The organism is Phyllobacterium sp., from assembly GCF_037994425.1.
GTDB lineage: Bacteria > Pseudomonadota > Alphaproteobacteria > Rhizobiales > Rhizobiaceae > Phyllobacterium.
Genome location: NZ_JBBNAM010000325.1, coordinates 1 through 55932, shown reverse-complemented (window position 1 = coordinate 55932; position 55932 = coordinate 1). Strand labels below are relative to the sequence as shown.

General features: G+C 57.6%; 56 protein-coding genes, 2 tRNA genes and 1 pseudogene (1 of these 59 only partly in view). 29 read left to right on the top strand and 30 right to left on the bottom strand.

Going from position 1 to position 55932, the window contains the following annotated elements:
- From AAAB35_RS21710 to AAAB35_RS21695, 4 genes are all read right to left on the bottom strand, one after another.
- On the bottom strand, nucleotides 1-99 hold the 5' portion of the coding sequence (locus AAAB35_RS21710) for a cellulose biosynthesis cyclic di-GMP-binding regulatory protein BcsB (RefSeq protein WP_340670347.1). 2262 nt of this gene lie to the left of the window's left edge; only the first 99 of its 2361 coding nucleotides appear in the window; it begins with the start codon at nucleotides 97-99; its stop codon lies off the left edge, out of view.
- Nucleotides 96-2276, bottom strand: a complete 2181-nt coding sequence (gene bcsA, locus AAAB35_RS21705; protein WP_340670346.1) for a UDP-forming cellulose synthase catalytic subunit — start codon at nucleotides 2274-2276, stop codon at nucleotides 96-98. The genes AAAB35_RS21710 and bcsA overlap by 4 nt, the downstream gene beginning before the upstream one ends.
- A gap of 117 nt (nucleotides 2277-2393) precedes the next feature.
- A complete protein-coding gene (gene bcsN, locus AAAB35_RS21700; RefSeq protein ID WP_340670345.1) occupies nucleotides 2394-3317 on the bottom strand; it encodes a cellulose biosynthesis protein BcsN in 924 nt (307 codons plus the stop codon).
- A 166-nt stretch (nucleotides 3318-3483) separates the two neighbouring features.
- Nucleotides 3484-3765 carry a hypothetical protein gene (locus AAAB35_RS21695; protein WP_340670344.1) on the bottom strand — a complete coding sequence of 94 codons (282 nt, stop codon included), beginning with the start codon at nucleotides 3763-3765 and terminating at the stop codon, nucleotides 3484-3486.
- 350 nt (nucleotides 3766-4115) lie between these two features.
- Here AAAB35_RS21695 and AAAB35_RS21690 point away from each other — a divergent pair, with 350 nt between their 5' ends.
- Nucleotides 4116-6272, top strand: a complete 2157-nt coding sequence (locus tag AAAB35_RS21690) for a mechanosensitive ion channel family protein (RefSeq protein ID WP_340670343.1) — start codon at nucleotides 4116-4118, stop codon at nucleotides 6270-6272.
- A 15-nt stretch (nucleotides 6273-6287) separates the two neighbouring features.
- Here AAAB35_RS21690 and AAAB35_RS21685 read toward each other — a convergent pair whose 3' ends face one another.
- The 5 genes from AAAB35_RS21685 to AAAB35_RS21665 form a co-directional block, all read right to left on the bottom strand.
- Nucleotides 6288-6539, bottom strand: a complete 252-nt coding sequence (locus tag AAAB35_RS21685; RefSeq protein WP_340670342.1) for a hypothetical protein — start codon at nucleotides 6537-6539, stop codon at nucleotides 6288-6290.
- A gap of 77 nt (nucleotides 6540-6616) precedes the next feature.
- Nucleotides 6617-7885, bottom strand: coding sequence for an O-antigen ligase family protein (locus AAAB35_RS21680; protein ID WP_340670341.1), 1269 nt, complete (start codon nucleotides 7883-7885; stop codon nucleotides 6617-6619).
- Entirely contained in the window at nucleotides 7882-9423 is a 1542-nt protein-coding gene (locus AAAB35_RS21675) for an undecaprenyl-phosphate glucose phosphotransferase (protein WP_340670340.1), read from the bottom strand. Before AAAB35_RS21675 ends, AAAB35_RS21680 begins: the two co-directional genes overlap by 4 nt.
- A 63-nt stretch (nucleotides 9424-9486) precedes the next feature.
- Nucleotides 9487-10629 (bottom strand): glycosyltransferase family 4 protein, encoded by a 1143-nt coding sequence (locus tag AAAB35_RS21670; RefSeq protein ID WP_340670339.1) that lies wholly within the window; start codon nucleotides 10627-10629, stop codon nucleotides 9487-9489.
- 8 nt (nucleotides 10630-10637) lie between these two features.
- The gene (locus AAAB35_RS21665) at nucleotides 10638-11183 is read right to left on the bottom strand and encodes a polysaccharide biosynthesis/export family protein (RefSeq protein ID WP_340670359.1); all 546 of its coding nucleotides are present in this window, start codon (nucleotides 11181-11183) and stop codon (nucleotides 10638-10640) included.
- A 239-nt stretch (nucleotides 11184-11422) separates the two neighbouring features.
- On the opposite strand from AAAB35_RS21665, the gene AAAB35_RS21660 reads away from it, so the two are divergent.
- Both AAAB35_RS21660 and AAAB35_RS21655 read left to right on the top strand, forming a co-directional pair.
- Complete coding sequence (locus tag AAAB35_RS21660; protein WP_340670338.1) at nucleotides 11423-13576, top strand: Wzz/FepE/Etk N-terminal domain-containing protein; 2154 nt, start codon at nucleotides 11423-11425, stop codon at nucleotides 13574-13576.
- A gap of 174 nt (nucleotides 13577-13750) precedes the next feature.
- On the top strand, nucleotides 13751-14257 hold the full coding sequence (locus AAAB35_RS21655) for an alkylhydroperoxidase (protein ID WP_340670337.1): 507 nt from the start codon (nucleotides 13751-13753) through the stop codon (nucleotides 14255-14257).
- A 3-nt stretch (nucleotides 14258-14260) separates the two neighbouring features.
- Here the strand turns inward: AAAB35_RS21655 and AAAB35_RS21650 are convergent, their stop codons facing one another.
- Complete coding sequence (locus AAAB35_RS21650) at nucleotides 14261-15397, bottom strand: GNAT family N-acetyltransferase (RefSeq protein ID WP_340670336.1); 1137 nt, start codon at nucleotides 15395-15397, stop codon at nucleotides 14261-14263.
- A 169-nt stretch (nucleotides 15398-15566) separates the two neighbouring features.
- On the opposite strand from AAAB35_RS21650, the gene AAAB35_RS21645 reads away from it, so the two are divergent.
- On the top strand, nucleotides 15567-16580 hold the full coding sequence (locus AAAB35_RS21645; protein WP_340670335.1) for a polysaccharide deacetylase family protein: 1014 nt from the start codon (nucleotides 15567-15569) through the stop codon (nucleotides 16578-16580).
- 22 nt (nucleotides 16581-16602) lie between these two features.
- Here AAAB35_RS21645 and AAAB35_RS21640 read toward each other — a convergent pair whose 3' ends face one another.
- Entirely contained in the window at nucleotides 16603-16818 is a 216-nt protein-coding gene (locus AAAB35_RS21640) for a DUF2842 domain-containing protein (RefSeq protein ID WP_340670334.1), read from the bottom strand.
- A gap of 159 nt (nucleotides 16819-16977) precedes the next feature.
- Between AAAB35_RS21640 and AAAB35_RS21635 the strand changes: the two genes are divergently transcribed.
- The 4 genes from AAAB35_RS21635 (at nucleotide 16978) to AAAB35_RS21620 (ending at nucleotide 19362) form a co-directional block, all read left to right on the top strand.
- The gene (locus tag AAAB35_RS21635; RefSeq protein WP_340670332.1) at nucleotides 16978-18075 is read left to right on the top strand and encodes a COX15/CtaA family protein; all 1098 of its coding nucleotides are present in this window, start codon (nucleotides 16978-16980) and stop codon (nucleotides 18073-18075) included.
- Between the two features lie 73 nt (nucleotides 18076-18148).
- On the top strand, nucleotides 18149-18469 hold the full coding sequence (locus AAAB35_RS21630; RefSeq protein WP_340670331.1) for a hypothetical protein: 321 nt from the start codon (nucleotides 18149-18151) through the stop codon (nucleotides 18467-18469).
- The gene (locus AAAB35_RS21625; protein WP_340670330.1) at nucleotides 18466-18630 is read left to right on the top strand and encodes a hypothetical protein; all 165 of its coding nucleotides are present in this window, start codon (nucleotides 18466-18468) and stop codon (nucleotides 18628-18630) included. The genes AAAB35_RS21630 and AAAB35_RS21625 overlap by 4 nt, the downstream gene beginning before the upstream one ends.
- Nucleotides 18631-18744: 114 nt before the next feature.
- Complete coding sequence (locus tag AAAB35_RS21620; protein ID WP_340670329.1) at nucleotides 18745-19362, top strand: hypothetical protein; 618 nt, start codon at nucleotides 18745-18747, stop codon at nucleotides 19360-19362.
- Here the strand turns inward: AAAB35_RS21620 and AAAB35_RS21615 are convergent.
- From AAAB35_RS21615 to AAAB35_RS21590, 6 genes are all read right to left on the bottom strand, one after another.
- Nucleotides 19351-20193, bottom strand: coding sequence for an aminoglycoside phosphotransferase family protein (locus AAAB35_RS21615; RefSeq protein ID WP_340670327.1), 843 nt, complete (start codon nucleotides 20191-20193; stop codon nucleotides 19351-19353). The genes AAAB35_RS21620 and AAAB35_RS21615 overlap by 12 nt on opposite strands.
- A gap of 4 nt (nucleotides 20194-20197) precedes the next feature.
- A complete protein-coding gene (gene argC / locus AAAB35_RS21610) occupies nucleotides 20198-21136 on the bottom strand; it encodes an N-acetyl-gamma-glutamyl-phosphate reductase (RefSeq protein WP_340670326.1) in 939 nt (312 codons plus the stop codon).
- A gap of 73 nt (nucleotides 21137-21209) precedes the next feature.
- On the bottom strand, nucleotides 21210-22163 hold the full coding sequence (gene speB / locus AAAB35_RS21605) for an agmatinase (protein WP_340670325.1): 954 nt from the start codon (nucleotides 22161-22163) through the stop codon (nucleotides 21210-21212).
- 116 nt (nucleotides 22164-22279) lie between these two features.
- Nucleotides 22280-22756 carry a 30S ribosomal protein S9 gene (gene rpsI, locus AAAB35_RS21600; RefSeq protein ID WP_027232424.1) on the bottom strand — a complete coding sequence of 159 codons (477 nt, stop codon included), beginning with the start codon at nucleotides 22754-22756 and terminating at the stop codon, nucleotides 22280-22282.
- A 2-nt stretch (nucleotides 22757-22758) separates the two neighbouring features.
- Nucleotides 22759-23223 (bottom strand): 50S ribosomal protein L13, encoded by a 465-nt coding sequence (gene rplM / locus AAAB35_RS21595; protein ID WP_340670324.1) that lies wholly within the window; start codon nucleotides 23221-23223, stop codon nucleotides 22759-22761.
- 276 nt (nucleotides 23224-23499) lie between these two features.
- A complete protein-coding gene (locus tag AAAB35_RS21590) occupies nucleotides 23500-23814 on the bottom strand; it encodes a hypothetical protein (RefSeq protein ID WP_340670323.1) in 315 nt (104 codons plus the stop codon).
- A gap of 456 nt (nucleotides 23815-24270) precedes the next feature.
- Between AAAB35_RS21590 and AAAB35_RS21585 the strand changes: the two genes are divergently transcribed.
- Both AAAB35_RS21585 and AAAB35_RS21580 read left to right on the top strand, forming a co-directional pair.
- Nucleotides 24271-24600, top strand: coding sequence for a hypothetical protein (locus AAAB35_RS21585; protein WP_340670322.1), 330 nt, complete (start codon nucleotides 24271-24273; stop codon nucleotides 24598-24600).
- Nucleotides 24597-25439: a hypothetical protein gene (locus AAAB35_RS21580; protein ID WP_340670320.1), complete on the top strand. Its 843-nt coding sequence runs from the start codon at nucleotides 24597-24599 to the stop codon at nucleotides 25437-25439. The genes AAAB35_RS21585 and AAAB35_RS21580 overlap by 4 nt, the downstream gene beginning before the upstream one ends.
- 30 nt (nucleotides 25440-25469) lie before the next feature.
- Here the strand turns inward: AAAB35_RS21580 and AAAB35_RS21575 are convergent, their stop codons facing one another.
- The 3 genes from AAAB35_RS21575 to AAAB35_RS21565 form a co-directional block, all read right to left on the bottom strand.
- Nucleotides 25470-27431, bottom strand: coding sequence for an elongation factor G (locus AAAB35_RS21575; protein ID WP_340670319.1), 1962 nt, complete (start codon nucleotides 27429-27431; stop codon nucleotides 25470-25472).
- Between the two features lie 109 nt (nucleotides 27432-27540).
- Nucleotides 27541-28461 carry a polyphosphate kinase 2 gene (ppk2, locus tag AAAB35_RS21570; protein ID WP_340670318.1) on the bottom strand — a complete coding sequence of 307 codons (921 nt, stop codon included), beginning with the start codon at nucleotides 28459-28461 and terminating at the stop codon, nucleotides 27541-27543.
- Nucleotides 28462-28588: 127 nt separating this feature from the next.
- Nucleotides 28589-29836, bottom strand: a complete 1248-nt coding sequence (locus tag AAAB35_RS21565) for an adenylate/guanylate cyclase domain-containing protein (RefSeq protein ID WP_340670358.1) — start codon at nucleotides 29834-29836, stop codon at nucleotides 28589-28591.
- 208 nt (nucleotides 29837-30044) lie between these two features.
- On the opposite strand from AAAB35_RS21565, the gene AAAB35_RS21560 reads away from it, so the two are divergent.
- Nucleotides 30045-32261 (top strand): adenylate/guanylate cyclase domain-containing protein, encoded by a 2217-nt coding sequence (locus AAAB35_RS21560; protein WP_340670317.1) that lies wholly within the window; start codon nucleotides 30045-30047, stop codon nucleotides 32259-32261.
- Between the two features lies 1 nt (nucleotide 32262).
- On the opposite strand, the gene AAAB35_RS21555 is transcribed toward AAAB35_RS21560, so the two are convergent.
- Together AAAB35_RS21555 and AAAB35_RS21550 are read right to left on the bottom strand one after the other, a co-directional pair.
- Nucleotides 32263-32775, bottom strand: coding sequence for a YHS domain-containing (seleno)protein (locus tag AAAB35_RS21555; RefSeq protein WP_340670316.1), 513 nt, complete (start codon nucleotides 32773-32775; stop codon nucleotides 32263-32265).
- A gap of 50 nt (nucleotides 32776-32825) precedes the next feature.
- On the bottom strand, nucleotides 32826-33416 hold the full coding sequence (locus AAAB35_RS21550) for an ankyrin repeat domain-containing protein (protein WP_340670315.1): 591 nt from the start codon (nucleotides 33414-33416) through the stop codon (nucleotides 32826-32828).
- 194 nt (nucleotides 33417-33610) lie between these two features.
- On the opposite strand from AAAB35_RS21550, the gene AAAB35_RS21545 reads away from it, so the two are divergent.
- Nucleotides 33611-34642, top strand: coding sequence for an HAD family hydrolase (locus AAAB35_RS21545; RefSeq protein WP_340670314.1), 1032 nt, complete (start codon nucleotides 33611-33613; stop codon nucleotides 34640-34642).
- Here AAAB35_RS21545 and AAAB35_RS21540 read toward each other — a convergent pair.
- Entirely contained in the window at nucleotides 34634-35059 is a 426-nt protein-coding gene (locus AAAB35_RS21540; RefSeq protein ID WP_340670313.1) for a hypothetical protein, read from the bottom strand. The genes AAAB35_RS21545 and AAAB35_RS21540 overlap by 9 nt on opposite strands.
- Nucleotides 35060-35274: 215 nt before the next feature.
- Between AAAB35_RS21540 and AAAB35_RS21535 the strand changes: the two genes are divergently transcribed.
- On the top strand, nucleotides 35275-35685 hold the full coding sequence (locus tag AAAB35_RS21535; RefSeq protein ID WP_340670312.1) for a cupin domain-containing protein: 411 nt from the start codon (nucleotides 35275-35277) through the stop codon (nucleotides 35683-35685).
- A 176-nt stretch (nucleotides 35686-35861) separates the two neighbouring features.
- Nucleotides 35862-36557, top strand: coding sequence for a pentapeptide repeat-containing protein (locus tag AAAB35_RS21530; protein WP_340670357.1), 696 nt, complete (start codon nucleotides 35862-35864; stop codon nucleotides 36555-36557).
- A 9-nt stretch (nucleotides 36558-36566) separates the two neighbouring features.
- On the opposite strand, the gene AAAB35_RS21525 is transcribed toward AAAB35_RS21530, so the two are convergent.
- Nucleotides 36567-37139, bottom strand: a complete 573-nt coding sequence (locus AAAB35_RS21525) for an HdeD family acid-resistance protein (protein WP_340670311.1) — start codon at nucleotides 37137-37139, stop codon at nucleotides 36567-36569.
- Between the two features lie 97 nt (nucleotides 37140-37236).
- Nucleotides 37237-38157 carry a DUF930 domain-containing protein gene (locus AAAB35_RS21520; RefSeq protein ID WP_340670310.1) on the bottom strand — a complete coding sequence of 307 codons (921 nt, stop codon included), beginning with the start codon at nucleotides 38155-38157 and terminating at the stop codon, nucleotides 37237-37239.
- A 283-nt stretch (nucleotides 38158-38440) separates the two neighbouring features.
- On the opposite strand from AAAB35_RS21520, the gene AAAB35_RS21515 reads away from it, so the two are divergent.
- The 4 genes from AAAB35_RS21515 to AAAB35_RS21500 all read left to right on the top strand — a co-directional run bounded on the left by AAAB35_RS21515 (nucleotide 38441) and on the right by AAAB35_RS21500 (nucleotide 42276).
- A complete protein-coding gene (locus tag AAAB35_RS21515; protein ID WP_340670309.1) occupies nucleotides 38441-38899 on the top strand; it encodes a (2Fe-2S)-binding protein in 459 nt (152 codons plus the stop codon).
- Between the two features lie 3 nt (nucleotides 38900-38902).
- Nucleotides 38903-41059 (top strand): xanthine dehydrogenase family protein molybdopterin-binding subunit, encoded by a 2157-nt coding sequence (locus tag AAAB35_RS21510; RefSeq protein ID WP_340670308.1) that lies wholly within the window; start codon nucleotides 38903-38905, stop codon nucleotides 41057-41059.
- A gap of 12 nt (nucleotides 41060-41071) precedes the next feature.
- Nucleotides 41072-41713, top strand: coding sequence for an Isoquinoline 1-oxidoreductase subunit (locus AAAB35_RS21505; protein ID WP_340670307.1), 642 nt, complete (start codon nucleotides 41072-41074; stop codon nucleotides 41711-41713).
- A 146-nt stretch (nucleotides 41714-41859) separates the two neighbouring features.
- Complete coding sequence (locus AAAB35_RS21500) at nucleotides 41860-42276, top strand: nuclear transport factor 2 family protein (RefSeq protein WP_340670306.1); 417 nt, start codon at nucleotides 41860-41862, stop codon at nucleotides 42274-42276.
- 33 nt (nucleotides 42277-42309) lie between these two features.
- On the opposite strand, the gene AAAB35_RS21495 is transcribed toward AAAB35_RS21500, so the two are convergent.
- On the bottom strand, nucleotides 42310-42729 hold the full coding sequence (locus AAAB35_RS21495) for a PaaI family thioesterase (RefSeq protein WP_340670356.1): 420 nt from the start codon (nucleotides 42727-42729) through the stop codon (nucleotides 42310-42312).
- Nucleotides 42730-42819: 90 nt separating this feature from the next.
- Between AAAB35_RS21495 and AAAB35_RS21490 the strand changes: the two genes are divergently transcribed.
- The 5 genes from AAAB35_RS21490 (at nucleotide 42820) to AAAB35_RS21470 (ending at nucleotide 46435) form a co-directional block, all read left to right on the top strand.
- Nucleotides 42820-43368 (top strand): hypothetical protein, encoded by a 549-nt coding sequence (locus AAAB35_RS21490; protein WP_340670305.1) that lies wholly within the window; start codon nucleotides 42820-42822, stop codon nucleotides 43366-43368.
- A gap of 16 nt (nucleotides 43369-43384) precedes the next feature.
- Nucleotides 43385-44200: an enoyl-CoA hydratase gene (locus AAAB35_RS21485; protein WP_340670304.1), complete on the top strand. Its 816-nt coding sequence runs from the start codon at nucleotides 43385-43387 to the stop codon at nucleotides 44198-44200.
- 6 nt (nucleotides 44201-44206) lie between these two features.
- Nucleotides 44207-44644, top strand: coding sequence for a CoA-binding protein (locus AAAB35_RS21480; protein WP_340670302.1), 438 nt, complete (start codon nucleotides 44207-44209; stop codon nucleotides 44642-44644).
- Between the two features lie 157 nt (nucleotides 44645-44801).
- Nucleotides 44802-46088 carry an O-acetylhomoserine aminocarboxypropyltransferase gene (locus AAAB35_RS21475; RefSeq protein WP_340670301.1) on the top strand — a complete coding sequence of 429 codons (1287 nt, stop codon included), beginning with the start codon at nucleotides 44802-44804 and terminating at the stop codon, nucleotides 46086-46088.
- Nucleotides 46089-46090: 2 nt separating this feature from the next.
- The gene (locus tag AAAB35_RS21470) at nucleotides 46091-46435 is read left to right on the top strand and encodes a cupin domain-containing protein (protein WP_340670300.1); all 345 of its coding nucleotides are present in this window, start codon (nucleotides 46091-46093) and stop codon (nucleotides 46433-46435) included.
- Here AAAB35_RS21470 and AAAB35_RS21465 read toward each other — a convergent pair whose 3' ends face one another.
- Nucleotides 46436-47686, bottom strand: coding sequence for a cytochrome P450 (locus AAAB35_RS21465; RefSeq protein WP_340670355.1), 1251 nt, complete (start codon nucleotides 47684-47686; stop codon nucleotides 46436-46438).
- Nucleotides 47687-47850: 164 nt separating this feature from the next.
- Here AAAB35_RS21465 and AAAB35_RS21460 point away from each other — a divergent pair, with 164 nt between their 5' ends.
- The 3 genes from AAAB35_RS21460 (at nucleotide 47851) to lon (ending at nucleotide 52818) form a co-directional block, all read left to right on the top strand.
- Nucleotides 47851-48480, top strand: a complete 630-nt coding sequence (locus AAAB35_RS21460) for an ATP-dependent Clp protease proteolytic subunit (protein ID WP_340670299.1) — start codon at nucleotides 47851-47853, stop codon at nucleotides 48478-48480.
- Nucleotides 48481-48684: 204 nt separating this feature from the next.
- Nucleotides 48685-49959 (top strand): ATP-dependent Clp protease ATP-binding subunit ClpX, encoded by a 1275-nt coding sequence (gene clpX / locus AAAB35_RS21455; RefSeq protein WP_027232449.1) that lies wholly within the window; start codon nucleotides 48685-48687, stop codon nucleotides 49957-49959.
- A 438-nt stretch (nucleotides 49960-50397) separates the two neighbouring features.
- Nucleotides 50398-52818 carry an endopeptidase La gene (gene lon / locus AAAB35_RS21450; protein ID WP_340670298.1) on the top strand — a complete coding sequence of 807 codons (2421 nt, stop codon included), beginning with the start codon at nucleotides 50398-50400 and terminating at the stop codon, nucleotides 52816-52818.
- Between the two features lie 74 nt (nucleotides 52819-52892).
- Here the strand turns inward: lon and AAAB35_RS21445 are convergent.
- A pseudogene (locus AAAB35_RS21445) lies at nucleotides 52893-53494 on the bottom strand (HupE/UreJ family protein).
- A 431-nt stretch (nucleotides 53495-53925) separates the two neighbouring features.
- Here AAAB35_RS21445 and AAAB35_RS21440 point away from each other — a divergent pair.
- On the top strand, nucleotides 53926-54984 hold the full coding sequence (locus AAAB35_RS21440; RefSeq protein WP_340670297.1) for a rhomboid family intramembrane serine protease: 1059 nt from the start codon (nucleotides 53926-53928) through the stop codon (nucleotides 54982-54984).
- Nucleotides 54985-55019: 35 nt separating this feature from the next.
- Here the strand turns inward: AAAB35_RS21440 and AAAB35_RS21435 are convergent.
- A tRNA-Val gene (locus tag AAAB35_RS21435) sits at nucleotides 55020-55095 on the bottom strand.
- Nucleotides 55096-55283: 188 nt separating this feature from the next.
- On the opposite strand from AAAB35_RS21435, the gene AAAB35_RS21430 reads away from it, so the two are divergent.
- Both AAAB35_RS21430 and AAAB35_RS21425 read left to right on the top strand, forming a co-directional pair.
- A tRNA-Asp gene (locus tag AAAB35_RS21430) sits at nucleotides 55284-55360 on the top strand.
- A gap of 149 nt (nucleotides 55361-55509) precedes the next feature.
- The gene (locus AAAB35_RS21425; RefSeq protein ID WP_340670296.1) at nucleotides 55510-55713 is read left to right on the top strand and encodes a hypothetical protein; all 204 of its coding nucleotides are present in this window, start codon (nucleotides 55510-55512) and stop codon (nucleotides 55711-55713) included.
- Here the strand turns inward: AAAB35_RS21425 and AAAB35_RS21420 are convergent.
- On the bottom strand, nucleotides 55714-55932 hold a 219-nt coding region (locus AAAB35_RS21420; RefSeq protein WP_340670295.1), incomplete at its 5' end, for a hypothetical protein.

The following is a 55932-nucleotide window of genomic DNA, read 5'->3' as shown; positions in this document are numbered from 1 at the left end:
GGCCGGACGCTCGGGCGACATATCGAACGGCGCAACCTGGGCGTGGGAAACCAGAGTGGAAACGCCAATCAAAAAGCAGGCAATGAGAAATCTTCTCATAGCGTGCCCTCCCATTCCCTCTTACCTTTTCCCGTCAAGTGGCGGAAAAGATAGGAGAACCCGCGATAGGTCTGGAATATGGCGACACCGAAAAACCAGATCGTTCCCTTGAAGAGGCCAGGATTGCCGCGTCGCTCGAGCTGGAATTTTGTCCACTGAGCCGAATTCGCAAAGATCAGATCGGCAATCAGTGAATGATCGGTAGGCTGGTCTGGCATAAACATGCAGCCGACCGATGTCTCCCCAGCCTGTTTTCTGACATTGCGAACCTGCAATGGAAGATCACCGAGATCGCCCGTCGCAAATGTCTTGAAGCGGACGTCGGTAAGCATACCGACCGATACCGTGTCGACCACATCGCCAAGAACCTGAACACGGATGCCGTTGACCGATACGTCGTCGATCGTTCCTTGAAGCCAGCGTTCTCCCGCTCGGAATTCACAGCGGCGGCTCACCTTCACCCGCCGTGATGGCCGTTTATCTCCGCGCTCGGAGACGACCCCAAGTGCACAGCCGGCGAAAACCAGGTTTAGAAGGTTCCACGCGCCTACAACGAGCGTGACGTCGGCTTTGTAAGGCTCTGTATATATCCGGTAGACGGTCACGCCGACGCCGACAAGCAGGACGAAGAAGATGACAAAGAAGGGCGCGCTCAATTCCGAAAGCCGGCTTCGGTCGATACGCTCGTCCTTCGCCGTGACTTTGAACGTAGGCTTGTGCGGGTTAAGCGCAACGGAAACCACAGCCGGCAAAAGATGCACGGTCTGTACATACTCGTAGAGCTCGGAAATCCAGGGCCAGCGGAAAGCGCCATAAAGGTAGTTCTGCATCATCAGGTTCACGACCATGTAAATGAGCGTGTATGCGAGGAATTCCCCGCCCGATGCCGTGAAGATCTCAAGCCCGAAGAAAAGGTAGAACAGCGGCGCCACCAGGAAAATGGCGCGTGGGAAGGGGAAGAGCCAGAACAGAGTCGACGAAAGATAGCAAAGGCGCTGCGGGATCGTCAGGCCGCCATTGAAGAGCGGAAAGCGGAACCGCAGGATTTGCATCATGCCCTGCGCCCACCGGCTGCGCTGGCCGATGAAACTGGCAAACGTAGCCGGCTGCAGACCGGCGATGAGTGGCTTGTCGAGATAGACGCTGTTCCAGCCCCGCGAGTGAAGGGCAATGGCGGTCTCGCAGTCCTCGGTAATGCTGATGCCGCTGAATCCGCCGGTCACATTGAGGGCTTCGCGGCGCAGCACAGCGGCGGACCCGCAAAAGAACGCGGCGTTCCATTTGTCGAGGCCGCGCTGGATGATTCCGTAGAACATTTCGTTCTCGGAGGGCATTTCCTCGAACGTGCGTAGATTACGCTCGAGCGGATCCGGGTTGAGAAAGAAATGCGGCGTCTGGACGAGGAACAGCTTCTCGTCCTCATCGAAATAGCCGACTGTCTCCAGCAGGAAGTCACGCGTTGGCGCGTGGTCCGCATCGAACACGGCGATGAGTTCACCCTTCGAATGTTCGAGGCCGTTGTTGAGATTGCCCGCCTTGGCGTGGAGGTTCTTCTCGCGCGTGAGGTAGCGAACGCCCAGTGCCTCGCAAAGGGCCGAAAGGTCGTTGAAGCGCTTTTCTGCAATGTGTGATTCGACGATCTTGTCGGCGTTGCGCTTCTGCAGTGTTCCGCCGTCGTCGAGTATCCAGACAGTGAGCTTGTCGGCCGGATAGTCCATCGCCTTGGCTGCGGCCATCGTGTTCGCAAGAAGTTCAATGTCCTCGTTGTAGGTCGGAATGAACACATCGACGCTCGGCAGTTCGCCTCGCGTTGCTGGCCTCGCGGCGCGATGGGGCAGTGGCATCGACACCACGAAAAGGCTGAGCGCCAGCATCATCACGCTGTAAATCTCGGCGAGGTAGAGCAGGAACCCTGGAATGAAGTTCTCAAGCTGGTTCACCGGCGGTAGCGTGCTCGTCGTTCGCCAGTACACGTAACGCATGACAATGGCCGTACCGAAGGCGAGTGCGATCAGCCGCCAGATGCCGCCGGCATTCAGCGTCTTCAACACCATCATGAGGAACAGGACCGAAGCACCAGCGATGAGCTGCGTCTGCAGATTCACCGGCAAAGTGACCAGCAGCAGAACGCAGATCGACATGACAAGCCACATCAGGATGATAAGGAACTTACGCATGAACGTCCGTGCTTTTCGGTAGGCGGGCGGGCGAAGAATTCATCTCATTTCCTGGCGCTTTGGTTTAAATGGGGAGGGTCATTCCCTAACGAACGTAACTGCGTAAAGGCTCCGGGTTTACTGTGCGTTTTCGGTGGGTGGTGGTGGAACAATGGCGGGATTCATCTGGATCGGTGCAGGTGTAAGCGGGGTCGTTCCGGAAACAGGCGGCGGCGGAACCAAAGGTCCGATCGGTGCGGGCCTTACCGGCCTCGTCTGGACTGCAGGCGTTGCCGGTGCTCTGACACGCCTTTGCGGCTGCACAGCGGCGGGCTGCGGCGCGGGCGGAGGCATCAATGACGTAGACGGCGGCATGCCGGGTCCGGCCGGATATATATTGGCGCCCGGGCGGCCAAGATTTTCAGGTGCGCCGGCCGGCTCGCCATAGGGGTTCCAGCTATAATCGTTGAAAGCCGCATTGATGGTGAAACCATACATGAAGGCCAGCAACTGCTCTTCGGTGAGCCGCGAATCGCAAAGACGCAATCGGACCTGGATGGAACCACGCCCGGTAAACCAGCGCGATTGTGATTCAGGTGGCCTGATGCGTTGCCAGGCGTAGATGCAGGTATCGCCGGATCGCGAGCGCCCGCTGGCAAAGCCGAACGGTCCGTAACGATTCTGCACATAGTTTGGAGAACGGCGCATGGGAACGCCCGGCAGTGTGCCGCGCAACTCACGATCGATGTTGGTTGTGCCAAGCTGCCGATCCCGCAACGTATCGCCGCCTGAAAGGTTTGCCCTGACTGGCCCGAAAAACTGCACGCGCAGGACATTCTGGCCGGGCGTGTGGGCGGACGTCGCCAACAGAATCTCCTGTTGCACCGCATTATTGTAGGAGCGCTCGATGACACTGACGATGGAAGGTCCGCCAGGCGGCGGCAGCGCATAAGCTTGCTGCGCATCGACGGTTCGCGTGGACGCCAAAATCTGCGGCGGTCCTCCGGAGGCACAACCGCCAACCAGGAGAAGCACCGTCAGACAGGAGGCTTGCTTCAACATTGGGAAAAACTAGGCGATGGAATTGATTCGTACAAAGGAAATGCTTTACGCCATTGGGAAAGTTGGAACTTTACGCGCTGACAGTTGCCTGATGGATACACCCAGAAATTGCAGGACAGTATCTGGTCAAGTCACCGGCGTACATGCGTTCAAGGAATGCGAGGCATTATTTCCAGATTTCGATCTTGGCGATCTTGTTGTCCTTAGTCATCGTCAGTTTATATTGCTCAAATCTCGTTTTGTCGTCGCAGGTTACGCGCACTACGGTAGGGCCGGTCGAGGACAATACCTTGTCCACATAGGCGTTCGAAACCTGATCGCACCAGAAACCTGCATTGCGGATCGCTCGCGCGGTCCGGCGCTCCAGCATATTTCTCTCCATGGACTGCGCTGCGGCGGCGCTAGCGCCGAAGGAGAATATGACGAGAGCCGGCAAGATGAATTTCATGCTCTAACCCCAAGCAAATGTTGATTTAAATTACACTGCCAGCCGCACCGGAAGGGCCAGCGTCATTCGCTGAAGAGGATGCTGCGCAGCAGCTCGAATTGCAACGATGTTACTGTAACAACTTTGACGCGGCAATTTATTTGAACGAAAATCCGACGGGCAACCAGGGTGCCTCCCTCCGATTGCCCCATCCGAGCGGGCCCGGCAATTGATGGCTGATCTCCCTTGCCAGCATGACCGCTTCGGCGGCCGATTCCGGGTTCGCTCGGGTGCATCAATACAGCAATTTATTCGTAAGGCAGTTCGGCATATTGTGGGAATAGTGAAAGAAATTTATCAGGGGCTAGCTAATGGGTAATGTTGAGTTCCGGGTCTGGGCAGCGAGGGCGGCCGCGCTCTTCGCACTTGGCCTCATGGCCTTCGTCGGCTGCGCCGCAATCGCTCGCACGCAGACAGCGCCTTCAACGCCTCCTGAAAAAGTCGAGCAAATGCTGAAACTTTTGGATGATCCGGAGGTGAAGGCCTGGATTGCGAAGAAAAGCTCGGCACCGGCACCGGAAGCGTCTATGGGTGCCTCAGCCAATGACTTCATGAAATGGTCGAATGCCATTCGTGCGCATTTGCGCGGGGTCGGCGAGGCTATTCCCGAAGTGCCGGGCGAATTCGAGGAAGCCAGCGACACGATCATGACCGAAGTACATGGTCGCGGCCCGGGCTCAATCTTGGTGCTGTTCGCTGCCTTTGCCGCACTCGGATTCGGTGCCGAATTTGTCTTCCGACGTCTGGTTGGCCGAATGCATGTACGGGGCCTTGCCAGCGTGACGGAGGCCGGAACCACCGCGCGCCATCACATGATCGGCAAGGCGATATTCGTTGCCATCGCGCCGCTCGTCGTCTTCGCTGTCGCCAGCGTTGGTGCATTCCTCGCCTTCACCTGGCCGCCGCTTCTCTGGCAGCTAGTCCTGCCTTTGCTGATCGCACTCATCGCCTGGCGGGCAATCATGCAGATAACGGCGATTCTCCTCGGCACGCACAGTGCCTATGCGAGCGACGGCGTGTACCCGCAATTGCGCCTGATCCCCATGGACGACGTCAGGGCGAAGTTCTGGTATCCCCGCGTTGGCGCGTTCGCCGGCATTTTCTTCGCCGGCTGGGCCTTTGAGGGCCTTATGGACATTCTCAACTTCACGCCGAATGTTCGAAGTCTTCTTGTCTACATTCTCGGCCTCGGCCTGCTTTTGATCGCGGTCGAAGCGGTTTGGCGCCGCCCCGAAGCGCCCGCGGAGTCGAAGGTCTATCGGCTAAAGGAATGGCTGCTCACATTCTACTTGTGCGCGCTTTGGCTGCTTTGGGTCGCGGGCTTGAACCTTTTTCTTTGGGTCGGAATCTATGCTCTCGTGCTGCCACCGATCTTGAGGTCGACGAGCGCGGTCGTACGCTCCTTCTTCGCCGGTAGCGACGATGCGGTCAGATCCCGCAATACGATTTTCGAAGTGCTCACGGAGCGTGGAGCGCGTGCCCTCGTCATCGTAATTGCGGTGGCTTGGCTTGCCTCGGTCGCCCGATTTCGCGCAAGCGGCCTAATGGGGGACGAAAACGCCACCCGACTTATCCGGGGGGTATTGAGCGGTGTCGTCATCCTATTGGCCGCCGACCTTATCTGGCAGTTGACCAAAGGCCTCATAAATCGCCGTATCGAGCGTGCCCGCATCGAGGGCGGTGACGAAGCCGAACTTGCCCGCAGCGGACGTCTCTTGACGCTCTTGCCTATCCTGCGAAATTTCCTCGCCGCGCTCATCGCGACCATCGCGGTCATGATGGTGCTCTCCGGACTGGGCGTCGAGATAGGTCCCCTGATTGCCGGCGCCGGTATTTTTGGCGTTGCCATCGGCTTTGGCTCGCAATCACTGGTGAAGGACGTCATCAGCGGCGTGTTCTATATGACCGACGACGCGTTTCGAGTTGGCGAATATATCCAGAGCGGCAGCTATAAGGGTACGGTCGAGTCGTTCAGTATCCGCTCGGTGAAGCTGCGGCATCATCGCGGCCCGATTTTCACGGTTCCCTTTGGCTCGCTTGGGGCGGTGCAGAACATGAGCCGTGACTGGGTCATCGACAAGTTCCTGATATCGGTGAACTACGACACGGATATCGCGAAGGTCAAAAAGGTGGTGAAGGGTGTCGGCGCAGCTTTGCGTGAAGATCCTGAATTTGGCCCCCAGATCATCGAAACGGTGAAGATGAAGGGGGTCGAGGCGTTTGGCGATTACGGGATCAACTTGAGCTTTGCCATGATGACCAAACCAGGGCACCAATCTACGATTCGTCGCCGCGCCTACGCCATGATCCGCGAAGCTTTTGCAGCCAACGGCATCGAATTTGCCTCACCCAGGGTACAGGTCGCCGCTAATGAAGATCAATCGGCGAGCGCGGCCGCAGCCGCCCGCGACACGTTGAACCGCAAAAAGGCGGCAGAGGCGGCAAAGACGGCCGAAGGAGAAAGCTGAGAAATAAGTTTGTGTTCAGGGTGCAGTATTCTCGGCGCCGTTGCGTTTACGCCGCATAATAACGGAATCGATCGCAAATTCCGCCATGGCTGCGGCATCGCGATTCCCGATGATGAATGCCGCGCGGATAAAGCGTGCAAGCGTATTGAGTTCCGGATCATTTTTGTCGGAAAGGCCGAGTCGCTCGGCCGCATTGTCCAAGGCGCACTGCATCAGTTCGCCGTCCAATTTCGAATAGTTTGGATTGTCGTCGTCCAAAAAGGTCAAACGCTGGTCCACCCTCAAAGCTCGGCGTCCCATTTTTTCCCCAGGGAGCGCTTGGGAAGATTTATAAATCAAAATGTTTAAATTACCACAGGGCTGGCCGGAAAACTGGAACCGCGGTTCTGATAGCGCGCTTCGAGTGCGACGCAGCCCCAGACAATGCCGACAAGCAGCCAGAAATGCCGCCAATGGTCGGTGTCGATGATATTGCCGATTGCCACATGGGCCACATAGGCGAGATAGGCGCATAGTAGGTAAGGCTGCCACGGCCGCTCGCGAAATAGAATCCTCAGGCCGAATCCAAGCGTCAGCATTGTCAGCGTCAGGTAGCTGATGAAGCCGATCCATCCATAGTCGAGCGATGCCTTCAGCCAGATATTGTGCGTGTCCTCGCCGAAGATCGGTCCGAACTCGAGTGGCCCGATGCCGAGTGGGTGGTCTATCGACATCAACAAACCATACCAGTGGCGTGCAAACCGCCCGAACTGGGCTTCGTCATAGTCCTGCACCAGCTGCGCGCGCGCCGTGAAAAGTTCGGCGACGCTTGGTATCTGCAAGGCGATCAGGACGGCAAGCAGAACCAAAACGACGGCGAGAGCAGCGAGGATGATGATCCGCAGGCGAAATTTCGGACTGGGGTTTCTGACGAAGAGTACGAAGGCGACGCCGGCAATGATGAAAGCCGCCATGCCCCAGGCTGCGCGCGAGAACGAGAGAAATACGCCCAGTGTGATAATGAGGATTGGGACAAGTCGAACCGGCAACGCGCGCAGATCGCCCACGAGCACACCATGAACCAGCCAGGCAAGGGGTAGCATGAGGAACGGCCCGAAAACGTTCGGGTCCTGGAATGCGCCCATCGCACGGCCGTAGCGTGTGAAAATGTCGGCGCCCGGAAAGGCGTCGAAGTAGCCGAGTATGCCGAGGAGCGACGTGCAGACTGCCGAAAGGATGTAGGCCCTGAACATGACCGCTAGGACGCGGTCATTGGTGCTGATGATGGCGGTGTAGAAAACGGCCGTGAAGCAAAGAAACAGGGAGACGGTGATATACATCGGCGCAGTCTTCAGTTCCGCCATCTGGCCCATGGAGATGACGCCGCCGATGTTGAAGACAACGAGGATTGTGAGCAGCACGGCAGCGGTGCGCGACAGGCGAAGGCCAAAAAGCGCCCAGATCCCAATGAGACCCGCCATATAGAGTTCGTAGGGTGCGGGTTCGTCGATGACGAAGCCGCTGAGAAAAACGCCAAGACCGACCGCGAAAGTGGAAATGAGCCCGACCAGGGCGCGGTTTTTTGCGGCGTGCTCGGCCTTCGTGGCGTCACTCGGGGTGGTGATTGCGCTCAATAGGCGTTGTCCGTGTTGAGGAGGCGGATTGGCGTGAGAAACAGAATTTTGAGGTCGAACCACAACGACCAGTTCTCGATGTAATAGAGGTCGAACTCGGTTCGCATCTTGATCTTCTCGTCGGAGTCGACCTCACCGCGCCAGCCATTGATCTGGGCCCAGCCAGTTACGCCGGGTTTCACCCGGTGGCGGGCAAAATAACCATCGACGACTTCATGATAAAGAAGATTGCGCGTATGCGCATAAACGGCATGCGGCCGTGGACCGACGAGAGAGAGCGTCCCTATCAGCGAATTGAAGAACTGCGGCAGCTCATCGATCGAACTCTTGCGGATGAAGCGGCCAACACGCGTTACGCGCGGATCATCTTTCACCACTGCATTGCGGGCGGTCGGATCGCACATGTCCGTGTACATGGAACGGAACTTCCAAACCTCGATCAACTCGTTATTGAAGCCGTGCCGCTGCTGCTTGAAGATGATCGGCCCCTTGCTCTCGAGCTTGATGGCGATGGCGGTACCGATGATGACCGGACTGAAGATGAGGATCCCAAACAGGCTGAAAAAGATGTCGAAGGCGCGCTTGGCGACCGAATCCCAGTCGTTGATCGGCTTGTCGAACAGATCGATCATCGCTACCGAGCCGATATAGGAATAGGCGCGGGGACGGAACTGCAGGTGATTATTGTGCGCCGACAACCGGATATCGACTGGCAGCACCCACAATTGCTTCAACAAGGAAAGGACGCGCGCTTCCGCAGTGATCGGCAGCGAGACGATGAGCATGTCGATATGGGCAATACGCGCGAATTCGATGAGTTCTACGATATTACCGAGTTTGGGATAGCCAGCCACGACCGCGGGGGATCGCTTGGCGTCCCGATCATCGAACACGCCGCAAATTCGAATATCATTATAGGGTTGCTGTTCGATTGACCGGATCAGATCTTCGGCCGGCTTGCCACCCCCGACGATTACCGCACGGCGCTCCATTTTGCCATTGCGCGCCCAGCGCCGGATCAGCCTTGACATGACGATGCGGAATCCGGCGAATGCGACGAGCGCGACAATATACCAAGCCCCGAACCAGAGACGCGAGAAATCCTCGGAGATCTTGAGGAAGAAGCCCGCGAGCGACGTCAGCGCAAAAGCACCGGAAATGCTGAGGATAAGTCGCCCGATCGTATGAAACGGGTCGCGCATGACGGCGAGTTGGTAGCTATCGGCAAATTCGAGGAGAAGGACGCTCAGCGTTGCCGTTGCGAGAATCGCAGCTGTGTAGTGCAGAAGGGAGTTTGCCGGTGTGCCAACATAGAAGACGAAAATCCCAAAGCCCGCGAGTGTGATGATTGCGAACTCGACCATCCGCATAATGCCGCTGACCATGACGGGAGAATTCGTATTGCGCGCATACTGGGAGGCAATGGCATGAGCGATGGGGCTCAGTTTGGCCTTCTCCTGCGCCGGCGCAGCGGGCCGCGACGCGACGCTGCGCACAGCATCACGCGAAAACCCGTGTTCGGCTTTTCTGTCTTTCATGATTGACCCTGAAGTTGTAGCGGCCCTCATTAGCATGGTTCGCCCGGAAATACAGAAGAGAAACTAATCCTTAGTGCGGATCGCAGCGAAATACTCGGCTTCAAGCCGCGAGGCCATGTTACCGATACCGAACTTCTCGCGAAGGCTATGTATATCGGGAAGAATCTGGCGGAAAGCCGTCAGATCGCCGATTGCCAGCGTCATGGTTTTCGCAAGAGCATCTGCATTCGGCTCAACAAGCGCAGGGGTTGCTTCGCCAAGGATCTCAGGAATTCCGCCGACGCGGCTCGCGATCACGGGCCGTCCGGCTGCAAGCGCTTCGAGCACGATGTAGGGCAGGGCCTCGGCGCGGGATGGGATCACCACCACCTTTGCCAGCCTGAATGCGTCGCGCGCCTTCATCGGCATGAGAAAGCGAATATTCGGGCCCATGCCTGCGGATTGCGCCTGCTCGACCACCGAGGCCCGATCCTTGCCGTCCCCGATCATCACCGCCTTGAGGTCGCGTCCGGAAGTGGCGCTCGCCTTTGAAATGGCGCCTACAAAAATGTCTGGACCTTTTAGGGCACGAATTTCGCCGATGTAGAGGAAATCCGCAGCGTCATCTTCCACCGCTACCGGTTCGAATTCGCTGTCGCTCAAACCATTGTAGATCAGTGCGTGGCCGCAGCGGGGGGCACCGATCTTCTTCGTATAGATGCCCTGCTCATAGGCGGAGACGAATATGATCCGGTCCGTCATCCGTTCCAGCAGGCGTTCGACGCGAAAGATGACGCCGCCCTGCATGCTTGCCGCATCGAAGTGGAGGCTGCCACCGTGAGGCGAGTAGATGCGCGCGACCTTGGAGCCGGAAAGTCGCAGCATCGATCCGAACAGGCGCGCATAGGTGCCGCCCTTTGCGCCATGTCCATGCAGGATGTCGGGCGCCATCTTGCCAATCATCCTGTAGGTGCGGAACGCCGCAACGACGTCTCCGGGACCGATCTGGCGTTGCATAGGAATCCGCTGGAGCCCGAGGTCGAGCTTGCCGCGCATTTCGCTTAGCAGCGCTTCTTCAAATGCGCCTCCAGTGGAAGCATCGCAGATTGCGCCCACCCTGTGCCCGGCAGCCACCTGTGCATGGATGAGGTCACGCACATGTCGAAATATCCCGCCGACAGGTGCGCGAAAACAATGGACGATACGCAGCGAGTGTTGCCTTTCCATGGGGAAAATCAGAAGAACCGCTCGCGCACATAGATCGTGTCGCCCGGCAGTACCTGTTCGGAAATGATAACGCGTCCTGTCAGGCTCTCGCCGTTGATCTGGCGCGTAATATCGATATCCGTCTGGTTGGCGCGTGGCGTAAACCCGCCGGCAGCAGCTATTGCCTTTTGGGCCGTCATTCCGGGAACGTAGGAATATTGCCCTGCTGCACCAACTTCACCCATGATGAAGACAGGCCGATAGCGGTCTATCTCCACTGCTACATCCGGGTCACGCAGGAAGCCCTTGCGAAGTTTGGCCGCCACGGCGGCCTCGATCTGTTGTATCGTCTTGCCACGAGCAGCGATGCTGCCGACCAGAGGAACTGAAATATAGCCCGCCTGATCGACGCTATAGGTATTGGTGATACCTTCCTGATCGAACACGGTCAGGCGAATGCGATCCCCCGCATCAAGTAGATAGGGTTTGTTGATAGCCGCATTGAAGGCAGGGGGAGCCGGCCGGTAACTGGCGCATCCACCGAGCGTCATGCATAGAACGCCAATGGCGACCATTAAGATCTGCTTGCTGAACACGGCTCGAACCCTAACGACAGTTGCAACGAGAATTCTCGATTCTGGCTGGGATTATCAATTCATTAGGGTTAATGGCTGGTAAAATATCGGAGAATGACAAGCACTTGAAGATAGGAATTGGGATGCCTCAATTTGATCATGCGTTGGCAGAAGATATTCTTAACGCGCTGGTTACCATGCGCATTTACCATGTCGCCGATCGAAGCGGAGTTGCATGAATGGCCGGGGCGAGCACTGTCGGTAACGATGTAGACATTGACATAGGTGCCTTGTTCGCCAGCCTGTGGCGAAACAAGTGGCGCGTCCTTTTCGGTTCGCTCCTGCTAACGGGTTTGGCATTTGCCGCCCTGTCATCAGTTTCACCAAAATACCGCGCCGAAACGCGGATATTGATAGAGACGCGGGAGTCGATCTTCACGCGACCGACCACGCAACAAGCGGATGATCGGGCGGTCATCGATCAGGAAGGCATCAAGAGCCAGGTCGAGCTCATCAATTCTTCCGATCTTCTAAAGCGCGTTATCGCCAAGCTTGACCTCGGCAAGAATGCCGAACTCTCGGCCGGGGCGGAGCCATCGGCGATTGGGCGGCTCTTCGGCGAGGTCGGCATAGGCAAGAACCCCGACGCGGAGACTCGCGACGATTATATTCTTCAGGCTGTCCGTGACCGATTGGTCGTCTACGCCGTCCAGAACTCGCGTGTCATCGTCGTGCAATTCTCCTCGAAGGATCCGGCGCTCGCCGCTGCGGTCGCCAACGCGATTGCCAACGAATATATCGCGACACAGCAGGCATCGAAGTCGCAATCCAACGAAGTTGCTACGGGGTGGCTGCAGCCGGAAATCGCCGATCTCAGCAAACGCGTGCAAGAAGCCGAGGCAAAAGTCGCAGCTTTCCGCAGTTCCTCCGACCTTCTCATCGGGCAGAACAATGCGGTTCTTGCGACGCAGCAATTGTCCGAGCTTTCATCGGAACTGTCGCGTGTCCGGGCCAACCGGGCTGCCACTGAAGCCAAGGCCGAAAGCGTCCGCTCGGCGCTCGCCAACGGCGTCGCCGTCGAAACGCTCCCCGATGTCATGGCATCGCCGTTAATTCAGCGGCTGCGCGAGCGGCAGGTACAGCTCAACAACGATATTGCCGATCAGTCGTCCACTTTGCTGAGTGGCCATCCCCGGATGAAGGCTTTGCGCTCGCAGCTTGCGGATCTCAACCAGCAAATCCGGCTCGAAGCCCGCAAGGTCCAGGGCTCGCTCGAAAGCGAGGCACAGACGGCGCGCCTGCGCGAAGCCCAATTGATCCGCTCGCTGAACGAATTGAAGGCGCAATCAGCTAAAGCGGGCGAAGAAGAGGTCGAGTTGCGCGCCCTCGAGCGCGAGGCAACGGCCCAGCGGCAATTGCTTGAATCATATCTCACCCGCTATCGCGAAGCCTCGTCGCGGATCGACCGCAGTTCAATGCCGGCGGATGCGCGCATTTTCTCGCGCGCCGACCGGCCGATCGAGCCATATTTCCCAAAGATCGTTCCGATGACGATCGCCGCTTTCGTCGCGTCGCTGCTCTTGTTAAGCATCGTTACGCTGCTGCGGGCGCTGTTCACGGGTGCGGCTTTGCGTCCTGCCTACACCAAGCAGATGATAGCGTCCGAACCCGCGACTGCCGCGATCCCTAGCAAATCTGTCGCCTTGGGGATTCCAGCCCCCGAAGAGAACGCACGCGCCGTGATCGCAGCTCCTGTAGAAGAGCCGGCTGCCGGCGTACTCGTCGTTCAATCCGACCACTCCGATGTCGCCAACTTGGCAGACCGCCTGATGGCGAGCGGCGCGGCGCGTGCCGTCGTGGTTTCGCCGGAAGGTGATGAGGCTTCCGCCCTGACGATATTACTGGTGCGAGAACTTGCCGACCGTGGCGTGCGTGTCATTCTCGTCGACATGACAGGTTCCGGTGAAATCGGCCACTCCATGCTTGATGACAAGAACATTCCCGGCATCACCAATCTCTTGGTGTCCGACAAGCATTTCAGCGATGTGATCCATCCGGATCACTATTCCCAGGCCGAGCTTATCCCGCTTGGCAATCACGATCCGGCAAAGGCAATGCAGTCAGTTGGCCGCCTGCCGATGATCCTCAATGCCCTGCAATCCGCATACGATCTTGTCGTCATCGACAGTGGCGCGTCAACCGTCAAGGAACTGAAGCATCTGCTCGCCGATGGTACGGAATTGATCCTTGCTGTCGTCAATCCGGACGACCCGGATGTTGTCGCGACAGCTAAGGCGGTGTTTGAAGCAAAGCTGCTGCAGCCGGAACTTCTTACGCCGTTTGGCAGGGCACAATTGCGGCTTGACGGCGGTAGGATCGTCCACTCGGCTTGACGATCGGCTCGTCGCTCCACCTATCCGTCGGATAGGTTATTTCCCAAGCAATCGGCGTTTTGTTACATTCGAACTCCAAGCGTTTGTCGCAGGAGACGCCAATGTACTTGCAAACGATTGCGGAAGACCAAGCGACCGCGGGTCGCTGAAATCTACGACGCACAGAAAGCGCAGATGGGTTTCGTCATGGCGACGGCAAAGGCGTTCACGCCGCGGCCGGATTTGCCGATCTACACGGATTTCATAGAAAACGTTCGTGCTGGTTTTTCCCTTGGAATTCGCGAGTGGCGCTTGATCACGCTCGTTGCAGCGAAACACGTCCCGTCCACCTATTGCTCCTATGTGTATGGCAAGCAGTTGGTTGGCGATCTCGGATCGAAAGAGTCGGTGATTGCGGTACACAAAGATTTCGGCAACGCTGGTCCTTCGGACAAGGATGTCGAGATGCTTGCCTATGCAGAGCAGATAGCGATCGACGCCTCGCAGATTACCCAGACAAGCATCGATCGGCTCCGGGACGTCGGCTTCAGCGATCAGCAGATATGTGACATCGCTCTGTGTGCCTCGTTCCGCTGTTTCGTAAGCCGGTTTTTCGATGCTGTGGGCGCGGGACCTGAACCGGTTTATATCGATGAGAACACGGAGTTTTGCGAGGCTTTGACAGTCGGCAAGCGCTTCTGACATTCACGCTCGATGTTGGCCGCGAAGTCTGGTGCGAGCCGACTTGACCAATGCCCAGATTTTTTCGTTCTGCTTGATCCGCCGTACCAGGGCGCCACGAGTGCCGAGGTAAAAAGAGTGCATCCGTCCTCGCGCCGTCAAGCTGATATCGGTGTCATAGGTAGGTGTCTCGATATCGCTCCAGCTGCGCTTGTAAGGCTCGTCGCCGATACCAAAACTATAGATGGCAAGGTCTGAGCCGCAGCTTTCCTCGATATCTTTATAGAAAAGGAATTCTCCAGGGCTAGTATTGATGAATTCGTCATCGGCGATCCCGACAAAGTCGATAAATGTCTGACCCCTGGCGTGGGATTTGCCGAGGACTGCCCGGTATTTGCCCGCAACTTCAAGTGCTCTCAATTGAAAACGGGGTGAGTCCGAGCGGGTTTCGTCGACAAAGAGGCGGTGAAAGAACTCTTTCACGCCCTTGGGCTCGTAGGTGTTCTTGATGCCCGCGCGCCCCAGACGATCTGCCTTCCATTCGAAATAGTTGTCGAGCATTGCCGCTGCCTCGGTTGCATTAGCAGCAGTAACGATCCGGTAGCCGCCCCCGTCGTCATAACGCCGCGTAACGTGCCTGTGCTTCTTGGTTTTTCGCTTCGGGTTGTGCCGGTTGAGGATATTCTCAAAGTTTCCGTCAAGCTTTATCGCAAGACTGACATTGGGGTTGGCTCGATGCGGCAGTTGCATGAGGGGATTGGGAACGCCGGCAAGTTTTCCGAGTTGGCGTGCAAGCGCGACGACATCGATGTCCGGCCTCGCCTTGCGAAGGGCCGCGAAAAGCCTAGCCAGATCTTCCGACTTGACTGGCTGCGTGGGTTCTAGTGCCGGGAAATTGCAATTGGCGTGCGGCCCGCCTGCATATCCTGCTATTCGCAGGCTGCCCTTTCGTTCAATTTCCAATGGCAACAGAAAAACGGGTCTGCCTTCGATGCAGAGGGCGGCAACCAAACAGTCCGAGTTAGCGAATGATTGCCAATTTAAGAACCAGTCGACCGTCTGTGCGGCTCCCGCGAGAAATTCGTCGGAAAAGGCATTCCATAGCTTTTTTGCTTCGCTAACATCGACAACGATTCTAGGCACGGGCCGGGTAGAAACCATTATTGTTTTCCGTTGGGGAGATGATTATAGAGGACCTCGTTGCTCAGTATATTTTAAACATTTAGGTTGCATGAATTGGTGAAAACAACCCTCCGATTATTCTTGATTAGCGTAAATTGGTGAGACAATGGACCACGCGGCTGATTTATTACGTAAAGCCGTGATGCGAATGGCATGGCATAGCGGTTTGGCGCAGGGAACGCGCAATCGCTTTGGCGGGCTAGGTTCGATCATCATGTTGCACCGTGTCCGCCGCGATTGCATCAGTCCCCTAGGCGTGACGCGCTCACTCTCCATTACGCCGAAATTCCTCGATGAGATTCTCGCCTCCCTGAGATCGGAGGGGACAGAGTTCGTGTCGATGGACGAAATGGCGGAGCGTGTCAAAAGCGGCGCCCGGCGTGATCGGCGTTTCGTTGCGGTGACGTTGGACGATGGCTATAACGACAATCTCAACCACGCCTATCCCGTGTTTCAGAAGCATAGTGTTCCTTTCACGGTCTATGTTGCGCCCGGTTTCATCGAGGGCGCGGCGGTGCTCTGGTGGGAGGTGGCAGAAAAGCTTATCGCCAAGGCTGCGTACATCAAGGTGCCTGGTGGACCCGAGTGGCGATGTTCGACGTTGTTCCAAAAGCGAGCGGCTTTTCATGGACTTATGCGGTATTTCTCATACACCTTGACGGAGTTGGAGCAACTGCCTGTATTACGTGAAATGTGCGCCGCGGCGGATATGATGTGCGGCGTCACTGCCGATCAGGACGTGATGACCTGGAAGCAACTGCGGCAAATTTCGGCGGATCCCCTGTGCACGATTGGTGGCCACACGGTTCATCACTATAACCTCAAGCGTCTGACCGCAGGCATGGCGGCGCAGGAAATGCGCCAATCGGCTGACATGATCGGCGATGAACTCGGAAAACGCCCTGCCCACTTCGCTTTTCCCTATGGATCGGCCAAGGCTGCTGGCAGGCGGGAAGCTGATATCGCGGCGCAAGAGGGGTTCGTCTCGGCGGTGACCACGCGTCATGGCACAATACATGTCGAGCACCATGCCAACCTGCATGCGCTCCCGCGCATATCCATCAATGGGCGCTTTCAGAAGCTCGTCTATGCCCAGACCATGATGAGCGGCGTTACAACGCCCATCGCCAATGCGGGGCGTAGGGTAGTTCAGGGCGGTTAGAAGGTTCCAGACAGGCGGATCTTCAAGCCTTTTTCTTCGGGGCCTTTTCCATCCAGCTTATGATGAACATGGCTGGGACGACCCAAAGTATGCCGGTACAGAAGAAATAGAGCAGGTGTATCCACGGGCTGGCGTTGGCGAGGAGCGCGACGGCAAAGATTGTCGCGAGAACCGCATAAATGCAAACCAATGCCACCAGCAGAAATGTACCAATGAGTTTCTTCAGCCTTACAGGCATCGGCATTCTCCAAGTTTAGCGCTCCATCTAGCGGCTAAAGCGCCGATCGGGAAGTCAAAAAGGCCACTCGCGCCGAAAAACGCGACGGCGTGTCGCGCGAGCCCAGCTTGTCATCGCGCCCGTTATGCGGCACCTATCCGCGACCGACAGGAGTGTGCGATGACCGATCAGACAATCAGCGCAGGCGCGATCAGCTTTATTCAGGGTCGCGAGGCCCGGAACCGCCAATATGTGCGGCTCTGGCTTTATCTGGTGCTCATTGTTCTCGCAACGATCGTCATTGTAGGTGGCGCCACCCGCATGACCGGCTCGGGTCTTTCAATTACCGAATGGAAGCCGATCCACGGCATTATTCCGCCCATCGGCCACGATCAGTGGGTGGAGGAATTCGACAAGTACCGCCAGATTCCCCAATACGAACGGCTGAACAAGGGCATGAGCCTTGCCGAATTCCAACAGATTTTCTGGTGGGAATGGGCGCATCGGTTCCTCGCGCGCGGCGTCGGCTTTCTCGTTGCGCTGCCGCTCGCCTTCTTCTGGCTTACGGGTCGTTTGGAGCGCCGCCTGAAGCCGCGCATGGTGGGGATCCTAGCACTCGGCGCCCTTCAGGGTGCCGTTGGCTGGTGGATGGTGGCGTCCGGCCTCGTCGACCGCGTCGACGTCAGCCAATACCGCCTCGCAACCCACCTGACCCTTGCCTGCTTTATCTTCGCCGCGGTGATGTATGTGGCCCGCGGTCTTGCGGTCTATTCGGAGGCACCAGCCGGACGTGGGATTCAGCGCTTCGCTGGCTGGTTTGTCGTTCTTGTTTTCATCCAGATCTATCTGGGTGCGCTCGTCGCCGGCCTAGACGCCGGGCTTTCCTATAATACCTGGCCACTGATGGATGGTTCGATCCTTCCGGGCGATCTGTTCCCGATCCAGCCTCTCTGGCATAACTTCTTCGAGAATCCGAAGACTGTTCAATTCGTGCATCGTTGCTTTGCCTATTTCGTGCTGGCTGTGGCCATCTGGCAGGCTGTAGCTGTCGGTCGCAAGGCACCGGGCACAACCCATGCCCGCCGCGCCGTGCTCCTTGCGGTACTGGTTGCCCTGCAAGCAGCGGTCGGTATCACGACGCTGTTGATGATGGTGCCGATCGGCCTCGGCCTCCTGCACCAGGGCTTTGCCATTGTCCTGCTCGGCTTTTCGGTCGCGCATTGGCGTGCCACGAAGGGCAGCTATCCGCAGGAGACGGAAGTTGTAGCGGGGCAGTAGCGGTTGTCCCAAGACTCGATGTAGTGCTGGCTTACCCTCGGAAGAAGCGGGTCTGACAGTGGAAACGAACAAGATGAACCTAAGCGCGAGACGCTCACTGGCAGCTGTCGCCGGCCTCGGCGTATCGCAAATCATCAGCTACGGCACGCTTTATTATAGCTTCAGCATTCTTGCACCCGCAATGGGTGAGGAGTTTGCGAGATCGCGCGAATGGCTGTTCGCTGCCTTCTCTGGAACGCTGCTCATCGGCGGGATCATCTCGCCGTGGTCAGGTCGCTGGGCCGATCGTTTCGGGGCAGGGCGGGTCATGACGCTTGGGTCGCTCGCTGCGGCGTGTCTTTGCTTGCCTGCGCATTCGCACCGAATTGGGGCACATTCGCGCCGGCGCTGGTGACGACGGGAATTGCGACCCCCTTCATTCTCTACAATACGGCTTTTGCCGTCCTCGTGCAGATCGATCCGCAAGCCGCCCCGCGCCGCATCACGCTGCTGACGCTGATTGCGGGCTTCTCCTCGACGCTGTTCTGGCCTTTGGCGACCGCACTTCTGCAATAGTTCGATTGGCGCGAGATTTTTCTGTTCTACGCGGGCCTCCAGCTCTGCATCTGTTTTCCCATCCATTTCTGGCTGTCGCAATTGACCAGGCGGTCGCCCAGGCTGAAACCGGAAATGTCGGCCGACGCCGCAACATTCGATGGCGGCTCTTTGCCGCCAGCGAGCCGCAGGCCGGCGTTGATCCTCATTGCATCCGGATTTTCGTTTGGGAGCTTCGCCCTTTCGGCGATGCTCGTGCATCTCGTGCCGGTCCTGGCGGCAGTCGGCCTTGGCACTTCGGCGGTGCTGGTCGGCACAATCTTCGGGCCCTCGCAGTTTGTGAGCCGCCTGGTCAACATGGTTCTTGGACACCGGTTCTCGGCGGTGGCCGTGGCAATACTTTCGACGGCGCTGATCCCGTTGGCTTTTCTGATGTTGCTTCTGCCGCCGCCTGTTCCGCTGATTGCCGGCGCCATCCTGTTCGCAATGCTTTTCGGCATGGGCTCGGGCCTGAACAGCATCGTTCAGGGAACCTTGCCGCTCGCACTGTTCGGGCATCAGGGCTATGGCGAAATCCTCGGCAAGATCACCGCGGCACGGCTCACCGTTTCATCGACGGCGCCATTCATTTTTGCTTTTATCCTTGAGCAGTTCGGTCCGCATGCGGCGCTCGCCATAGCTGCCTTTGTCGGTCTTTGCGGCGTCGTTACTTTTTTGATGGTGGCTCGTCTCGTGAAGCGCTCATACGAGTGAAGCAAGAACATTTTGTACAGCCCGCGCGACTTCGAGGCTGCGAGCCGCCTCCTCGAGATTTTCATCCTCCATGTGCCAGGAGGCAGATAGGGCGGCATGGGCCATCGAATAACTGAGTATCGTGCGGATATCGCGATCGAACGCGTGCGAAAAAGTCCGCGCCATGGCCGCTATGCGCGCTTCGCTTGCCCGCAGATCCTGGCGGTCGAGCGGGTTGTAGAACATGTTCGCGGCATCATACATCGGGTCACCAAGGAGGCCCTTGGGATCGATGATCAGCCAGCCCCTGTCGCCGAAAAGTATGTTCTCGTGATGAACATCGCCGTGTAGCGGCTGAACGTCCACGGGATTGTTCATGAGGTCATCGGCAATACGCGCCGCCTCGACAAACAAACTTTCGGTCCGATCGTTGCGATCGCGTTCGGCCTTGATGAACAGCCTCGCAAATTGCCGCCGGATGGGGATGAGGTCGGTCGCGAAGCTCCGATCATGGTGCGGCGTATTCAGAAGTTTGCTCAAGACTTCGACCGAGATCGCTGTCGCCGCCTCGTCTCCGAATTCGTTGAGATGGTCGAGGAGTGTGCGTTTGCCTGCATATTCGAGCAGCAGCAGATTGGCCTTTATTGCAAGGACGCGGATCGCACCGCAGCCTTTGTGCCAGTCAAGATAGTGCACGCCAGGCAACTCGTCCTTCATGCCGATGGGTGTCAAAGCCTTGACGATTGCCGGCGCGCCACTCCTGAGCCGCACCTTTGTGATGCGGCTGGTAACAGTCCCGGCTAGGATTTCGGGGGAGGAGACTTCCCATTCGGCAGGGAAAATCTCGTTCACCGCCTTATCCATGGCCGCCGATCATGAGAGCAAGATTCTGCACAGCTGCGCCGGATGCCCCTTTGCCGAGATTGTCGAGAAGGGCGACGAGATTGACCTGCCCTTGACCTTCGGTGCCGAATACGAACAGCTTCATGATGTCCGTGTCACGCAGTTCTTCAGCATCGAGCCTCGCGAGCTCTACGCTTTCGGCGAGTGGAACCACCTGTACGATGTCCTGACCTTCATAGTGCGCAACGAGTGCTGCATGGATATCGTGCAAGTAAGCGTTGCCGTTGAGATCGTCGGTGAATAGCGGTACCTGTACGATCATGCCCTGCGGGAACCTTCCCACGCTTGGAGAAAACAGTGGGCGCCGTTCGAGGCGACCGTGTATCTGAAGCTCCGGCACGTGCTTATGCTTGAGCGGCATGGCGTAAAGGAAATTGTTTGCCGTGATGTGGTCCGGATTGGTCTCGTCTTCCATCTGGGCGATCATTTGTTTGCCGCCGCCCGTATAACCGGAAACCGCATTGACAGTGATGGGATAATCAGCAGGAAGAATGCCGGCATCGCGCAGGGGGCGCACAAGCGAGATTGCCCCTGTCGCATAGCACCCGGGATTGGCCACGAGACGAGCGCCGACAATCTTCTGCCGTTGTGCGTGGTCGAGTTCGGCAAAACCATAAGCCCAGTCTGGATGCACGCGGTGGGCTGTCGAAGTATCGATGATCTTCGTTGAATTGTGTCCTTCGAGGATCGAGACTGCTTCCTTCGAGGCGTCATCTGGCAGGCACAAAATGGCGATATTCGCTTCCCTCAGGAAATCGGCACGCAGATCGCGGTTGCGACGCTCGGCTTCAGGGATAGAAAGCACGTCGAGATCGCTGCGGCCGGCAAGGCGTGTCCTGATCTGCAGACCTGTCGTGCCGTGTTCGCCATCGATAAAGATTTTCGGTTTCATAACATGCCCTTGGAAGCTTTGAATTCAGATAGTTGGCGGGATAAGCGGATTCAATGTCTAAGCCGTCGAACGGTCAGCCTCGTCGCGCTTTCTTCTCCGCGAGCATACCAAGGTAATACATCGCGATTGTGGCACCTGCTATGGCGGTAACGTCCGCATGGTCATACGCAGGAGCAACTTCCACGACATCGGCGCCGACAATGTTAAGCTCTGTCAGATGGCGCAGCACCGAGAGTATCTTTGCCGAAGACGGTCCGCCGACTACAGGCGTTCCGGTTCCCGGTGCATAGGCTGGGTCGAGGCAGTCGATATCAAAGGTAAGATATACTGGCTTGCCGGCAGTCCGCTCGATGATCGCTCTCGCAATCTCCGCCGCAGACATTTCCTCGAGCTCATAGCCATAGACGATTTTTAGGCCGCAATCATCCGGGGCATGGGTGCGAATACCTACCTGGATCGAATGGGCGGGGTCGATCACGCCATCGCGCGCCGCCCGGCCGACGAAGGAGCCGTGATCGATCCGTTTGCCGTCATCATACCAAGTGTCTTGATGGGCGTCGAACTGCACCAGCGCAACAGGTCCATGTTTCGCTGCATGCGCCTTGAGAATCGGCCAGGTAACGAAATGGTCGCCGCCAAGCGAAACGAGGAAGGCGCCGGACTTGATGATTTTCGCGGCTTCGCGCTCGATCATTGCCGGCGTCTTCTGATGGTTGCCATAATCGAGAAGGCAATCGCCGTAGTCGATCACTGCCAGATCGGCAAAGAGGTCGCGATGGAAAGGATACTGCGGATCATTGTCGAAGATCGCCGAGGCGCGCCGGATAGCCTGGGGGCCGAAGCGTGCGCCAGGCCGATTGGAGACGGCCGCATCGAATGGAATGCCCCATACCACAGCTTCCGCGCCATTGAGATTCTTCGTGTAGCGGCGGCGCATGAAGGAAAGCGCACCCGCGTGCGTCGGATCGGTCGCTGCGCCCGTCAATGCGCGCGCTGTGAAGGCGTGGTCGATGGACTTCGATGGCATGTGGCTCTCCGTGGGTGACGCGTCACCGTTACTCGATAAACTTCATTCAGAGATGATCGCAACAAAAAAGCGGACCCGAAGGCCCGCTTTCTGTTCTTGTCCGATTGAACGCTGTATTAGCGCTTCGAGAACTGGAACGAACGACGGGCCTTGGCCTTGCCGTACTTTTTGCGTTCGACAACGCGGCTGTCGCGCGTCAGGAAGCCGCCCTTCTTCAGAACGCCGCGCAACGCGGGCTCGAAGTAGGTAAGCGCCTTGGAAATGCCGTGACGAACGGCACCAGCCTGACCGGAAAGGCCGCCACCGGCAACCGTAGCGATGATGTCGTACTGACCGGCGCGGTTGGCAGCAACGATCGGCTGCTGCAGGATCATCTGCAGGACCGGACGTGCGAAATACTTGCCGTATTCCTTGTCGTTGATGACGATCTTGCCAGAACCGGGCTTGATCCAGACGCGGGCAACCGCATCCTTGCGCTTGCCGGTCGCGTAGGCGCGGCCTTTGGCGTCAAGCTTCTGGACATGGACCGGCGCTGCGGCAGGCGTGCTGGCGGCAATCGTGCCGAGAGCTTCGAGCGAATTGAGCTCAGCCATTCTTATGCGCTCCTTTTGTTCTTGGTGTTCAGCGCGCCGACGTCGAGGACTTCGGGAGACTGAGCTTCATGCGGGTGATTGGAACCAGCGTATACGCGCAGGTTCTTCATCTGGCGACGGCCGAGCGGTCCGCGGGGAACCATGCGCTCAACGGCCTTTTCGACGACGCGTTCCGGAAAACGGCCTTCGAGCAGCTGGCGGGCAGTGCGTTCCTTGATGCCGCCTGGATGGCCGGTGTGCCAGTAGTAAACCTTGTCGGTGAGCTTCTTGCCGGTGAAGACAACCTTGTCGGCATTGATGATGATGACATTGTCGCCATCGTCAACGTGCGGGGTGAAGGTCGCTTTATGCTTGCCGCGCAGGCGGTTGGCGACGAGAGTGGCGAGACGGCCGACGACGAGACCCTCGGCGTCAATCAGTATCCACTTTTTCGTCACTTCTGCCGGCTTCTGAGAGAAGGTAGCCATTGTGTTCGTCCTTGAGATCATCCTTCACAAAGGAAGGCTTTTCTTGTTGCTTGCGTTGCGCGAAATTCGATAATTTCGGCAACAATGAAAAGCGGCGGGAAGGACCCACCGCAGTCGAGAGGTTCAATATAGGGCTAAGGCGCGCGCGTCAAGCACTAGATTTTGGACAGTACGTCAGAAAAGTGATATAAATCAATAAGTTGCTTCAAAGGTATTATATTACCGCATTGTTTATGCCATTATCTTTGGTCCTTCGACGCCAACTCATGGTGATAATCAAAGTTCCTGACCGACCTCAGCCGGATGTTTTTCGTCGTTTGCGTCCTCGTATACGATCGTGAACCCCTGGGCCAATAACTGCAGTTTGAGCTCCTCAAAATGGCGCCTGAAGCCGGCCTCGATCTGTTTCCTTGGATAGCGCCAGCCTTTTTCATGGGCTTGGCGCAAAAGGTTTGCATAGGAGCGCTCGCTGATGATCCGGACCGTTTCTTCTGCGATTATGATTTTTCCGGGTTGTTCGTCCGCGATCGTCGGCTGGCATTGCAACAACAGCAGACCGAGAAATGTTGAGGCAAGAAGTGGCGTATTCATGATTCCCCCTTCGGCCGCTTCGAAACGTGGCAGTATCCAACCCTGCAGCCGATCCTGAGATTAGCTTGACCGTCGTAAACCCGGAATCGCGCAAATGCAGTGTTCTCGGTACTGCATTTGTAGTATTTTTGCGGGGGTCTACGCAGTTCGCCAATGAAGGGGACACGTTTTGGCGCCTCGCGACACCATCGATGCGAAACTGTGCGCCGACCTTTCGGTGCGCGAGGGCGACGTCGCGGCGAAATTCGTTGCGGGAATGACCTATCGTGAAATCGGGGAAGCGCTTTTCATCGCACCGACAACGGTACGAACGCATCTCTCCGTCATTTATCAGAAACTCGGCGTGCACAATAAAATGGCACTTGCCAATCACTTTCCGCTCAGCAGGCCGACGATGTCGGGCCGTCTCCGCTCCACTCTTCCGAGGAAACGTCCGGTCCCCCAATCATCGCCGTCTTGCCGTTTGACAATCTGGCTGGCGACGATCGCTGGTCACGCCTTGCAGATGGGCTGACGACCGACCTTATCGTCGACCTTGCCCGTTACCCAGACCTCGCGGTGATTTCCCGCTACACGATGTTCGCACTCAAGGGCCGCCATGACGATCCGCGCTCCATTGGGCGCGACCTTCACGCCGATTATCTTGTCGAATGCAGCCTGCAGGCAGCGGCAAATGATCATTTGCGCATCTCCGTTCAGCTTGTCGATGCGAAGAGCGGTGAGAGTCTGTGGTCGGCGCGGTTTGACGAGCCCACCGATGACGTCTTTGCGGTGCAGAGTCCGTGAGCGAAAATGTTATCAACGTCCTTGCAAGCTGCTGCGGGAAATTGGCACAGTTTCGCCGTAACATTGTTGTTCGGCGCAAGCCGCCTGAAAGCATGAGCGCGTACGAGTGCCATCTACTCGGGGTCGAACAGCTCAATATCTACAGTCAATCAGCGAACGAGAATGCGATTCGATTGCTCTCCCGAGCCGTGGAATTGGATCCTTCATTTTCGCAAGGTTGGGACGAACTGGGCTTTGCCTACGCCGTGCAAGGTGCCAACGGGTATGGCGGCAATGCCGCAACGTCGCTTGAGCGCTTCAAATATTGCGCTACCAAGGCATTGGAGCTTGATCCCGGCAATAGCCCCGCGCGGCAGTGTGTCGGGGATTTTCTTGCATTGAGCGGGGATTTTGAAGGCGCAATCGCCGAGAATACCCGGGCGCTACGAAATTCTCCCAACGACAGCGGCGTTCTTGCACTCGTCGCCGGCAGCCGGGCACTTGCGGCGGGAGACCCCGCCGAGGGCCGTTGTTTGATCGAACGAGCGCTTCAAATCAACGCTCTGCCACCGGTCTGGTATTTCAGCATGCTCGGCCGCGTGACCTTCGTCATCGGCAGCCACCGCGAAGCGATTGCAGCGTTCAGGCGCGCACCGCAGGACATGCCGTCGACCCATATGTTCCTGGCCATGGCCCCTGCCCTGTTGGGTGAGATGGAAGAAGCGAACCAAATCGCCGCTCGACTCGCGAGCGAGTTTCCTGATTTCAACCCGGAAATGTTCATTGCCGGCTATCCGATTACCAATCCTCCCGCCGTTGAAGCCATCCGCCGCGGTGCGGAACGCATGGGACTGGCTTAGCTTAAGCTGAACGATGCGCGTAGCCGCAAATCAGTGCTCGTTCGCGTGTGCGGCTTGCGCCAAGATGATCGCGTCCGCCTCCTTGCCGTACATCTCCTCGAAGTGATCGAATGTCTTGGAAAACGTACCGATGCCTTGTGTCGCCGAGCGCAATGTGCGTGCGAGTTCGTCGAGGGCGCTGCCTGGAATGAGGGCCCGGAAGATGTCCCAGCCCTTGGCCTTCTCGTCGCGATCGAAGCCCAAAACCTGACCCTTGAAGGAGGATATGATCGGCACGAGGCTTCCGGAGTAAATCGACGGAATGTTGATTTCGACGCGGAAGATCGGCTGCATCAGCACAGACGAGGCCTGGGCGAGTGCATCACGAACGCCCATCTTGCCTGCGGCGCGGAATGCGAATTCGGAACTGTCGACCGAATGGTGTTGACCGTCGGTGAGGGTGACGCCGACATCGATGACCCGAAGCCCCAGAGGCCCCTTGTCCATGGCTTCTCGCGCACCCGCCTCGACGGCGGGAATGAAGTTGCGCGGAACCGCGCCGCCCTTGACCGTTTCCGCAAAGCTGAAGCCTTCGCCGCGCGCATTGGGCCGGACGCTCAACTTCACGTCGGCAAACTGTCCGGCGCCGCCCGTCTGCTTGCGGTGGCGATAGTGTACATCCGATGATTTCGAGATCGTCTCGCGGTAGACGGGGCTCGGCGGCTTCTCGCTCACCTCCACATGGAAGACGTCGGCTAGGGTCCGGCAGATGTCGCGCAGATGTACGGGGCCTTGCGCGCTGATCAGTTGGGCGCCGGTGCCTTCTTCCTGCATTACCTTGATGCCGCGATCAGTTTCCGCCAATTTCGCCAATGTTTCGGAGAGCTTTGTTTCGTCGCGCTCGCTGCTCGGAACCAATATGCGTTCCATCATTGGCGTCGGCGCCACAGTCCAGCCGGGCGCGACAACGGCGCCGTCGGCGCCAAGGAGTGAGGGAACGGGGAGGTGATCCGACTTGACAGTCGCGAAGACATCGCCGGCGGGGGCAGTACCCGAAGCGATCGGCCGCCCGGTTCCGGGATCCTGCACCGGGCCCAGCCGCGCGCCGGCAAGCAATGCACCCTGTTTCAGGCCGTCGGTGAATGCGCGGACCAGAACGGTCTTGCCGACATTCTGGCGGTGATAGGCGTGAAAACTGACGGCGATCAACGCACTTTCGAAGATGCTTCCCTTAGCGGCAAGCCGCTTGCGCAGCGTGTCAACTTGCGGGGTTTCGTGCCGAAGCGCCTTCATCAGTCGCATGATTCCGTTGCTGTGGCTTGCGGCACCGACAAGTACGGGAATGATCCGGTTCTCGCGCAGCACACGCGAGGAGATCGAATAAACGGCATCGGTGGCCGGCTCACGATCTTCAATCAGTTCTTCCAGCAGCCAATCGTCGAATTCTGAGAGATGTTCGAGAAGTTCCGCCCGGGCTTCGTGTTCGCGTTCCATAAGATCAGGAGGGATCTCGATCAGCGATGACGGCTGGCCCTCGCGATAGCGCCAGGCACGTTCGGAAATAAGGTCGCAACTGCCGACGATCTTATCGCCTTCGCGAATGGGAATCTGGCGGAGGATCAACGTGTGATTGGAGTAATCCTGCAGTGCGGCGACGACGTCGCGCAGCCTGCCTCTCGGCTCGTCCATCTTGTTGACGAAAAGGATGCAGGGCGTGCCAGAAGCTTCAATCGCGCGCAGATACGGTGCGGCGAGGACGGCTTCATCCGGGTTGGGCGATACACAAAGAATGCAGGCATCGCTCGCCAGGAGCGCGTGGTGGGCATGTGCAATTGCTTCGCCTGAGCCGGGCGTGTCCAGCGCGCACCACGCCTCGCCACCGAACTCGAATTCCGTCAGGCCAAGTCCATAAGGAGAAACAGATTTTCGTGGGGAACCTTCAAGTGAGCCCAGCTTGTCCACGAGTGTGGATTTTCCGGTTTGCGAAGGTCCGAGTACCGTAACACAGCGCATGGCGATCCTCCCTCTGCCAGCATCACAAAATCTCCGCTGGGAGGATGATGCCCTACACGGGCGCGAATCGCTAGAGTCAGACGGTTATTTAGATCGCGACTATACGGGATCAGTATTTCGGCGGCACATAGAGTTCCGGCGGCAGGACCTTGCGCTCATAATCTGGATTGAACACACGCTCGGGAAGAGCGATCTCCTCATGCGGCACGTCCTCATAGGGTATCCGGCTGAGGAGGTGGTCGATGCAGTTGAGCCGCGCGCGCTTCTTGTCATTGCCTTCGACGATGTACCAAGGCGCTTCGGGAATATTGGTGCGCGCGAACGTCTCTTCCTTGGCCTTCGTGTAGGATTCCCAGCGTACGCGAGATTGGAGGTCCATCGGCGAAAGTTTCCACTGCTTCAGAGGGTCGTGGATGCGCATCAGGAAGCGCATCTGTTGTTCCTCGTCGGTGATCGAGAACCAATATTTGACCAGCCGGATACCGGAGCGCACGAGCATGCGCTCGAATTCGGGGACATCGTGGAAGAATTCATGGACCTGGTCTTCGGTGGCAAAGCCCATGACGCGCTCAACCCCGGAGCGGTTGTACCACGAACGGTCGAAGAGAACGATTTCGCCGCCGGCCGGAAGGTGCGGCACATAGCGCTGGAAATACCACTGCGTTTTTTCGCGATCGGACGGTGCGGGAAGTGCAACCACGCGCACGATACGCGGATTCAACCGTTGCGTGATGCGCTTGATGACGCCGCCCTTGCCGGCGGAATCGCGTCCCTCGAAGATTACGACGACCTTTTCCTTGTGGTAGGCAACCCAATCCTGAAGCTTGATCAGTTCTGACTGCAGGGAGAGGAGGGCACGAAAATAGTCTATGCGCGGCATGGAGGGCGGGTGTGCCTTGCGATAAATCTTGCGGATTTCCTCCGAGAGCGCCGGCTCGGAGAGTTCGAGCTCGTAGTCTTCGTCGAGCGTATCGGCGAGCTCGGCCTCGAGCCAATCCTGGGCTTCGGAATTTTCCTTCGAATTGTTCATATCGCCTCTCCGGGGTTGGCCAACTGACGGCGGAGCTTATTCTGCTACTGTGCCGTCGCTTATGCCACGTCCGCATGAAGGATTTTTGAAACAATTATGAACATGCTGCAGGGGCCAATGGTCCCTGCTAGGCGTGCGTCAGAACGGCTACCTTGTCAGCCTCCTTCAGGCCAAAAACATCGAATGGACGATCAAGACCGCGCAGCATGTGTGAACCAAGACTTTCGAATTCCTTCGTACAGTCGGCCATCTCGACGAATGCCTTCGACAGGAGGACCGGTCGCTTGATTTCCTTGGTCAGGCTTTCGAGCCGCGAGGCGATGTTCACAGCTGGTCCGATCACCGTGAAGTCGAGACGGCTGCGAGATCCGATATTCCCATACATTACGTCCCCGACATGGACACCGATGCCGTAGCCAAGCGGGAGGCGCCCCTTTTGCACGAGGTCTTTGTTGAGCACGGCGAGCGCAACCTGCGCTTCGCCGATGGCCTCCAGGAGATTTCGGCAAGCCATGGGATCGCTAAGCGGGAAGATGGCAAGGAGTCCATCGCCCATGAATTTCAGTATTTCGCCGCCGTGGCGGGCAATCGGTTCCGCCATCGCATCGAAATAGCCATTCAAAAGCTCGATGACATCATCCCGTGGCCAGAGGTCAGATATCGCGGTGAAATCCCGCAGATCGCAGATCAGAATGGCCGCACCGACGGTAACGCCGCTGCCGCGCGTCGTGGCGCCTGCGAGGATCTGCTCGCTGGCATGGGGCCCGACATAGGTTTCAAGCAGCGTGCGCGCCAACCTGTTCTTCAATCGGATCTCGCTGACGAGCGCCAGAGCCGGGAGAAGATCGGTCAGGTAGGCTATGTGCTCGTCAGTAAAACCACCTTCACTGTCGGAGGCAAAGGTCACCACGTGTTCCTTGCCCAACGTATGATAGAGCGGCCAGGCGACGTAATCGGTATAACCCTGCGAGCGTAATTCATCGTATAGAGGATAGGTTTCCTTGCTATCCTTCTCTAGTCGCCATCTAATCTCGCCTACACCGCTCTTGATCCTGTCTATCGGGCTGTTGCGATACCGTTCAGTTTCCTCGACATCATAACCGAAGGTCTGGATATCCGCCTTTTCCATGCCGGTCTTCCACATAATGCGCGCTCCCAGCCACTGGGGATGATGCGTCCTGAGATGCAGCGTCGAGCGCGCGACCGGGACGTGGTCCCTCGCAAGCCGGTTGTTGAGATCGACGAAGATGTTGTCAATGAAGCGCTCTTCACTTGTCTCCTGGACAAGCCAGTCGAGCAGCCTGCGCCTCTTGACCGGCCAGGTTGCGTCATCTGCGAGCGGAGAAACAGAAGAGGTGGTCGATTGGCTTTGCATCACTAGGTTCTCCGTCATCATCAGTCCAGACTACACTCTAAATAGAGCAACCTCGGGACGATTAAAGCTGCGATGGCAAATATTACCGTTCCGATCCTCGGTCGGATGCCCAGCTGACTGTTCACCCATTTGAGCATAATGGTATCGGCAGAGGACCTGCGATAAGATGACGGACGGAGTTACATTGCGCTCCGGGGAAAACGGGGAAATGGAACGTCACCTCGCTGCCGTACTGATCGCCGACGTAGTCGGTTATGGCCGTTTGAGCCAGATCGATGAAGAAGGGACCCGTGCGAGGTTCCAGAGCGATCTCCATGAAGTCTTTGAACCAAGGATCGCCAAGCATCACGGTCGCCTGGTCAAGACCATGGGTGACGGTGTGCTGGTCGAGTTTCACAGCGTCGTCGACGCCTTGCGTTGTGCCGTCGAAATCCAGCAACAGAAGGCAAAGCGAAACGCCGGAGAACCTGCCGCGCACCGGTTGGAATTCCGCATAGGTGTCAATCTTGGGGACATTATCGTCGAGGGAGACGATATTCACGGCGACGGCGTCAATATCGCCGACCGGATACAGGCACTGGCCGAACCGGGCGGCATCGCGATTTCGGGCACGACCTACGATCATGTCAAATCCCGACTGCCCGTGGGCTACGTCTCGCTTGGCGAACAAAAGGTTAAAAGCATTGCCGAACCCGTGCGCGTCTATCGCGTCGTGCTCGATCCGTCAGCTGCCGGCAAAACGCTCGGCGCACCGAAGAGGATTTTTTCCTGGCGGGTTCCGGCTGCGGCCGCGCTTGTCGCTTTGGTGCTGGCGGGATCTTCGATGTGGTTCAAACCCTGGACCCTGATCTGGCCTTCCGCACCCACCCAGCGCTTTGCCTATCCTTTACCCGATAAGCCATCGGTAGCCGTTCTCCCATTCATCAATGTCAGCGGTGACACAGAGCATGACCACCTCGCCGAGGGCCTGACGGATGATCTCATCACAGAGCTTTCAAAGGTGTCGGGCCTCTTCGTCATCGCTCGTCATTCCGTGTTCGCCGTCAGCACTTCGGCAATCAAGATACAGGACGTCGCCGCCGAACTCGGCGTGCACTATATTCTTGAAGGTACGCTGCAGCGCGCGGACAGCCGCCTGCGCATCAACGTCAAGTTGATAGATGCGGTCACCGGCCTTTCCCTGTGGGCCGAGCGCTACGATCGACAATATGCGGATCTCTTTGCTGTCCAGGACGATGTGATCGGCAAGATCATCTCGGCGCTCGAGGTCAAGCTCAGTGACGGCGAGCGGGACCAGCTCGCGCGTATCCCGACCGACAATCTTGAAGCCTACGACTATTATATGCGGGCCGAGCAAGAGGGATTTTTCTACGCCGACGTTGATACATATCGCCGGACCTTGTCATACTACCAGAAGGCAATTGATCTTGATCCGAACTTTGCCAATGCCCACGCTGGTATCGCGCGCGTGGCGGTCGACGTCTGGCGCAACGACTACAATTTCCTCTGGTCAGCAGCTGTGGCCCGGAAGATTGCCTATGATGCGGCCGGCGAAGCGCTGAAGATCGACCCCAACAATGCCCGGGCGCATACCGTGCTCGCGCTGCTACAACTCGTCGATGGCCGCGAGGTGGAGGCGCGGGAATCCGCGAACAGGGCTGTGGCTACCCAGCCGAACGATCCGGAAGCAGTCGCAAACCTTGCCCTTATCCTTGCGCAGACCGGCAGCCGCGGGCAGGCGGCGACCGAAATGGACCGCGCCCTGCGGCTTGACCCGTCGCCAGAGCCGAGTTTCAAGCTTCTGGCCGGCATCGTTTATTACACCGCGCGGGAAAACGAACGGGCGATACCATTGCTCGAGGCTGCGCGTGATGCTCTACCCAAGGTGGAACCCGCACGAGAATATCTCGCCGCCGCCTATATCAATGAGGGTGCGCTTACTCCAGCGGCCGAGGAAAAGGCGAAATTGATGGAACTGTTTCCGGACGCCAATCTGACCTATTACAGCTATCTCTACGACTACTGGCAAAAAGACGATCTCGACTACCATCTCGCCGGGTTGAAAGCGGCCCGCGTTCCGCAATGGCCGTTCGGTTTTGAAGGGAAGCAGGCGGATCAATTGAGCGAGGCGGAACTGCAGGACCTGATCAACAACAAGAAATGGGCGGGCAAACACAGAAACGGCACGCAGTTCATCCAATTTTTCGACAGTTCAGGTAATACAGCCTATCGCAGCGCCAACACCAACATCACCGGAGGCGTCGAGGTCCAGGGCAACCGACTTTGCGAAAAATATCCAGGCTATTTCCGTAACCGCACCGTTTGCGGCTATGTCTACCGCAACACAACTACAGATGAGCATGACATGGATTATATCCAGGTCACGCCGCAATCCCTCAAGTATTTCTCGGTAGCGCCTTTGTAGGTCAGTTGGTGGGACCTTCCCAGTCCTTCTTCTGCTTCTCCGAAACGAGCGTCTGCTCGACTTCCGACCAATGCTTTTTCGAGTCGGTCAGCTTGGTCGGGCTCTCTTCGAAGCCTTCCGCCGTGCCGGGGTCATAACTGATATAAAGCTTGCCCTCGATGATACGCCATGCCTTCGGATCGATATTGGTTGTTACCGTGCCGAAGGAAACCCCGTCGGCGCAATAACCGCCATATTGCGGAGCGTATTTGCTTGGATCGCCCTTGAACAGGTCACGATTTTCGGCATTGGCAAATTGCCAGGTGGCGCCGAGCCAGTGATAAGAATACTGCGGGCTGCCTTGCACGGCATCATGCTGGGTGAAATAGGCGACCGGGTCATAGCCCTTGATCGCAACGTCTCCGAAATAGCCAGTATTGACGAATTCCTTCGCCACAACCGGCTGTGCGAACGAAAGCACGCCAACAACGGCCGCTGCTATCGCTATCGCGTGTCTCCGCTTGTGATCTGACATTCCAATCCTCCAATTCCGTAAATCTGGTGCGGCTCTCGCTGTTCCGAGCCCTATTTGCGCTTGCTGCATTCGCTAAAGAGCCGCTCGCCGACAAGGTCGGCCTTCTGGCAGACCGCGCCCGCCTTGATCAGTAGGTCGGCTGAATCCCAGTGTTCGCGCCATCCTGCCTGGCTCAACGGCGTGTAGCCATTTCTTTCCGTTGCCTCGACTTCGGCTTTGTTTGCCAGGAGGAATGCAACTATATCCGCATGGCCCTCCTCGGCAGCCGCGTGCAGGGGCGACATGTGATAAAAATTCTTCTGGTCGTTGATGGCCGCGCCTTTGGAAACGAGCAATTCCACCACATCGAGATGTCCGCCATAGGCAGCCGCGTGCAACGCCGTCAGGCCGCCTTTATTGCGGATCTCAATGTCGGAACCTCGTTCCAACAGCAGCACGACAACATCCGCATGACCATTCAATGCGGCAATGAGCAATGGAGGTTCTCCCGTTTCATCGGGTTCCACCACCTTTGCACCTTGATCGATCAGTTGTTTCGCGCGCGCGACATCACCGTCCTTGGCAGCATCATGCAACGGGCCTGCCAATACAGCTGACATCCCCAGCATGATCCCTAGAACGGAACCATACAGAATCTTCATTCCACGTCCTCCGCCCTATCTCGGATTCTCTTGAGCGGAATGGCAGCAAATTATCACGGAGCCGCCCACCGGACAAGGATTAGGATTTTGTCTCACCCTTTCGCGGCGGGCCCCCATGTAACTGTTACGTACTTCCCGTTGCCATCCACACGAGCCGATATGAATGAATTGCGACTTGTTGGCAGGAGAGAGTCATGAGAGATTTTGCGAGCTCGGGGCGCGGTCGCCTCGCAAGGCTGGCCGGGGCCTGGGCTGCCCTCACCATATTTCTGGTCTTGAATACGGCTTCGGCCTTTGCTCAATCCGACCCGCTGCCATCCTGGAACGATGGAGCAAACCGAACAGCCATCGTCGATTTCGTCAAGCGGTTTACGACCGATGGCTCAGTCGACTTCGTCGCTCCCGCGGATCGCATCGCGGTCTTCGACAATGACGGAACGCTATGGGCGGAAAAGCCGGTTCCCTTCGAGTTTTTCTTTGCAATGGATGAGATCAAGCGCATGGCGCCTGAGCACCCGGAATGGAAGGCTACAGAGCCTTACAAATCAGTGCTTGCCAACGATATGGCAGGTATCGAAGCGGCCGGCATGAAGGGTGTTGGCGAGATCATGGTGGCAACGCACACGGGCATGACCACGGAAGCGTTCTCCAAGAATGTCGCCGACTGGTTTGCAACCGCGAAGCACCCGGTCCGACAGAAACCCTATGGCGAACTTGTCTACCAGCCGCAACTCGAACTGCTCACTTATCTGCGCGACAATGGGTTCAGGACATTTATCGTGTCGGGTGGAGGCGTCGAGTTCATGCGCGTCTTTGCCGAGAAAATCTATGGTGTGCCGCCGGAGCAGGTCATTGGCTCGTCCGGTGTCGTCAAATATGAGCTCGGTGCCGACGGCAAGCCCGAATTGATGAAGGAACCCAAGGTGGAATTTATTGATGACGGTGCCGGCAAACCCGTGGGTATCAACCGGTTCATTGGACGCCGGCCGATCATAGCGATCGGAAACTCCGACGGGGATCGCGAAATGCTGGAATATACGACGGCCGGGAGTGGGGCGGGGCTGGCGGTCTATATCCATCATGACGACGCAGAACGCGAATATGCCTACGACCGCACCGACAAGCTGGCGAAGCTCGATAAGGGCTGGGACGAAGCAGTCGCAAAGGGCTGGCAGGTCGTCAGCATGAAGGACGACTGGAAAGTGATTTTCCCGCCGTCAAAGTGAGGCGAGGCGGCGACGACCTAACTGGTACCAGCGGGGGATAATTGTCGTGATGCCGGAACAAGCGCGAGCAATCTCCGGATGTTGAAGGGACCACTCCTTCAGCGCTTGCGAGGCCGGGCTGCGTGCGAACGAATAATGTCTGGACCTGTCATCGATTGGTATGCCGAACTCCCCGGCGAGCAGCTCCAAGTCCTCATCGAGGAAGAGGGGCAGCGATATAAGCGGTTCGGCATTGCGGTAGACGGCATAGTAGCGTCTACCAGCACGCTTCGAAAGAACCAGATGCGAGCGAAGTGGAGCGCCGTAACCAAAGGTGCGGCTTTCTAGCAGTTTCAAGTACGGACCGTCGGCGTGGACGGTACCGGTAAAGGTGCGGCCGCAGATCTCAATGCGATAAAATTCATGTCGGTCCGGCATCCTGTTCTCCTGAGGTTCAACCGAGGATGTGACGCACGGCACGCATAATGAATGTAACGAATCATTGGCTTGCTAAGCGGATACTGATCGAACTTGCGGTTCGCCGCATCACCCGCTTGGGTGAATTGCGGCCGTTTTCCCAGCAGTTACGACCATTGCATGCTATGCTGGCGACGAACTCTCAGGCTTTTTCCTTACCTCGTTAGGAGGCAACGATGGACGCAAATTCTAAACCCACTTGCCGAATCGTCAAACCCCATCACACTTACGGTGGCAAGCAGGGGCTCAATTACTTTGAGGGAATCGCGGCCGAGACAGTCGGTTCAACGGGAATCTGCATGCATATACTGACAATTCCGCCGGGGGCGCGGGCCAAGGCGCATATGCATGAGGCCCACGAAACGGCCATCTATATGCTGTCCGGCGAGGCGCATACCTGGTATGGCGATGGGCTCAAGGAACATGTCATTGTTCATGCCGGGGAGCTTTTTTATATTCCACCGGGCGTTCCGCATCTCCCGGCCAATCTCAGCAATACACCCTGTACCGCGGTTATTGCGCGTACGGACCCAAACGAGCAGGAAAGCGTTGTTCTACTGCCGGAGCTCGACTCGTTGGTGCCGTAGCCAACGCAATTGCCGGGGCCAGTCTGGCGCTTTTGCCTGTGAAATCAATTGGTTTCGTCCATGCGCTGCGTTATGCTCGAAACCCCAATGATGCAACAAAGAGTCGGAGTAGCGATATGAGGGTCTTTGTCGGAGCGGCGGTCGGAGATATATCAGCGGCAAAGTGGAGGCCTTGGATCCTCGCTGCGTTCGCATTGGTCGGTGCTGCGGCGTTGGCGCCGTTGAGACCTGCAATGGCGGCCGATTGCGGTGCCACAGCGGCGCCCGGACTTGACTGGAGCGATTGCAGCAAGCGGAACATCATGATCCCTGGCAGCGAACTCGAGGGGGCGAAGCTCTACAGCACCGACTTTGCCGTCACCGACCTCAGCAACTCCAACCTGAAATCAGCCGATCTGGAAAAAGCCACGCTGGTCCGGGCGTCGCTGGCGGGAGCCAGGGCCGACAAGGCGAACTTCTCCAAGGTTGAAGCCTATCGCAGCAACTTTGCCGGCATTTCAGCGGAGGGTGCGAACTTCGCCAATGCTGAACTTCAGCGCGCCAATTTCGGTGACGCCAAACTGACCGGGGCGAATTTTGAGAAAGCCGAGCTCGGACGTGCCGATTTCGACAAGGCGGTCCTCACAGGCGTGCGCTTTTCGCTCGCCAACCTGTCGCGTGCTGATCTTAGCCAAGCAACATTTGGCGGACCGCTCGTCTTCGACCACGCCTTTATGTACCTGACGAGGATCGAGGGTCTCGATCTTTCAGCGGCGCAGGGGCTTGAGCAGGCGCAGATCGACCTGGCGTGTGGCGACGCAAACACCAAGCTGCCCGCCGGGCTCAAGGCGCCAGCGGGATGGCCATGCCCACCCGACGATCGTGATAATTAAGGGAGCGCGTCAGCTCTTCCGCACCTGCCAGGCGAGTTGGGCGAGCGCTCCACCCACACTGATCAGCTGTATACCGAGCAACAGGCCGACGAGCCACAGCGCCGTAATCGGCAGGCTTACCATGAGGAGCAGCGACAGCAGGATGCCGACGATGCCGCTGGCAAGCACCCAACCCCAATGCGGGAAGGGGCGGATTGTCAGTGAGAAGACGACCTTCGATATGCCTTCGATCATGAAGAAGACGATGAGTAGCAGTGTCACGGTGACGAGGCCCTGCGCCGGATCGCGCAGAAACAGGAAACCGATAAGGATGGCCAGGAAAACGGAGATGAGCTGCAACCAGAAATTGGGCACGTGGCGGGCATAAAAGAGCCCGACGCATTGTAATATGCCGCTGAAAATGAGCAGCCAGCCGAGCAACAGGATGACCGCAACGGACGAAAATACCGGGTAGATGATAGCAAGAACGCCCGCAACAACGAGCAATATTCCTTCGATCAGGTACCACAGAGAGTACCGCTTCACGGTCTGCCGCATTGCTTCGCGATAGACTTCGGCTGCCTGGTCCAATGACATCGACATAGTACCTCTCCAGTCTCAAAAAAGCTTGGTCGGAAATACGATCGACATTCGCCATCTTACGCCTGTCGTGCAAGTACGTAACAGTAACGGGCCCAGTCTAGTCCGATGGGAACTGCCGGCTGACCCATTCGCTTTTCGGCACCATGCTGCCGATCGCGTAGCTGAATGCCACGACTTTGGTGCGCTCGGTATCGACCTTGCAATGAAAGTCGATGTTGTACCAGTTCGGACCGTTTCTGAATGCACCGCCAATCGCGTCGAGCGACGTTTCGGAGTAGCTGCTTCCACTGGCGCCAAATGGAACAAGTATGTCCGTGCCTGGCTTTTGCCGGCGGATTTGTTCCAGCGCCTCAATCATACAGACCTGTTTCATGCGCTGTCGCGGCGGTAACCGCCCGAGCGCCTGCATCACGCGCGGATCAAACATAGCCCCTGGGGAATATAGCTCGCGCGCGACAACCAGCTTGCCGCGCCGCGGCGCGGGCTTGGCGGCGTCGGGTTTCTTGCTTTCCTCCGGCTTTGGGGCGGTGGAGGCAGTTGGGGCAGGCGCCGGTTTCGCCGCGGCCGCAGCATTCGCGTCGGCTACCTTGGCTTCAGCCGCAGCAAGCCCATCCGGGCTTTGTCGATCCGGTGCGCTCGCGGCGGCTTCGGTGGGTTTCCCACCTGCCGCGGCCTTGTTTTCTGGTTCGGCAGGTTTGTCGGTAGGGGCCTCAACCGGTTCGCTTGGCGCTGCCGGTGCCGGCTGCGGCTCCTTCACATTCTGGTCCTTTTTCCCTGCAGCGGATTCAAAAGCCAGCATCGGCGTGGCTCGTTTCGTATTTTCTGGAGGTTTCTCCTGCGGTTTCGGCGGAGGTGGCGGCGGGACAAGCTCCACATCCACCTCTTGCTGCGGCGTCTCGACCGGGGAGGGAAGAGGCAATCCCAGCAACAGGAGGAGGATGACGCAAACGTGCACGACGGCGGAGAGCGGCGCACCCCACCCGATTTGCCTCCGCGATTTTTCTGCAAGCTCCTGCATCGACCAATTCCCGACCTCGGCCAGATCCTAGAAGTTCGACCGGTTGGCAACAAGAGGCGAGGGAACTTCTATGCTCAACAAATGTTTAGCGCCTTGAACAGGCCGGGCAGGCGAGCGACGCTGCAAGCGGGACACATCGACCCGATACGCGCCGCTCTCACGATGGCGTGAGGTAGAGAACATCGTGTGGGGCAGGCAAAAAAAATCGTGTTATGCCTTAGCTCCACGAAAGACGCCAACTCAAGCTAGCACCAGTGCTGCAAGCCAGATGCGGAGTTCGACCATGATTACCTTCAAGCTTAATGGACAAGAACGGACTTTCGACGGGGACCCCGACACCCCGTTGCTCTGGGTCTTGCGCGATTTCGAGAAGCTCACCGGTACGAAGTATGGATGCGGCATTGCCCAATGCGGCGCGTGCACCGTTCATCTCGACGGGACGACACGGCGCAGTTGTATTACCCCGATTTCGACGGTGGAAGGATCGGAGGTCATCACCATTGAAGGCATCGAGGGGAAGGAAGCCGAAGCGGTGCGCAAGGCATGGATCGCGATCGACGTGCCGCAATGCGGTTACTGCCAGTCCGGCCAGATCATGTCTGCGGTATCGCTCCTGCAATTGACACCCAAGCCAACGGACGCAGATATCGATGGTGCGATGGCGGGCAATATCTGTCGCTGCGCTACCTATCACCGCATCAGGCAGGCAATCCACGACGCCGCCGACACGATGGAGGGCTGAGCCATGACCTTCAACGCCATTACATCGACACGCCGATCATTCCTTGCTGGTGCCGGGCTGGTAATCGGATTCACGCTCCTGCCGAAAGTCTTCACGGCCTCAGCCCTGGAAGGGATTCAAGCCGGCGGCGACAAAAGCCTTTCCCAGATCAACGCATTCATAAAAATCGGTACCGACGACACGGTTACGGTCCTGTCCAAGCATATCGAGTTCGGCCAGGGACCCTTCACCGGTCTTTCGACGATTGTTGCCGAGGAGCTTGATGCGGATTGGAGCCAGATGCGAGCCGTTCACGCACCCGCCGATGACAAGGTCTACGCCAATCTGGCATTCGGCTTGCAGGGTACGGGTGGATCGACCTCAATCGCCAACTCCTATGATCAATTGCGTAAGGCAGGTGCGACAGCCCGCGCCATGCTGGTCGCCGCAGCCGCCGCCGAATGGGGCGTTCCCGCAAGCGAAATCACGGTCGAGAAGGGCCGGATCAGACATGCGGGCTCCAGCAAGGAAAGCGGCTTCGGAGCGCTTGCGGACAAGGCGGCGACCCAGACGCCACCTCCAGAACCTAAACTGAAGGATCCCAAGGATTTCGTCCTCATCGGCCAGGAGCTGCCTAAGCTCGATACGGTAAGCAAGACCAATGGCACAGCCGTGTTCACGCTCGATATCACGGCTGACAATACGCTTTACGCCGTCGTCGCTCATCCGGAGCATTTCGGCGCGGCCGTGAAGTCCGTCGACGATGGGGCAGCACGCAAGATCGCCGGGGTTGTCGATGTCAAGACGATCCCCCAGGGGGTGGCGGTCTATGCCGACAATACCTTTGCCGCGTTGAAGGGCCGCGAAGCCTTGGCCATTGAATGGGATCTCTCCAAGGCGGAAACCCGGTCAACTGACGAGCTTACGGCCGATTTCGCCAAGATGTTCGGCACGAAGGGACATGATGCCGCCAACACCGGCGATGTGGAGAAAGCGTTCAGTGCCAAAGGCGTGCAAAGCCTGGAAGCGGAGATCGCTTTTCCATTCCTTGCACATGCGCCGATGGAGCCGCTCGATGCGGTCTTCATCAAAGCTGCAGATGGATCGGTGGACGTCTATAACGGCGCTCAATTTCCCGGCATGGACAAGAAGGTAGCGGCGACGGTGCTGGGACTTGACCCGGACAAGGTGCGGGTAAATACGCAGTTGGCCGGTGGCAGTTTCGGTCGTAAGGCGCAATTTGGCTCGCCCTATATCGCCGAGGCGGCGGCGGTTTTCGCCGCGACTGACGGTGGGCGCCCGATGAAACACATGTGGACGCGGGAAGACGACATACGCGGCGGCTTCTACCGGCCCATGTACATGCACAAGATGCGCGGGGCGATCGATGCCGACGGCAACATCGTCGGCTGGGATCAGACGATCGTCGGCCAATCCATCCTCGCCAAGGCGGATCTCGACGAGACCTCCGTGGAGGGGGCCGCGAACCTTCCCTACGTCATACCGAACCTGCGCGTTATTTCGCACAATGTTTCGCTGGCGGTACCGCCGCTCTGGTGGCGATCGGTCGGCCATACCCATACGGGATTTGCCGTCGAAACCTTCATGGACGAACTTCTCGAGAAAGTTGGCAAGGACCCGGTTGAGGGACGTCTTGCGCTTTTGACCAAGGAGCCCCGTCATATGGGAACCTTGAAGAAGGTTGCCGAGATGGCCGACTGGGGTTCAGCCGTTCCCGAAGGCCGTCAGCGCGGCGTTGCGGTGGTCAAGAGCTTCGGCACTTACGTGGCGCAGATCGTCGAGGTATCGACTGGCGATGACGGCGCTCCGCGGGTGCATAAGGTCTGGTGTGCCGTCGACTGCGGCGTGGCGATCAATCCCAATGTCATCAAGGCGCAGATGGAAGGCGGCATCGGCTATGGCGTTGGCGCCATTCTTTTCGATGCAATTACCCTCGGTCAGGGTGGCAAGATCGTGCAATCCAACTTCCACGACTACCGATCCTTGCGGATCAATGAAATGCCGGCGGTGGAAGTTGCGATCATTCCGTCAAGCGAAAAACCCTCGGGTGTTGGCGAACCTGGCGTGCCACCCGTCGGGCCGGCAATTGCCAATGCGTGGCGGCGATTGAACCATGGTCCTGTTCGGCGCCTGCCGATCGTCAATGTCGGCTCGGTTTGAGGGGGCTTTCGGATGAAAAGAAACATCGCCTTCGTGACCGTGGCGGCGTGCCTTGCCATCAATGCGGCACTTGCCATCTCAAACATCTCTCTTGCGCAGGACAGCCCGGCGAATTCATTGAAACCAGCGGCTTCGTTTCAGTCGATCGCCGACGAACAAATACGGTCGGTAGCGCTCTTCGAGGAAGCAGGTAAGGTGATCCAGCATCCGCGCTGCGTGAACTGCCATCCGGCGACGGACCGCCCATTGCAGTCCATGTCGATGCACGTCCATCAACCGCCGGTAACACGCGGCGAGGCCGGAATGGGCGTACCGGGCATGATGTGCAATACCTGCCACGGCGCCGAGAACGTCAAGGTCGTCGCGCAGGCGGATACGATCAAAAGCATTCCCGGCAACGGCAATTGGCACCTCGCACCCATCGAAATGGCCTGGCAAGGCAAGACGCTCGGCGAGATCTGTAGCCAGATCAAGGATCCGCAGCGCAACGGCGGCAAGACGCTCGATCAAATCACCGAGCATATGGCGCATGACGATCTGGTCGGCTGGGGCTGGCGGCCAGGCGAGGGACGTGAGCCGGTGCCGGGCACGCAGGCAGAATTCGGCGAGTTGATCCGCGCGTGGGTGGAGACTGGCGCCGCCTGTCCGTCATAGCGGCGAAATTCTGGATCATTTAGCGGGAGTGAATAGACCGACGTCGCGTTGGGGCGACACATTTCTTGTCGTGGTTACAGCCGTTCGGGCAATTGCCGCCGGACGCGTTCCGGAGCAGAATTCGCCTCCGGACAAGGGAGGTTTCCATGACAGAGCGCAATATACTCGAAACCGCAGTGATGGCCCTTTACACGGCGCGCCGCGACAACGATCTCGACGGGCTCATGTCATGCCTTCATCCGGACTGTAGTTTCCGAATTGCCGGTACTGAACGGCTGGCGCCAATGGGCCACACCGTCACGGGCAACGACGCAATGCGGACCGCAATGCAGGAATTCATGAACAATTGGGATTTTACGAAGCTCGAAACGTCCGGGATCTATATCGACGGCGAAACTGTCTTCGCCGTGCGTTCGGGCATAGTCCGCTTCATTCCTACCGATCAATCGTCCAGGACCGAATTCGTCGATCATTTCACGTTCCGCGACGGGAAGGTAATTGAGCTCGTCGAATACATCGACACGTTGCACGTGGCCGAAACCGTCGGCCTGGTCACGTTCTGAGCGCGCGTAGGCTCGGCTCGCAGAACTGCTGACTTAACCACTGGTCGGCGGTATCGAATAGGTCGATGTCGCGTGGGCGACGAGTTCGCCACTGGCGGTACTCGTCATGGCAATCTCGACGACCGCCAGACGCTTTCCAAGTTTTAGAAGTCGAGCCGTGGCGTCGATGGCGCCGAGCTCCGGCTTGCGCAGGAAATTGATGTTGAGGTTCGTCGTTACCGCCAAGGCAACCGGGCCGATCTGGGCAAGGATCGCGACATAGGCCGTAAGGTCTGCAAGTGCAAACAGGGTCGGTCCGGAGACTGTGCCGCCGGGACGAAGGTGGCGTTCCTTTGGGTCAAGCCGCATCGAAGCGAAGCCTGCACCGGCATCGGTCACGATGAACGCCATACCGTCGGCATTTACCTGCGGAAATTCACGCTCCAGAAAGGATGTCAACGCTTCCACGTCCATCAATGGTCCCACAATAGCCCTCCCGACTGTTTTCTTTCATGTTTCGCTGCTATTTCTATGCAACTGCATCGTCTTGACAAGGATGAGGGCATGAAACCGCCAGGATTAGTTGTTGCATCGTGCATCGCCGCACTTGTCTATGTCGGGGTTCTCGCCACACAAACCCCGCCGCCGCCCATGCAGGCGATTGAGCCGTTCAGCTTGCCGGAGCGGCCGGTTGCGCTGACGGAAGACATGGTTACGCGATTTCTCTACGGGTTCGCACCAGTCGCGGCCAAAGTGCGAGAGATCGACGGACGAGGCGAGGCCGCGCAGCGCACGGCAGCTTTGGACCAGACTGCGGCGAAATATGGCTTCTCCAGTTTTGCCGACTGGATGAATACCACCAACACCATCATGGTGACCTATCATTGGGCAACCAATCCGGATCCGCGTCTGGAAGTCGAGAAGGCAATCGAAGCGATTCCGGCCATGTCCAATCTGAACGATCAGGAAAAGGCTGACATGATAAGCGGGCTGAAGGCCGGTCTGGCGCGGGTTGAAAGCGCCAAGCCGATGCCGGAGAATCTTGCTATCGTCCAGCGGCACTTGCGAACGCTGAAGCCGTTCTACGAGCTTTGGGCGCCCCCCGGCCAATAGATCCAAGAGGAACCCCATGGGAGAAGTTCACGCCATCCGCAAGGAAGAGCCCGTGATCGCGTCCGAACTGTCGGATGGAATTCTGCAACTGACTTTGCAAAATCCTCCGGCGAATGCGCTATCACTTGCCATGATGCAGTTGCTGCTCGATCAGCTGCGAATTGCACGCGATGACAAGGCGGTGCGGGTCATCATCCTCCGCTCGGGCCTCAGGCTCTTTTCCGCCGGCCACGACCTGAAGGAACTTACTGCACACCGGAAGGGCGAGGATCGTGGTCGCGCCTTCTTTGAAAGGACAATGCGCCTCTGCGCCGAACTAATGCAGGCGATCGTCCGCCATCCAAGACCAGTCATAGCGGCTGTCGACGGGCTTGCTACGGCCGCCGGGTGTCAACTTGTCGCCTCGTGCGACCTAGCGATCTGCACCGACAAAGCAACTTTCTGCACCCCCGGCGTCAACATTGGTCTCTTTTGTTCGACGCCGATGGTGGCCCTGTCGCGAAACGTTTCGCGAAAACAGGCGATGGAGATGTTGCTTACCGGTGAAACTATCGATGCATCCACGGCGCGCGAGTTCGGCTTGGTCAACCGTGTCGTACCGCAGGAATATCTCAATCAAATTGTCAGGAAATATGCGCAAGCAATTGCAATGAAATCACCCTTGACGGTCAAGATCGGCAAGGAGGCATTCTACAGGCAACTCGAAATGGGACTGACTGAAGCCTATGATTACGCGGGCGAGGTCATGGTCGAGAATATGCTGGCGCGCGACGCCGAAGAAGGTATCAATGCTTTCATCGAAAAGCGTTCGCCCGACTGGAAAGGTGAGTAACCCTCCATGGACCACAATCACTACTCTGACAGTTTCATTCGCCGCATATTGAGTTCCGTCAAGACCATTGCGCTCGTCGGCGCATCGCCCAACGAAACGCGGCCGAGCAACACGGTGATGCAGTTCCTGCTGGCGAAAGGCTATAAAGTGATCCCGGTCAATCCCGGCCAGAAAGGCAAGATTCTCCATGGCCAGACCGTCTATGCGCGCCTGGCCGACATTCCAGAGCCATTCGACATGGTCGATGTCTTTCGCAATTCTGCTGCCCTTCCTGGTCTCATTGACGAGATTTTGGCCTTAAAGCAACGCCCAAGAGTTTTTTGGACGCAACTCGGCGTTCGCGATCAGGAGGTGGCACGAAAAGCGGAAGCAGCTGGTCTCACCGTGGTCATGGATCGTTGTCCGGCCATCGAATATGCGCTGCTCGGTCTGGACCAAGGCTGAGCGAATTTGGCGGGTTTCGCCCATATCGCCGCATATGGCATGAGAATCTCAAATCGGAACCTGAAATTGGTTCGTCGTCCTTTGCAAAACGGCTTGCTTGGCGCCAGCGTCGCCCTTCCGTAGTTTGATCCGATCCACCGTCGACAGGAGGAACACCATGGCGCATCGCGCACCCGGAATAGAAACACTTGCGGTCCACGCCGGCGCCAAGCCCGATCCTGCGACTGGGGCGCGGGTAACGCCGATCTATCAGACGACAGCCTTTGTCTTCGATGATGCCGATCATGCGGCGTCTTTGTTCGGCTTGAAGGCCTTCGGCAATATTTACTCCCGCATCACCAATCCCACCAACGCAGTCCTGGAAGAGCGGGTTGCGGCGCTCGAAGGCGGAACAGCGGCGCTCAGCGTCGCGTCCGGTCATGCGGCGCAACTCCTGGTCTTCCACACTCTGTTGCAGCCGGGGGACAATTTCGTTGCCTCGAACAAACTTTATGGCGGTTCGATCAACCAGTTCGGCCAATCGTTCAAGTCGTTCGGCTGGCAGGTGCGCTGGGCAGAGGGCGATGACCCGACGTCGTTCGAGTCCCAGATCGACGCACGGACACGCGCGGTGTTTATCGAAAGCATCGCCAATCCGGGCGGGATCATTACAGATATTGCGGCCGTCGCGGAGATCGCTCATCGCCATGGCCTTCCGCTCATTGTCGATAATACGCTCGCAACACCCCATCTCATCCGGCCGATTGAGCACGGTGCAGATATTATCGTCCATTCAGCCACCAAGTTCCTCGGCGGCCACGGCAATTCAATGGGCGGTATCATTGTTGATTGCGGTACGTTCGACTGGTCGAAATCCGGCAATTATCCGCTGCTGTCGGAGCCGCGCCCGGAATATAACGGTGCCGTCCTCCACGACACCTTCGGCAATTTTGCCTTTGCCATCGCCTGCCGCGTTCTCGGCCTGCGGGATCTCGGTCCAGCGCTTTCGCCGTTCAACGCGTTCCAGATCCTCACCGGCATCGAGACGTTGCCGCTGCGCATGCAGCGCCACGCAGAAAACGCACTCGCGGTCGCGCGATGGCTGCAAAGACACGAGAAGGTCGCTTGGGTGAGTTATGCGGGGCTACCGGAAGACCCGTATCACGCCCTCCAACAAAAATATGCGCCAAAGGGAGCTGGTTCCGTTTTCACATTTGGGCTGCGTGGCGGCTATGACGCCGGCGTCAAGTTTGTTGAAGCACTGCAGCTCTTCTCGCACCTTGCCAATATTGGCGATACGCGATCGCTGGTCATCCATCCGGCATCCACGACACATCGCCAACTCAGCGACGAACAGAAGGTCGCCGCCGGGGCTGGGCCCGAGGTTATCCGCCTCTCCATCGGCATCGAAACCGTTGAAGATATCATTACCGACCTGGAACAGGCGTTGAGCAAGGCGGGTTAACCATGAGCAATCTAGTAAGAATCGATGTCGACGGCATTGAACCGGAACATGGTGCGCCCGCGCCCGAGCGGGTTGTCTCCGGCAATCCGCAGTTCCGCACCTGGAATTCCGAGGAAGCCGAAGGCGACCTTTACGCCGGGATCTGGGAGGCAACGCCCGGAAAATGGCAGATCGTCTATGAAGAATGGGAGTTTTGCCACATCCTGTCCGGCTACTCCATTATCGCTGAGGATGGAGGCGGCGAGCATCACGTCAGGGCTGGCGACAGTTTCGTATTGCGTCCAGGGTTTCGTGGAACCTGGGAGGTGGTTGAGACCACGCGCAAGGAATACGTAGTCAGGCTCTGATCACCACGTGACGTCCAGCCGCTCAAGGCCATGAAAGTGATAGGTGTTGCGATAGTGTGGCGGCTGGCTGAACCGTAGATCGGGCAAACGATCGAACAACACCCTCAACGCGACCTGCAGTTCCAGACGCGCCAACGGCGCCCCGATGCAAAAGTGAATGCCGGCGCCGAACGAAAGATTTTTCTGGTCCTTGCGATCGGGCTGGAATGCCTGTGGCAAGGCAAAAGCTCGCGGATCGCGATTGGCCGCGCCAAGCATAAGTCCGATCTGATCGCCAGGCTTGAGGCGGACACCATCGCCGAGATCAACGTTCTCATAGGCATACCGCGTGAACATATGCAGCGGGGCGTCGTATCTTAGGCATTCTTCCACAGTTTTTGCGGTACGTTCCGTATCGGCAAAGAGGCTTGTGGTACCCAGACCACATTCGAGGATAGTCTTCACAGCATTGCCGGTCTGGTGCACCGTTGCCTCATGGCCGGCATTGAGAAGCAGGATCGCCGTTGTGACGACTTCGTCTTCCGTCAGCTTTGCGCCATCGGCCTCGGCGGCGAGCAGCAGGCTCAACAGGTCCTCGGCTGGTTCAGCCCGCCGCCTCCCGGCATAGTCGCGCAGAAAGCTGGAGAACTCTGCCGCTGCTGAATTGGCACTCTCTTCGGATTGCCGCGTGCGGCCGTGCATATACATGGCAACGATGCGATGCGACCAGTCCAAAAGTTGCGGCGCGGTTTCGACTGGTACGCCGAGCATCTCGGCAATAACCGTAACAGGAATCGGGGTAGCGAATTCCGCAATCAGATCGGCGTCTCGTCTTGTCTCGTAGCGGTCGATCAGGTCGTTTGCAAGCTCCTCGATTCTCGGCCGCAGGCGTTCGACTTGGCGCGAAACGAAGGCACGGTTCACAAGTGTACGCAGCCGCGTATGAACCGGCGGCTCAAGTTCCAGCATCGAGAACTTCTCGACGCGATCGAAATCGTTGAGGTGCGCGCGGTTGCCGGACCTGCCCTGAGAGTCGGCGTCGGTATGACGCTTCTCCCGGCCGAAACGTCGGTCCCGCAAGAGTTGATTGACAGCATCGTACCCGATGAAGCACCAAAATCCGTAGTTTTCCCAAAAGAAGGCCGAGGTTGACGCATGGAGATGCGCATAGGCCGGATAGGGATCCTCAAAGAAGGTCCCATCGAACGGATCGAGGTGCAAATGGCGGCGTTCGGTATCATAACGAAAGGATGGGGGAAGGATCATCGACATTTCCATGCGGGTTCGGGCCCGGGTAGCAACCCGATGGTCAGCGACTTGCCCGGGATGGTCAAGCGAACATCTTGCGGAAACGGGTTGCGAAGCCCTATGTATCGAAAGTGTAATCCACGAATCTGGGGCATGCCCCATAATTCTCAAAACGCTGAGGCCCACCGATGAGAGATCCAATCGAAACAGCTATGAACCTCGTGCCCATGGTCGTCGAACAGACCAATCGGGGCGAGCGGGCCTATGATATTTTCTCGCGCCTGCTGAAAGAACGCATTATTTTCATTACCGGACCGATCGAAGACGGGATGGCAACCCTGATCTGCGCTCAGTTGCTCTTCCTTGAATCGGAAAATCCGAAAAAAGAAATCAACATGTATATCAATTCGCCGGGTGGTGTCGTCACGTCCGGCATGGCGATCTACGACACGATGCAGTTCATCCGCCCGGCGGTGGCAACGCTCTGCTTTGGTCAGGCCGCTTCAATGGGATCGCTCCTTTTGACCGCCGGTGCAAAGGACATGCGTTTCGCCCTGCCCAATGCCCGCATCATGCTGCACCAGCCCTCGGGCGGTTTCCAGGGACAGGCCTCCGACATTGAGCGGCATGCCCAGGACATCATCAAGCTGAAGCGCCGCCTCAACGAAATCTACGTGAAGCATACAGGCCGTGACTACGAGACGATCGAGCGCACGCTCGACCGCGATCACTTCATGACGGCCCAGGAATCACTGGAGTTCGGGCTGATCGACAAGTTGCTCGAGTCCCGCGAACTCCTTGAAGGCGAGATAAAGTAACCGGCTAATTCGCGCATCGGGGTCGAAAATGAACATTTTTTGACACCGATGCGGACTTTCTGCCACACAACCGGCTTGCATAGAGGCCAACAGACGTTACGTTAAGTGTGAGTTAGGTAGCCTTATCTGCATACGACTATTCACTTCCAGCGGTAGGAAGTGACAGTCCCGGGAGAGCGGGGCTGATACTGAAAGGAAACTGCAATGAGCAAAGTCAGCAACGGCGGCGGCGATTCCAAGAATACGCTTTATTGCTCGTTTTGCGGAAAGAGCCAGCATGAAGTTCGCAAGCTGATTGCGGGCCCGACTGTATTTATCTGTGATGAGTGCGTCGAATTGTGCATGGACATCATCCGCGAGGAGAACAAATCCTCGATGGTGAAATCCCGCGAAGGCGTCCCGACGCCGCAGGAGATCATGGCTGTTCTCGATGACTACGTCATCGGTCAGAGTCATGCCAAGCGTGTTCTCTCTGTCGCTGTGCACAACCATTACAAGCGGTTGGCGCACGCATCGAAAAACAATGAAGTCGAACTGGCGAAGTCCAACATCCTCCTTGTTGGCCCAACCGGTTGTGGCAAGACCTATCTGGCGCAGTCGCTAGCGCGCATCATCGACGTGCCCTTCACCATGGCAGACGCGACGACGCTGACAGAAGCGGGCTACGTCGGTGAGGATGTGGAAAATATCATCCTCAAGTTGCTTCAATCCGCCGATTATAATGTCGAGCGGGCGCAGCGCGGCATCGTCTATATCGACGAGGTCGACAAGATCAGCCGCAAGTCGGACAATCCTTCGATCACACGCGACGTGTCGGGCGAGGGTGTGCAGCAGGCCTTGCTGAAGATCATGGAAGGCACGGTTGCCTCCGTTCCGCCGCAGGGTGGTCGCAAGCACCCGCAGCAGGAATTCCTGCAGGTCGACACGACGAACATCCTGTTCATCTGCGGCGGCGCCTTCGCAGGTCTCGACAAGATTATTTCGGCTCGCGGCGAAAAGACCTCTATCGGTTTCAGTGCCTCGGTGAAGGCTCCGGACGATCGCCGCGTTGGCGCGATCTTCCGCGAACTTGAGCCGGAGGACCTCCTGAAATTCGGCCTCATCCCGGAATTTGTGGGCCGCTTGCCAGTTATAGCAACCCTCGAAGACCTTGATGAAGTAGCGTTGGTTCAGATTCTTTCCGAGCCTAAGAACGCTCTGGTCAAGCAGTATCAGCGCCTGTTCGACATGGAAAACGTCGAACTGACGTTCCATGAGGACGCGTTGAAGGCCATTGCCAAGAAGGCAATTGCCCGCAAGACCGGCGCACGCGGCCTGCGTTCGATCATGGAAAAGATCCTGCTCGATACGATGTACGAGTTGCCGACGCTGGACGGCGTCCAGGAAGTGGTCATTTCCGGCGACGTGGTGGAGGGCAATTCGCGCCCACTCTACATCTATGCCGAACGCAAAGAAGAGAAGGGCAATGTTTCCGCCTGATTGCGGAAGTATTGCTGCCGAAAACAGGAAGCTCCGCGCACGGCGGAGCTTTTCTGTTTTGTATGGCGGCTGAATTGCGCTAAGAATTGAGTGAGGTTTGGTTAACCATAGAGTGCTGATCGCAAGGCAGTGAAGAACAGTCGGCAAATGTGGACGATTTCCACGATAATCACACCGCTACAGATGATTTGTTGCCTTGCGAAAGATTGTGCTCCGATGTTTGCAGGAGCAGGATAGATTACGATTCTGTGACTGTGCTTGAAGCCGGGATGCTTGAAACGAGCAGGCCGCCACTCCAAGTAATGAGGTAAGCCGCACAACCGGTAGTACGCCGCTCAATGCCTGATCCCCGAAGGTGGATGCTTTTTGGAATGATCATGCAACCCATGGGTACACGGGCGTGGCGATCTGGCCAGATGGCCTGAGAAAGGACATGAAATGACGGTTGCAAGCAAGAAGACACCAGCGGGTGGCCAGAGCGGGCTTTATGCCGTTCTGCCGTTGCGCGATATCGTTGTCTTCCCCCACATGATCGTTCCACTCTTCGTCGGCCGCGAAAAGTCCATTCGCGCGCTCGAGGAAGTCATGGGCGTCGACAAGCAAATCCTGCTTGCCACACAGAAGAACGCTGCGGACGACGATCCGCAGGCGGACGCAATCTATACTGTTGGCACCATCGCCAACGTTCTACAGCTCTTGAAACTGCCGGATGGTACGGTCAAGGTGTTGGTCGAGGGTATTGCTCGCGCTGAAATCAGCGGTTTCAGCGATCGCGAGGAATATCACGAAGCCACCGCTGTAACGCTCGCCGAACCCGAGGAAGATCCGGTTGAAATCGAGGCGCTCGCGCGCTCGGTCGTCTCGGACTTCGAGAACTACGTCAAGCTGAACAAGAAGATTTCACCGGAAGTTGTTGGCGCCGCCGGACAGATCGAGGACTACTCGAAGCTGGCTGATACGGTCGCCTCTCATCTTGCGATCAAGATTCCGGAAAAGCAGGACATGCTTTCCATTCTTTCCGTGCGCGCACGGCTGGAAAAGGCCATGTCGTTCATGGAGTCGGAAATCTCCGTCCTGCAGGTGGAGAAGCGTATCCGCTCGCGCGTGAAGCGCCAGATGGAGAAGACACAGCGCGAATACTACCTGAACGAACAGATGAAGGCGATTCAGAAGGAGCTCGGCGACGGCGAAGACGGTCGTGACGAGGCTGCCGAACTGGAAGGCCGGATCAAGAAAACCAAGCTTTCGAAGGAAGCGCGCGAGAAGGCCAATGCCGAGTTGAAGAAGCTGCGGCAGATGAGCCCCATGTCCGCTGAGGCGACGGTCGTTCGTAACTATCTCGATTGGCTCCTTTCCATCCCGTGGGGCAAGAAGTCGAAGATCAAGAACGATCTCAACCTCGCCGACGAGATCCTCGATGCCGAGCATTACGGGCTCGACAAGGTCAAGGACCGCATCGTGGAATACCTCGCCGTGCAGGCGCGCTCGACGAAGATAAAGGGTCCGATCCTGTGCCTCGTCGGTCCTCCCGGCGTCGGCAAGACCTCGCTCGCCCGCTCGATCGCCAAGGCGACAGGCCGTGAATATATCCGCATGTCGCTTGGCGGCGTACGTGACGAAGCTGAAATCCGCGGCCACCGCCGTACGTATATTGGCTCGATGCCCGGCAAGGTTATCCAGTCAATGAAGAAGGCGAAGAAGTCCAACCCGCTCTTCTTGCTCGACGAGATCGACAAGATGGGCCAGGACTTCCGTGGCGATCCCTCGTCGGCATTACTTGAGGTGCTCGATCCGGAACAGAACTCAACGTTCATGGATCACTATCTCGAAGTCGAGTACGACCTGTCGAATGTGATGTTCGTGACGACGGCCAATACGCTGAACATCCCGGGTCCTTTGATGGACCGTATGGAGATCATCCGTATCGCCGGCTACACGGAAGATGAGAAGCTGGAGATTGCCAAGCGGCACTTGTTGCCGAAGGCCATCCGCGATCATGCGTTGCAACCGAAGGAGTTCTCGGTTTCCGAGGGTGCGATCCGCGCCATCATCCGCAACTATACGCGGGAAGCTGGCGTGCGTAGTCTCGAACGCGAATTGATGAAGCTCGCCCGCAAGGCCGTCACCGAAATTCTGAAGACCAAGAAGAAGGCGGTGAAGGTCACGGAAAGCAACATCGACGAATATCTCGGCGTCGAGAAGTTCCGTTTCGGCCAGATCGACGGCGAGGACCAGGTTGGTGTTGTGACAGGTCTTGCCTGGACCGAGGTGGGCGGCGAATTGCTGACCATCGAAGGCGTCATGATGCCGGGCAAGGGCCGCATGACGGTAACAGGCAACCTGCGCGATGTGATGAAGGAATCGATTTCAGCAGCGGCTTCCTATGTCCGCTCGCGTGCTATCGATTTCGGCGTCGAGCCGCCGCTCTTCGATCGCCGTGACATCCACGTGCACGTGCCGGAAGGCGCAACGCCGAAGGATGGACCGTCGGCTGGCATTGCGATGGTTACGGCCATCGTGTCGATACTGACGGGCATTCCGGTCCGCAAGGATATCGCCATGACCGGCGAGATCACGCTGCGCGGCAGGGTCCTGCCGATCGGCGGCCTCAAGGAGAAGCTGCTTGCCGCATTGCGCGGTGGCATCAAGACTGTTCTGATCCCGCAGGACAACGCCAAGGACTTGGTGGAGATACCTGACAATGTGAAGAACGGCCTCGAGATCATCCCGGTCTCCCATGCCAACGAAGTGATCAAGCATGCGCTGATCCGTCAGCCGGAGCCGATCGAATGGACGGAACCCGCCCATGTGCCGGCTGCACCCGTCGAAGACGAAGCGACGGCGCAGGTCGCTCACTGATCGAACGTCCAAAACAAAAGGCCGGGCAAGCGATTGCCCGGCCTTTTTGATTCGGTGTTTGAACACAGATCAGTTCAGATTGCGCCGCTGAGAATGCCGACGCCGGTTGCGGCGGCAACAGCGCCGACGACCCGTGCCAAATTGTGACCGAAGCGCTCGCCAAGCTTGCCGATGCCAAAGCCAAGGACGATGCCGGCAAGGTGAAGAAGGGCTGTGGCCGCGACGAAGCCGGCGCCATAGGCAAAGCCAGCAACGTTAGCTGGCATTTCCGCGCCATGGGCATGGCCATGGAAGATGGCAAAGAGCGCAGCGAGGACCACAGCGCCGGCGACAGGCGGTTTGACTTCAAAGGCGACGGCGGCACCGAGCACGATCACCGAAGCGGCAATGCCAGCCTCGACGAACGGCAGGCTAATGCCGGCAATGCCAAGTGCAGCGCCACCGATCATCATCATAATAAAGGCAAGCGGCAGGAGCCACAGCGCCCGTCCGCCCATCTGCACGGCGAGGATGCCGACAAGTACCATGGCAAGGATGTGATCGAGCCCGGTTATCGGGTGGGCAAATCCGTGTGCGAGGCCGCTCGTTTCCCCCATGCCCACGTGGCATGGGCGAGGGCAGGAGATAGCGTGCCGGCAAGGGCGAGCGTGAGTCGTAATGTGCGGCTGACTGGCATTTTCTGTAACCCCTTTTGGTGTTGAGCTTTCTTGGGAAGATCGCTGGGTCAGATTGTTACAGGAGTGGCGTCACAGGAAAAGGCCCAAAAGCACCTGGGGTGAATTCAACCCTCACAAGGCGATCAATCCCCGACGAAGGTCGTATATCTGGCCGATCCGGAATGTGAGAAGCTAGTGCTCTACCATAATTCACTTGTCCTTTCACATCACAGCCCGTCATGCCTGCAGAATCTTACGTCGCTGTCCGCGAGGGCGGAGTGACCGCCAGCTTAGCCTGGACAAAGAGCGTGGCGCGCGACGTTGTGCTAGCATGCCTGGCGTCGCATCTCCTTGTTGCTTACATGAGCATGATTGTAGCCGGTGGTGAATCCTGGCCTGCCAACCGCTATTTTTTGACAAGCCATTATCGGACGTACTGAAAGATTTCGGAATGGGCGGCTCGTTGCCGCTTGAAGATTCGCTTTTCTGGACACTCATTACGTCAAGCTATCTGCACACGGATGCGCTGCACCTGATCGTGAATTGCCTGCTGCTCATGCAGATTATGCCGATGGTCGAATGTGATCTTGGCAGGTCGCGGACCTTCGCTTTGTACACATTGGCTGGAGTTTCAGGCAGTCTCGCATCGGTTCTTGCCGGCGAAACGTATTTCCTGGGTGCCTCCGGTGGACTTTCTGGTCTCGTTGGCGCTGGGATCGTGATCGGATGGAAAGCGCATCACACGTTCGGATATTCGCTTTTGTTACGCAACGCCGCGTGGGCTGCACCCAACCTGGCTTTAAGCTTTCTCATCCCCGGTGAGGTGAGTAGTGCCGACCACCCTGGAGGCTTCATCGGGGGAATGCTCTGGACGACGTGGTTTCTCAGCCGCGACCCGCTTGTCAGCCTGCTTCATAAGCCTCTGGCTGAGATTTGCTGTCGCGCGACTTTGATTTGTCTGGCACTGGGCAGTTTTCATGGCCTACTGCGCGTTTCGCAAGCCGTCTACCACCCAGAGATTAGTGAAGCCGTCGCAAGAGATCCGGGATCGGGAACGGCGCGCCAAGACCGCGCAAATGCCTATCATCGCCAGGGCGATATTGCTGCGGCTCTCGTCGATCTTGCCGAGGCGCTGCGCCTCAACCCGAGCAATCCGGACATCAACGCGCAGCGAGGGTCGATGCTATGCGGGCAAAACAGATATGAAGAGTGTATAGCCGACCTTAACATCGCAATTGCCAATGGAATCGACAACGCCGATATCCGCAATGAACGCGCTTGGGCGCTGGTCGAACTCGGCCGGCCGCGCAAGGCGCTGCCCGATGCAGAACGTTCACTCGAGCTCCGGGCGGATTACCTTCCCGCGCTCGATACGCGCGGCCACATTTGGGAAGCACTTGGCCAAAAGGCAAAGGCGATTGCCGACTATCGTGCAGTTCTTTCACGCAATCCTGACGTTCAGGAGAGTCAGGAAGGCCTGAATCGCCTTTTGCCCTTGCCTTCGCAATAGAAGGGCATCGCCACGGTCCGATTTTTAGGGTGGAATGGTGGGCGATGAGAGACTCGAACTCCCGACATCTTCGGTGTAAACGAAGCGCTCTACCAACTGAGCTAATCGCCCTAAACAAAGGGTATGGACGGAGCGTTTATGCGTTTAGAGCGATATTGGCAAGAGGGTTGCGACACTTTTATGATTTCGGCGAAGAGTTTTTCACATTCGCATTTTTCCTGTCCGGTTGTGCTTGACACACCCCCTCGAACCCCTTAAACGACCGCTCACGCCGGACGAAATGTTCGGCAAGAAAGTGCGCGGGTGTAGCTCAGTTGGTTAGAGTGCCGGCCTGTCACGCCGGAGGTCGCGGGTTCGAGCCCCGTCACTCGCGCCACTTTTCTCAATAAAATCAATATGCAATGTTTTTCCCCTTTGTGGGAAATTCCGAACGGCTGGCCGGCAATTCGGAATTTTGTTCTCGGAACGTGCGCGCAAATAGGCTTTCACCATAGTTTGCCAAGTAGGAAAACCCAGGGGCTGGGAATGAAGAAAATTGTGGTCGCACTAATCGCCGTCAGCAACAATCCGCCCAAGATTGTGAAGCGTATCGCCATTTTTGGTAGCGTGGCTGCCCCTCTGTTCTGCCTATGGTACAACCCGGATTTTGCCGCGAACAACATAGGCGTCTGGGCACTCGTCGTGGCTGTACTATTAGTGCTGATCTACCTCGACGAAGGCAGGGCTTAATCACCGCAGCTTTGATCTGCCAGTCCGACGCGCCTCATCCGCACTGCGAACAGCCGTGACTTGTATCGGCGCATAGGTGGCTTCTAGCTTCTTAGACTCGCCGATCGAGTTGGCGAGCTTGGCCGAAAGTTGGGCAGGGGCTGCGCCACCGGCGACCGCCTCGACAGCGCCGGATCGACGGAAATCAAGCATCATTCTTTTATCGCCCGGGAACTCAAT

Bases quoted from the DNA above. Each gene is read 5' to 3' on its own strand.
- AAAB35_RS21695 (WP_340670344.1), bottom strand. From the start codon at position 3,765: ATGAAATTCATCTTGCCGGCTCTCGTCATATTCTCCTTCGGCGCTAGC.
- AAAB35_RS21675 (WP_340670340.1), bottom strand. From the start codon at position 9,423: ATGAAAGACAGAAAAGCCGAACACGGGTTTTCGCGTGATGCTGTGCGC.
- AAAB35_RS21565 (WP_340670358.1), bottom strand. From the start codon at position 29,836: ATGCAAAGCCAATCGACCACCTCTTCTGTTTCTCCGCTCGCAGATGAC.
- AAAB35_RS21480 (WP_340670302.1), top strand. From the start codon at position 44,207: ATGGACCACAATCACTACTCTGACAGTTTCATTCGCCGCATATTGAGT.
- AAAB35_RS21650 (WP_340670336.1), bottom strand. From the start codon at position 15,397: ATGGTTTCTACCCGGCCCGTGCCTAGAATCGTTGTCGATGTTAGCGAA.
- AAAB35_RS21500 (WP_340670306.1), top strand. From the start codon at position 41,860: ATGACAGAGCGCAATATACTCGAAACCGCAGTGATGGCCCTTTACACG.
- AAAB35_RS21545 (WP_340670314.1), top strand. From the start codon at position 33,611: ATGAGAGATTTTGCGAGCTCGGGGCGCGGTCGCCTCGCAAGGCTGGCC.
- rpsI (WP_027232424.1), bottom strand. From the start codon at position 22,756: ATGGCTGAGCTCAATTCGCTCGAAGCTCTCGGCACGATTGCCGCCAGC.
- AAAB35_RS21665 (WP_340670359.1), bottom strand. From the start codon at position 11,183: ATGGTCGCCATTGGCGTTCTATGCATGACGCTCGGTGGATGCGCCAGT.
- AAAB35_RS21535 (WP_340670312.1), top strand. From the start codon at position 35,275: ATGGACGCAAATTCTAAACCCACTTGCCGAATCGTCAAACCCCATCAC.
- clpX (WP_027232449.1), top strand. From the start codon at position 48,685: ATGAGCAAAGTCAGCAACGGCGGCGGCGATTCCAAGAATACGCTTTAT.
- AAAB35_RS21575 (WP_340670319.1), bottom strand. From the start codon at position 27,431: ATGCGCTGTGTTACGGTACTCGGACCTTCGCAAACCGGAAAATCCACA.
- AAAB35_RS21525 (WP_340670311.1), bottom strand. From the start codon at position 37,139: ATGTCGATGTCATTGGACCAGGCAGCCGAAGTCTATCGCGAAGCAATG.
- AAAB35_RS21495 (WP_340670356.1), bottom strand. From the start codon at position 42,729: ATGGACGTGGAAGCGTTGACATCCTTTCTGGAGCGTGAATTTCCGCAG.
- bcsA (WP_340670346.1), bottom strand. From the start codon at position 2,276: ATGCGTAAGTTCCTTATCATCCTGATGTGGCTTGTCATGTCGATCTGC.
- AAAB35_RS21590 (WP_340670323.1), bottom strand. From the start codon at position 23,814: ATGAATACGCCACTTCTTGCCTCAACATTTCTCGGTCTGCTGTTGTTG.
- AAAB35_RS21640 (WP_340670334.1), bottom strand. From the start codon at position 16,818: ATGCCTGTAAGGCTGAAGAAACTCATTGGTACATTTCTGCTGGTGGCA.
- ppk2 (WP_340670318.1), bottom strand. From the start codon at position 28,461: ATGAACAATTCGAAGGAAAATTCCGAAGCCCAGGATTGGCTCGAGGCC.
- AAAB35_RS21510 (WP_340670308.1), top strand. From the start codon at position 38,903: ATGACCTTCAACGCCATTACATCGACACGCCGATCATTCCTTGCTGGT.
- AAAB35_RS21560 (WP_340670317.1), top strand. From the start codon at position 30,045: ATGGAACGTCACCTCGCTGCCGTACTGATCGCCGACGTAGTCGGTTAT.
- AAAB35_RS21485 (WP_340670304.1), top strand. From the start codon at position 43,385: ATGGGAGAAGTTCACGCCATCCGCAAGGAAGAGCCCGTGATCGCGTCC.
- AAAB35_RS21670 (WP_340670339.1), bottom strand. From the start codon at position 10,629: ATGGAAAGGCAACACTCGCTGCGTATCGTCCATTGTTTTCGCGCACCT.
- AAAB35_RS21425 (WP_340670296.1), top strand. From the start codon at position 55,510: ATGAAGAAAATTGTGGTCGCACTAATCGCCGTCAGCAACAATCCGCCC.
- AAAB35_RS21635 (WP_340670332.1), top strand. From the start codon at position 16,978: ATGACCGATCAGACAATCAGCGCAGGCGCGATCAGCTTTATTCAGGGT.
- AAAB35_RS21470 (WP_340670300.1), top strand. From the start codon at position 46,091: ATGAGCAATCTAGTAAGAATCGATGTCGACGGCATTGAACCGGAACAT.
- AAAB35_RS21620 (WP_340670329.1), top strand. From the start codon at position 18,745: ATGTCGGCCGACGCCGCAACATTCGATGGCGGCTCTTTGCCGCCAGCG.
- AAAB35_RS21555 (WP_340670316.1), bottom strand. From the start codon at position 32,775: ATGTCAGATCACAAGCGGAGACACGCGATAGCGATAGCAGCGGCCGTT.
- AAAB35_RS21630 (WP_340670331.1), top strand. From the start codon at position 18,149: ATGAACCTAAGCGCGAGACGCTCACTGGCAGCTGTCGCCGGCCTCGGC.
- AAAB35_RS21645 (WP_340670335.1), top strand. From the start codon at position 15,567: ATGGCATGGCATAGCGGTTTGGCGCAGGGAACGCGCAATCGCTTTGGC.
- AAAB35_RS21550 (WP_340670315.1), bottom strand. From the start codon at position 33,416: ATGAAGATTCTGTATGGTTCCGTTCTAGGGATCATGCTGGGGATGTCA.
- AAAB35_RS21655 (WP_340670337.1), top strand. From the start codon at position 13,751: ATGGGTTTCGTCATGGCGACGGCAAAGGCGTTCACGCCGCGGCCGGAT.
- AAAB35_RS21515 (WP_340670309.1), top strand. From the start codon at position 38,441: ATGATTACCTTCAAGCTTAATGGACAAGAACGGACTTTCGACGGGGAC.
- AAAB35_RS21440 (WP_340670297.1), top strand. From the start codon at position 53,926: ATGGGCGGCTCGTTGCCGCTTGAAGATTCGCTTTTCTGGACACTCATT.
- AAAB35_RS21465 (WP_340670355.1), bottom strand. From the start codon at position 47,686: ATGTCGATGATCCTTCCCCCATCCTTTCGTTATGATACCGAACGCCGC.
- AAAB35_RS21475 (WP_340670301.1), top strand. From the start codon at position 44,802: ATGGCGCATCGCGCACCCGGAATAGAAACACTTGCGGTCCACGCCGGC.
- AAAB35_RS21490 (WP_340670305.1), top strand. From the start codon at position 42,820: ATGAAACCGCCAGGATTAGTTGTTGCATCGTGCATCGCCGCACTTGTC.
- AAAB35_RS21660 (WP_340670338.1), top strand. From the start codon at position 11,423: ATGGCCGGGGCGAGCACTGTCGGTAACGATGTAGACATTGACATAGGT.
- AAAB35_RS21460 (WP_340670299.1), top strand. From the start codon at position 47,851: ATGAGAGATCCAATCGAAACAGCTATGAACCTCGTGCCCATGGTCGTC.
- AAAB35_RS21520 (WP_340670310.1), bottom strand. From the start codon at position 38,157: ATGCAGGAGCTTGCAGAAAAATCGCGGAGGCAAATCGGGTGGGGTGCG.
- bcsN (WP_340670345.1), bottom strand. From the start codon at position 3,317: ATGTTGAAGCAAGCCTCCTGTCTGACGGTGCTTCTCCTGGTTGGCGGT.
- AAAB35_RS21540 (WP_340670313.1), bottom strand. From the start codon at position 35,059: ATGCCGGACCGACATGAATTTTATCGCATTGAGATCTGCGGCCGCACC.
- lon (WP_340670298.1), top strand. From the start codon at position 50,398: ATGACGGTTGCAAGCAAGAAGACACCAGCGGGTGGCCAGAGCGGGCTT.
- speB (WP_340670325.1), bottom strand. From the start codon at position 22,163: ATGCCATCGAAGTCCATCGACCACGCCTTCACAGCGCGCGCATTGACG.
- rplM (WP_340670324.1), bottom strand. From the start codon at position 23,223: ATGGCTACCTTCTCTCAGAAGCCGGCAGAAGTGACGAAAAAGTGGATA.
- AAAB35_RS21690 (WP_340670343.1), top strand. From the start codon at position 4,116: ATGGGTAATGTTGAGTTCCGGGTCTGGGCAGCGAGGGCGGCCGCGCTC.
- argC (WP_340670326.1), bottom strand. From the start codon at position 21,136: ATGAAACCGAAAATCTTTATCGATGGCGAACACGGCACGACAGGTCTG.
- AAAB35_RS21505 (WP_340670307.1), top strand. From the start codon at position 41,072: ATGAAAAGAAACATCGCCTTCGTGACCGTGGCGGCGTGCCTTGCCATC.